The sequence below is a fragment of the Dapis purpurea BLCC-M126 genome (genome assembly GCF_050015975.1).
Classification (GTDB): Bacteria; Cyanobacteriota; Cyanobacteriia; order Cyanobacteriales; family Microcoleaceae; genus Trichodesmium.
In genome coordinates this window covers 1-48,909 of sequence record NZ_JBNHER010000292.1, presented here as the reverse complement: position 1 = coordinate 48,909, position 48,909 = coordinate 1, and the positions used below count along the sequence as shown (strand labels likewise).

29 protein-coding genes and 1 tRNA gene are annotated in these 48,909 nt (G+C 34.8%); 8 read left to right on the top strand and 22 right to left on the bottom strand.

Going from position 1 to position 48,909, the window contains the following annotated elements:
- Positions 1 to 624: 624 nt before the first annotated feature.
- Positions 625 to 1,806, bottom strand: coding sequence for a hypothetical protein (locus ACP6PL_RS26710; RefSeq protein WP_426548368.1), 1,182 nt, complete (start codon positions 1,804 to 1,806; stop codon positions 625 to 627).
- Positions 1,807 to 3,459: 1,653 nt separating this feature from the next.
- On the opposite strand from ACP6PL_RS26710, the gene ACP6PL_RS26705 reads away from it, so the two are divergent.
- Positions 3,460 to 5,049 carry a hypothetical protein gene (locus ACP6PL_RS26705; RefSeq protein WP_426548372.1) on the top strand — a complete coding sequence of 530 codons (1,590 nt, stop codon included), beginning with the start codon at positions 3,460 to 3,462 and terminating at the stop codon, positions 5,047 to 5,049.
- Between the two features lie 134 nt (positions 5,050 to 5,183).
- Here the strand turns inward: ACP6PL_RS26705 and ACP6PL_RS26700 are convergent, their stop codons facing one another.
- The 9 genes from ACP6PL_RS26700 to ACP6PL_RS26660 all read right to left on the bottom strand — a co-directional run bounded on the left by ACP6PL_RS26700 (position 5,184) and on the right by ACP6PL_RS26660 (position 16,974).
- On the bottom strand, positions 5,184 to 5,690 hold the full coding sequence (locus ACP6PL_RS26700; RefSeq protein WP_426548371.1) for a transposase: 507 nt from the start codon (positions 5,688 to 5,690) through the stop codon (positions 5,184 to 5,186).
- Between the two features lie 107 nt (positions 5,691 to 5,797).
- Positions 5,798 to 6,298, bottom strand: coding sequence for a helix-turn-helix domain-containing protein (locus ACP6PL_RS26695; RefSeq protein ID WP_426548367.1), 501 nt, complete (start codon positions 6,296 to 6,298; stop codon positions 5,798 to 5,800).
- A 494-nt stretch (positions 6,299 to 6,792) separates the two neighbouring features.
- Positions 6,793 to 7,347 (bottom strand): hypothetical protein, encoded by a 555-nt coding sequence (locus ACP6PL_RS26690; protein WP_426548366.1) that lies wholly within the window; start codon positions 7,345 to 7,347, stop codon positions 6,793 to 6,795.
- A gap of 362 nt (positions 7,348 to 7,709) precedes the next feature.
- Entirely contained in the window at positions 7,710 to 8,216 is a 507-nt protein-coding gene (locus tag ACP6PL_RS26685; RefSeq protein WP_426548365.1) for a carbonic anhydrase, read from the bottom strand.
- On the bottom strand, positions 8,186 to 8,392 hold the full coding sequence (locus ACP6PL_RS26680) for a hypothetical protein (protein WP_426548364.1): 207 nt from the start codon (positions 8,390 to 8,392) through the stop codon (positions 8,186 to 8,188). Before ACP6PL_RS26680 ends, ACP6PL_RS26685 begins: the two co-directional genes overlap by 31 nt.
- A 205-nt stretch (positions 8,393 to 8,597) precedes the next feature.
- Positions 8,598 to 9,248 (bottom strand): HAD-IB family phosphatase, encoded by a 651-nt coding sequence (locus ACP6PL_RS26675; protein WP_426548363.1) that lies wholly within the window; start codon positions 9,246 to 9,248, stop codon positions 8,598 to 8,600.
- A gap of 217 nt (positions 9,249 to 9,465) precedes the next feature.
- The gene (locus tag ACP6PL_RS26670; protein WP_426548362.1) at positions 9,466 to 10,560 is read right to left on the bottom strand and encodes a RuBisCO large subunit C-terminal-like domain-containing protein; all 1,095 of its coding nucleotides are present in this window, start codon (positions 10,558 to 10,560) and stop codon (positions 9,466 to 9,468) included.
- A 731-nt stretch (positions 10,561 to 11,291) separates the two neighbouring features.
- On the bottom strand, positions 11,292 to 13,949 hold the full coding sequence (locus ACP6PL_RS26665) for an EAL domain-containing protein (protein ID WP_426548361.1): 2,658 nt from the start codon (positions 13,947 to 13,949) through the stop codon (positions 11,292 to 11,294).
- 2,272 nt (positions 13,950 to 16,221) lie between these two features.
- The gene (locus tag ACP6PL_RS26660) at positions 16,222 to 16,974 is read right to left on the bottom strand and encodes a Crp/Fnr family transcriptional regulator (RefSeq protein WP_426548360.1); all 753 of its coding nucleotides are present in this window, start codon (positions 16,972 to 16,974) and stop codon (positions 16,222 to 16,224) included.
- A 177-nt stretch (positions 16,975 to 17,151) separates the two neighbouring features.
- Between ACP6PL_RS26660 and ACP6PL_RS26655 the strand changes: the two genes are divergently transcribed.
- Both ACP6PL_RS26655 and ACP6PL_RS26650 read left to right on the top strand, forming a co-directional pair.
- Positions 17,152 to 18,051, top strand: a complete 900-nt coding sequence (locus ACP6PL_RS26655) for a DALR anticodon-binding domain-containing protein (RefSeq protein WP_426548359.1) — start codon at positions 17,152 to 17,154, stop codon at positions 18,049 to 18,051.
- A gap of 252 nt (positions 18,052 to 18,303) precedes the next feature.
- Complete coding sequence (locus tag ACP6PL_RS26650; RefSeq protein WP_426548370.1) at positions 18,304 to 18,729, top strand: thiol-disulfide oxidoreductase DCC family protein; 426 nt, start codon at positions 18,304 to 18,306, stop codon at positions 18,727 to 18,729.
- Between the two features lie 918 nt (positions 18,730 to 19,647).
- Here the strand turns inward: ACP6PL_RS26650 and ACP6PL_RS26645 are convergent.
- From ACP6PL_RS26645 to bchI, 4 genes are all read right to left on the bottom strand, one after another.
- Entirely contained in the window at positions 19,648 to 20,454 is an 807-nt protein-coding gene (locus ACP6PL_RS26645; protein WP_426548358.1) for a TPM domain-containing protein, read from the bottom strand.
- Positions 20,455 to 21,411: 957 nt separating this feature from the next.
- Positions 21,412 to 21,903, bottom strand: coding sequence for a crossover junction endodeoxyribonuclease RuvC (gene ruvC / locus ACP6PL_RS26640; RefSeq protein ID WP_426548357.1), 492 nt, complete (start codon positions 21,901 to 21,903; stop codon positions 21,412 to 21,414).
- 124 nt (positions 21,904 to 22,027) lie between these two features.
- Positions 22,028 to 22,279 carry a GUN4 domain-containing protein gene (locus ACP6PL_RS26635; RefSeq protein ID WP_426548369.1) on the bottom strand — a complete coding sequence of 84 codons (252 nt, stop codon included), beginning with the start codon at positions 22,277 to 22,279 and terminating at the stop codon, positions 22,028 to 22,030.
- Positions 22,280 to 23,756: 1,477 nt separating this feature from the next.
- Complete coding sequence (bchI, locus tag ACP6PL_RS26630) at positions 23,757 to 24,863, bottom strand: magnesium chelatase ATPase subunit I (RefSeq protein WP_426548356.1); 1,107 nt, start codon at positions 24,861 to 24,863, stop codon at positions 23,757 to 23,759.
- 621 nt (positions 24,864 to 25,484) lie between these two features.
- Between bchI and dapB the strand changes: the two genes are divergently transcribed.
- Positions 25,485 to 26,312, top strand: a complete 828-nt coding sequence (gene dapB / locus ACP6PL_RS26625) for a 4-hydroxy-tetrahydrodipicolinate reductase (RefSeq protein WP_426548355.1) — start codon at positions 25,485 to 25,487, stop codon at positions 26,310 to 26,312.
- Positions 26,313 to 26,467: 155 nt separating this feature from the next.
- On the opposite strand, the gene ACP6PL_RS26620 is transcribed toward dapB, so the two are convergent.
- Positions 26,468 to 27,670, bottom strand: a complete 1,203-nt coding sequence (locus tag ACP6PL_RS26620; protein WP_426548354.1) for an RNA-guided endonuclease InsQ/TnpB family protein — start codon at positions 27,668 to 27,670, stop codon at positions 26,468 to 26,470.
- A 60-nt stretch (positions 27,671 to 27,730) separates the two neighbouring features.
- Between ACP6PL_RS26620 and tnpA the strand changes: the two genes are divergently transcribed.
- The gene (tnpA, locus tag ACP6PL_RS26615; protein WP_426548353.1) at positions 27,731 to 28,120 is read left to right on the top strand and encodes an IS200/IS605 family transposase; all 390 of its coding nucleotides are present in this window, start codon (positions 27,731 to 27,733) and stop codon (positions 28,118 to 28,120) included.
- Between the two features lie 601 nt (positions 28,121 to 28,721).
- Here the strand turns inward: tnpA and ACP6PL_RS26610 are convergent.
- Together ACP6PL_RS26610 and ACP6PL_RS26605 are read right to left on the bottom strand one after the other, a co-directional pair.
- Positions 28,722 to 29,687 carry a hypothetical protein gene (locus ACP6PL_RS26610; RefSeq protein WP_426548352.1) on the bottom strand — a complete coding sequence of 322 codons (966 nt, stop codon included), beginning with the start codon at positions 29,685 to 29,687 and terminating at the stop codon, positions 28,722 to 28,724.
- Between the two features lie 389 nt (positions 29,688 to 30,076).
- Positions 30,077 to 30,748, bottom strand: a complete 672-nt coding sequence (locus ACP6PL_RS26605; protein ID WP_426548351.1) for an Npun_F0813 family protein — start codon at positions 30,746 to 30,748, stop codon at positions 30,077 to 30,079.
- Positions 30,749 to 31,704: 956 nt separating this feature from the next.
- Here ACP6PL_RS26605 and ACP6PL_RS26600 point away from each other — a divergent pair.
- Positions 31,705 to 31,778, top strand: a tRNA-Arg gene (locus ACP6PL_RS26600).
- Between the two features lie 579 nt (positions 31,779 to 32,357).
- On the opposite strand, the gene cax is transcribed toward ACP6PL_RS26600, so the two are convergent.
- The 3 genes from cax to ACP6PL_RS26585 form a co-directional block, all read right to left on the bottom strand.
- Positions 32,358 to 33,476, bottom strand: a complete 1,119-nt coding sequence (gene cax, locus ACP6PL_RS26595) for a calcium/proton exchanger (RefSeq protein ID WP_426548350.1) — start codon at positions 33,474 to 33,476, stop codon at positions 32,358 to 32,360.
- 1,036 nt (positions 33,477 to 34,512) lie between these two features.
- The gene (gene ahr / locus ACP6PL_RS26590) at positions 34,513 to 35,523 is read right to left on the bottom strand and encodes an NADPH-dependent aldehyde reductase Ahr (protein WP_426548349.1); all 1,011 of its coding nucleotides are present in this window, start codon (positions 35,521 to 35,523) and stop codon (positions 34,513 to 34,515) included.
- Positions 35,524 to 35,600: 77 nt separating this feature from the next.
- Positions 35,601 to 38,129 (bottom strand): HAD-IC family P-type ATPase, encoded by a 2,529-nt coding sequence (locus ACP6PL_RS26585; protein ID WP_426548348.1) that lies wholly within the window; start codon positions 38,127 to 38,129, stop codon positions 35,601 to 35,603.
- Between the two features lie 1,248 nt (positions 38,130 to 39,377).
- Here ACP6PL_RS26585 and ACP6PL_RS26580 point away from each other — a divergent pair.
- Both ACP6PL_RS26580 and ACP6PL_RS26575 read left to right on the top strand, forming a co-directional pair.
- Positions 39,378 to 42,062, top strand: a complete 2,685-nt coding sequence (locus ACP6PL_RS26580; RefSeq protein ID WP_426548347.1) for a DUF3536 domain-containing protein — start codon at positions 39,378 to 39,380, stop codon at positions 42,060 to 42,062.
- An 864-nt stretch (positions 42,063 to 42,926) separates the two neighbouring features.
- Positions 42,927 to 44,348 carry a glycoside hydrolase family protein gene (locus ACP6PL_RS26575; RefSeq protein WP_426548346.1) on the top strand — a complete coding sequence of 474 codons (1,422 nt, stop codon included), beginning with the start codon at positions 42,927 to 42,929 and terminating at the stop codon, positions 44,346 to 44,348.
- Positions 44,349 to 44,490: 142 nt separating this feature from the next.
- On the opposite strand, the gene ACP6PL_RS26570 is transcribed toward ACP6PL_RS26575, so the two are convergent.
- A complete protein-coding gene (locus tag ACP6PL_RS26570) occupies positions 44,491 to 44,778 on the bottom strand; it encodes a hypothetical protein (protein WP_426548345.1) in 288 nt (95 codons plus the stop codon).
- Positions 44,779 to 46,407: 1,629 nt separating this feature from the next.
- Positions 46,408 to 48,174, bottom strand: a complete 1,767-nt coding sequence (locus ACP6PL_RS26565; protein ID WP_426548344.1) for a GspE/PulE family protein — start codon at positions 48,172 to 48,174, stop codon at positions 46,408 to 46,410.
- Positions 48,175 to 48,909 lie beyond the last annotated feature (735 nt).

The following is a 48,909-nucleotide window of genomic DNA, read 5'->3' as shown; positions in this document are numbered from 1 at the left end:
CCTTCTTCCTTACCTTCTCTATACAATACCAATGCTACCGGACATGATATAATATAAAATCCGGTTGAATACTTATTATATATTTAGGGGAGATGAGGGATGGGGAGATGGGGAGATGGGGAGATTGAATATTGAAGTCTAGATAGAATTATGAACATATACTATATAACCGGATTCTATATAATTCATAAATTGCCCCTACAGATAGCGTCTTTGTGTAATATAAAATCCAGATAATTAGGGTTTGCTGAAAAAGTCTTTGAGTAGGGTGGAGGAGTCAGGAGGAATGGGAGTTATAGAGTAGGTAGTGATAAGAATAGTTCCTTGATTTTTCTGCCTCACATTACCCCAAAATGCTCACTTTTTAAGCTTGAGCGACTGAAAATCTGGTACTTTTTCAAGCTCTAAAATTGCTCAAACTTTTATCTGTCAATCCTTTGATATTTAATCAGCAAACTCTAATTACTATACCCCAAGTCCGAAGCAACTTACACTTGTGGAAGGAAGCAATATACCCGCATCCTTAAGATTGCTTCTGATATTAGTTGTTCAGAAAAGTAGGGATGTTCTATGCAACCTCCCTACAGCAAAAAGCAAAATAATGACTAAATTAATAGCAAACGTTCAACTTACCTTTTTTAACCTCTGTTCCTCGTAGACAATACCCAAATTATGAGAAATTATTTCCCAATAGATAGGATAACTTTCCTCAGTATAAACCTGTTGTACTTTGACAAAACAAGCGATCGCCTGTTCGAGATTATCTGCTCTCTCTCCCACTATCCGATCTAGATAAGCATTTCCCAAATTATTTTGAGTAGTCGCCCAGTCTAAGGGAAACTTTTCCTGAGTCCGTACTTTGAGAGCCAAATTATAACAAGCGATCGCCTCTTCAATATTTTCCTTTCGTTCTCCGGCAATACGTTCATGGTAAGCACTAGCCAAATTATTTTGGGTACTCGCCCACTCTTGAGGAAACTTTTCTAAACTTCTAACACTTAAAGCTTTCTGATAACAACTAATAGCATTCTCCAAATTTTCCTTTGTTTTTCCCACAATACGTTGTTGATAAGCATTGCCCAAATTATTTTGAGTGGTTGCCCATGCTTGAGGGAATGCAGAATTAGTCCGAACTTCAAGAGCTGCAGAATAACAAGCGATCGCCAGTTCTATATTTTCTTCTAGGTTTCCAATAGTACGTTTTTGGTAGCTACTGCCTAAATTGTTTTGAATAGTTGCCCAGATTTTCGGAAATTGTTGAGGGGGTAAAACTTTTAAAGCAATTTCATAACCTACTATTGCTATTTCCAGATTATTACTTTGATTACCCAAAGGAAATTGTAGAATTAGGTTACTCAAATTAACAATATCTAGAGCAATATTTTGTGCTAATTTTTGTTCCATTTTGGGCAGATTTTCTCCTGCCCAAGTTTGTATAACTCTTAGTAAATTTTCATTGAGCCGATCCTGATTATATTCTAATAATGAATAGGCAGCTTCAGGTTTTCCGTCATTATCTGAGATTACTTGTAATATTTGCATCAGGAAAATTAGATATTTTTCCTCATCCACAGATAGGGAAGTATCTTCTAAATTTGTCTCTAACATTGTTGCAAAATTTTCCAACCATTGAGCATTCAAATCACCTATTTTTCTCTTGATTTCCGCTATTTTTTTCATTACTTGAACTAATCCCATATCCAGCAAATTTTGATTAGCTTGCAAGATTTTATTTTCATTACCAGGAGGGGAAACTAATAAGGATTGAATTAAACCGATATAACTAGGAATTTGTTGTTGATTCATGTTTTTTTTCCTCAGAGTTTTTTTCTTAGATTCCATTACGTGTTTCTAAGATAGATATTTTTGATATATTTGAAATTCATGCTTACCCTGATAAAAAACTTGTCAAGAAAAATTTGTAGTTAGTAGAGAAGTTAGATGCGAAGTTTGTAGAATTTTGGAGTTAATTAATAAAGTAAACAAATAAACTTTTTCTACTAGTTATTATTATTACGAAGCTGGAAAAGAAAGCAATTATATTTAGTCCACTCAAAGTTTAGACCTCCCGTCGCAATCTCTAGCTCAAGAATCTTGCTTTAGGTAAGTTGGTGCTAACTCTTGGAGACTAACTTATTTGATCGGCGCCTCATTGCAAACAAAATCAGGCTTTCTTTTGATCATCATTATAAATTAACTCTTAAAGATTTTCTGTTGATGTTAACTGTTCACAAATTTATCATAACTAATTGAAGATTACATATACCTAGAATTAATCATTATTATATATTCTTCATTCAGTGTCAGGATATTTCCGTAAAGGTTTTGTCTTGAATTGTAGAATTTCATCAAATTTATTGGATTAGGAATCTAGAGACACCAAAACAAGCAAATAAAGTCCACAAATTGGATAATTTATTTTTTTCCATTCTCTTATATGAAATTAAAAAAAGATAGTTGTACTTAACAATGGTATTGGGAATAGAGAATGGGTAATAGGAAATACGGAAAAATCTAACTTCTGTAATTTGCCACACTTTAGGCTATCCTACCTGAAGCGAAAAAGTTAAAGTAGCAATATTTTTTGAAACTGATATTAGTTTTTCATTTATAGGAAGGCCAAATAGAGAAAATATCATTCAAGTCAAAAGTCTATATTTTAAAGTCAAAAGTTATTTTGTCTTTAAAGACAAAATAGTGATACTCTGTTTCAAAATTATAATGTTTAATTACTAGATTCTATTTGCGAATGCGTAAGCAAAATTGCAATAAGAAGAAAGAATAAATAAAATATCTAAATAATAGAGATAAATTCAATAATTAATATGATTTATTATGGAGGTCAACCTAGATTTTCTGTTGACTAAAATTCTAGATTTAGTGAAAAAAACTATGAGTCTATCGGACTAATACGATTTTTAAATATTTCACAATTTTTCCATTAGCTTAATGTAAGGGTTTACAAAATAGTGGGATAATATCATGTCCGGATAATTAGTGATAAAAAAAATCTTTGTTTGTAGTAGGGCTTTATCCCTATCTTATATCGGGCTCAAGCCCTACTACAAGCTTTAATTATAACTATTCAACCGGACATGATATAAGTTCATACTCCCGCTGCTAATTCGTGTAGGGTTTTTGGTCACTAAATCTGATTTTAGCTTGGGTTTGGAGACCAAACCCCTACAGTTTTTTTTTCACAAATCATTTACGATTGCTATAAAAAGTTATCTTTTAAACAAACATATAAAGGTTTCATTTTGATACGGCAAAAAAAATAAATTGATAATTAACTACTAATTTCCATAAATTAGACAAAAGTATTAACAAGAAAATCAACCAAACTATATAAATATGCAAAATCCTCAGCCACCTATAACCAATCAAACTGATTTATCAGATATAGAATCTCATTCATCCTCCAGCAAAAATGACATAACTAAAACCGAAAAAATTCAGATGAGAGACTTATTTGCTCAAGAAGCATTAGCTCAAATACCAAAAATTTTGACATTGCTAGACCGCAATTTACATAGCCCCACCTACGGCTGTTTCGACCGCAATTTTTGGCATTATAAAATTATAGATTTTCCGAGTGGTATGGCTCAAGAATTTGTCTTACCTTTAGCCTTAGCTTATAGTTTAGAAATTCCTAATAATCCATATTATCTTCAGAAAATGATACATAAATGGGTAGAAGCAGGAATTTTATATGCTGCCCATACTGCCCATCCTGATGGTTCTTGTGATGATTATTTTCCATTTGAACGAGCTAGTGGAGCAACAGCTTTTTCTTTATTAGCTAGTATTGAAAGTTATCAAATATTAGGATTAAATAACTACGAAATTCTTAGTTTTTTTGAGAAACGAGCAGATTGGTTAGTTCATCATTATGAAAGTGGCAAATTGGCTAACCATGAAGCATTAATTGTTTTGTGTTTGGAATTACTAAGTAGATTATTAGAAACCTCAAAATGGGATACAGCAAAAGCAGCTCGTCTTGAAAGATTATTAACTTGGCAGAGTCAGGAAGGATGGTTTACAGAATATTCCGGTTTTGATCCTGGTTATCATACTCTCACAATATCTTGTTTAGCCAGAATTTATGAATTAAACAAGAGTGAAAAATTAAAATATATTATTACTAAAGCAGTCGAATTGGCTGCTCAATTTATTCATCCTGATGGTTCTTTTGGTGGAGAATATGCTAGTCGTAATACTTATAACTTTTTTCCTCACGGATTTGAATTAGTTGGTAAATGGTTACCTGCTTCTTTGTCGATTAACGACCAATTTTTAATAGGTTTAAAAAATGGTTTAGCTCCTTGTTATGCTGACGATCATATTATTGGTCATCATACTTGGAATTATTTGTTGGCATGGCGAGATTTTGTTACTGAAAGATCTATTTCTGTAACTCGTGATGTTGCTAGTCTTTGGTTAAAAGAAGCTCAAATTTTGATTAAACGACGACCAGGAACAGAATTATATGTAAGTCTGAACAAAGGTGGCATTTTTAAATTATTTCGTAACCAAAAATTAGTTGCTTCTGATACTCATTTATCACTGCAAATTAGAAAAGGGAAAAAAATTCTCAATGCAGTTAGTCATTTAAGTGGTGATTATGATGTGAAAATATCTCAGGATGAGTTGACTATTTCTGGTAATATGGGTTGGGCAAAACAAACTCAAATGTCACCTCTTAAGTTAATGATTCTGAGGTTAGTAATGTTAACTTTTGGGCGTTTTTTCCCAAATTTAATTAGAAAAATATTACAAAAAATTCTGATTACTGGTAAACAAGATGCACCTTTCTATTTCACGCGCCATTTTAAATATGAAGATGGAAGTTGGTATATTACAGATGAACTTTTTGCTAAGTCTTGGTTGAATGTAATTAATGCAGGTATTGGTTGTGACCAAACTTCTATTTATGTGGTAATGAGTCGCACTTTTCAAATTAGTCAATTACAGCATTGGCATGATTTAACAACAGAGATTAAAAAACTTTCTCCGGGTCAACCTTTAAGAATTGAACGTAAGTTTTGACTTATATAGCATTAAGCATTCAGCTATTAGCTATAATACCATTTCTCAAAAAGAATGCTATACTTGATACTGCTATCACATATATGTAAAAAAAATACTTAGGGGTTGCGATCGCAAAAACGATGTTTAGTATTTTACAAACTTGTTTCCCCCATCGAAACAGGCTGATGAAAATTTTCAAGTATACCTACTTTTCTTAAAGCTTCAATAATAAATGGCCATCCTATTAATGAAGCTACAAAATTATGGTTAATATTTAGTAGGATTTTGTCAACAAATTCTCTTAAGTCTGGTAAATCTCTAAATACTATCCACTTCAGTTTTTGTTTTATTGCTAACCATACCCTTTCTATGGGATTAACTTCTGGACAATAACTTGGTTGAAATATTAGAACAATATTCTCAGGAATTGTTAAATTTAATGATTGATGACATCCGGCATTATCTACTTGAATTATATGTAAATCATTAGGGTGATTTTCTGAAAATATCTCCAAAAATTTTTCAAAACATACTGTGTCTAAGTGACTAAATTCATAGAAGAAGCTTTCTCCTGAATTAGGTTCTACCAACCCATATAACCATAAATATTTATATTCCCATTTTTGAATCCCTATGGGCTTTACTCCTTTTAGAGTTATAACTTTCCCTGTAATAGTTTTTCACCCTATTCTCGTTTCATCAGAACACCAAAACTTCACTTTTTGCCATGAGTTTCCACTGATTTTTAATTTTTAAGTTGCTTTTTTCAGTAGTTCTGGCATTTTTTTTTAAATTCCTCAACATCTGTTGGATTTTGTTTATTACTTACTGGACGAGGCACTTTTAATTTACCTTTTAAATGATAATAAACATATCTATGTACTGTTGAATATGGTAACTGAATATCACATACTGCTTTTAACCATGTTTGTACTTCATTATAACTATTAAAACCCTCTATTTCTTCTAGTTCAGCTCTGAGTTTATTTTCTATTCTTGATGACATTTTTCTAGGTCTACCAACAATTTTGTTCTTGTTTAATAAACCTTCTATACCCAACTTTCTATAGGTAGCAAACCATCGTGATACGGTTGTACGATGACATCCTAATAATATTGATATATATTCAATCGTATCTGCTGCTCCTATTTTAAGCCAGTATAATGCTTGTACTTTTTGCTTGAGTTTCAATTCTGTCTGTTGAGATAATATTTCTTTAAGTTCTTCGGCTGATTCAAGAATATCTAGTTTAACAAGACACACCATACTATTTACTGTTTTCATGTCCATCCAAGTATAGCATTCTTTTTGAGAAATGGTATAAGCTATAGCAATCTTAAATGATTTGTGAAAAAACACTGTAGGTGTTTGGTATCTAAACCAAAGCAAAAAAGGGATTTGGAAACCAAAACCCTACGATAAAATACTACAACTTATTACTAAATGGAGTAAATATAGCGAAGTTGTCATAGAGGACAATTGTAGATATTATTGCAGTTTTCAGTGGTTGGAAGAGTGTGGCGCACTTGGTACGCAAAAGCTAGTAAAACAATCACCATATCTGCTTTTTAGCCATTCACAGAAATTCACTTACTTAAATGTCTAATATTGTGCAATATTTCATTGGATGCGTTGGCGGAGCCTAGCGGCAGCTATATCGTGAAAATAGCAGTTCCTGAGATGCTTACATAGTAAGGCGTTCATTCCTAGATTGCCTCTGGTGACAGCTTCGCTATATTTGACTCTACTACCGATCTCCCTTATTGAGCTTGATACGGCAGAGATGAATGGTGGAGATTGATTTTCAGATCGCCGTTTTCATCGCGAACATAACCAAAAGTGTATTCTACCTTGATCTCGCTACCATCTGTTTTGGTGAAAAAATACTCACCCATTGAGATAGCTGTATTGCACTGGGTAATAATTCCTTCATTCTGAAAGCGCACATTGTTAAAGGGTGTAACAGCAAAACCTTCATCTTCGCTGATGCTGCCGCCGACAAAATAAGACAAAGCCTCTTCCTCGGTGCCTCTGAATGGATCATCGCTGGCCAGTGTAGGTTTGAACAAAACTGTACCAAGATTATAAGCATAAAGCCTGTCAAGAGTACTTTGTGCTTCTGCTTTTGGGTTTTCTGCCTTGCCAATGGCGACAATCGCTTGGCCCCAGCTTTGCTGTGCAGCTAAAACATCGTTTTCTGTGACAGGATTTTCGCATGGCACTGCCTGTACTGTTGGCGTAGATTGAGGGTTCGTGCAACCAGCCATTGTGGTTACTGTGGATACAATTAAAAGTGCAAAGAAATATGGTTTCATGGTCGTCTTTATTCTTTTATAGGACTAGACGTAAAGAGGTTAACCTAATTTCCGCCTACAAGCAGTATAAACTATTTTCTTGAGAAAGTTGCTGAAATTGTTCATTATTTCTGGATAATTAGCTAAGGAAATATAATTTATGGTAGGGGTTTAGTTACCGAAAAATTAAGGTATAAAGCCTCTCCATTCATGGATAAAACAAAAAAAATTCTTTTGAGTAAATCTTCTTCTTTATAAGAAGAGGTAATTATTAATTGTTAATTATTGAAAACCTCTTCCTGAATATTTACCCTTTTTTAACTTATTAAATAAACTTTTCCCTGGTCTAAATCATAATAACCACCCACAACTTTTAGTTTATTTTATTTGACTAACTGGCTAATTACTGGAGAAGAATTTAGGATTTTTATTTGTTGAAATACATTAGCTTTAACTGCATTTTCTACAGGGTTTCCAGGTTGACCTTTAGCAGCTTCTACACCAGGTTTAATTGCAGCAATTATACTACCAATCTGACCAGGAACAGGTTTTCCATCCATTGATGCTTTAACTACTCCACAATTCTCATGTCCTAACACCATTAATACTTTTGAACCTAACACCAAAGTCCCAAATTCTATACTCCCAATTTCTTCGGGAGTAGTAATATTTCCAGCTTCTCTAATAACAAATAAATCTCCTAAACCTCTATCAAAAATTATCTCAACAGGTACACGAGAATCTGCACAAGAAACAATACTAGCAAAGGGGTTTTGACCAGTAGCAACTTCTGTTAATCTGGCAAAACTTACATTAGGATTTGTACGTTTATTTTCAACAAATCTTTTATTTCCTGCCATTAATATTTCCAAAATTTCATCTGGAGACATTTCTGGAGACACTTAATTGGGGTTGATATTCTTGGTGTTGCTTCTGGTTGCTGAACACTTTCTTTTTGACAGCTAACAGCTAAACTTGTTGCTCCTGTTGCTAGAGCAAATTTGCCATAATTTAGTATTTTTCTGCGGGAAATTTGACTGCTAAAGTTTTCTGGATTTGTACTCATTAGAATTTTCCTTAATAATTTATATTTTCATTTTTGCAGTCTACATTATAGCATTTCTAAAATTACTGAATTACAGTTGTTTTTCTTTTTTTCTATTCCTTAGTTTCCTGAATTACTACTCCTTACATATTTCCTTGTGCTTCTGGTATTTGCATAACATTTAGAATGTAGGTTATAGTGGTAGTTTGGTGATCAAACCCCTAAATTAGCGCCAAATGTTAGCTAAATATTGACGCACATCAAAAAAATCATCCCAAGATATATAAGACTTTTGTCTTTCATCTAAATACTTAGCTAGGCGATCGCGTGCAAAAACTAAAGATGCTTCTAAACCCATATTCAAATCTGTAACTGAATCTCCTATTGCTATTTTTTCACTAGCATCATATAAATTCATCACCTGCACTTTTGCCATTAACTCTGTGTCTCCTTCAAAGTCAGAATGTACCTGCAAAAAATTACCTCCATTACTGACATCCACAGCGTAAATAGCTTCTACCCTATTTACCAATTCTCCCAATACCGTTTCCACCATAATTCTAATTCCACCAGAAACTACGACAAACCTTACTCCTTCAGCGTCAAGAAAATCTAATAATTCTACTAACCCCGGTCGTATTTGTTTTGTCTTGGAAAATTCAATTATTTCCGAATAACGTTCTGAAGGTATAGCTTCCAACATTTGTCGCACACCTTCCCGTAAACTTATTCGTAATTGATAAATTTCTGGCATAACTTGAGCTGAAACTTCTGGTGCAAAATGCTTCAACATTGCCACAAAAGTTTCCTCGGCAGTAATAGTACCATCAAAGTCACAGAAAACAACTGGTTTTGAGCTATCAAATAATTTGATCATTTATCATTTATCAATTATCTATAGAACCCCTAAGCGTATCTTCATAAATATGCGCGTTAGCTAGGAGTTAGGAGACAGGAGACAGGAGGTAAGAGGAAAGAGGGAAGATGTGGGGAGAAATAATAAAAAAAATTCAACACTCCTTCAGATAATTTTTCCTCATTCTTGATGCACGAATAGACAAGACTAGCATAATTATATAGATCTCAAATGGGTTCTATAAACCTAAAGCCTGAAAAAACGCCTTTACCCCTGCCTCTCTACCATCAGGATAATCCATAATTCCCGTACCAGCCATCAAAATTACATCCTGACCATAATCTTTCAACACTTGAGGTACCACACTCGGTTTAATACCAGCCGCAGGAACAGGAAAAACATCTCGACTCCGCAGAATATCCCGAATTTTTGCTTCCTCAATAGGGTCAAAATCAAGACTACCATAACTAACAGGATACAAAACTGCATCCACACCAGCATGAGCCATCAAAGTTCCCAAGACCACAGAATAAGCCATACCGTAATTAGGAGCAGCACTTATAGCCCCTGCAAAAGCTGGATGAGCAAAAATCGGAACATTAATTTCTGGGTCAGCAGCTAAACTTTCCAAAACAGAAAAACCATAAGATAAAACATTTAATAAAAGTGCATTTGCACCTTCGCGCACTAATAATTTTGCAGTATCCAGTGGATTAGAACATTTCCCCAATTTACTCGTAATATTAACAGCATATAATACTTTCCGACCAGTTTTTTCCTTAACTTCCTCCAACACTTGGCGACAAGCATCAAGACGTTTGAGGGTAGGAGCTTCCTCAAGATTTCCCATGATTTCGTCATCTTTAATAATATCCAAACCAGCATTAGCGACTTCTCTTAAAATAGATGCATAGTCTTCCGTCGATAACCCTAACGCTGGTTTAAAAATTCCCATCAGTGGCGGGCGATCCTTTACTCCCAAAATTTCCCGAATCCCCTTAATGCCAAATTTCGGACGCAACCCATAATTTTCTGGCAGACGCACTGCTAATACCTTGGCAGTACCGGCCATCGAATATTTACCAAAAATCATAGTTAACAGACTGGGAATATCTCCTTCCACATTTGCTTGTGGAAAAGCAACTGTGACTACACTATCCCCTTCTGGATTAGTTACACCCTTGACAACTTTCCCTAAATGTGAATGCAAAAATTTTTCTCTATGGGCAAAATTTGCACCCCAAGTACCTGCTGTTTGCCCCACTGCAATAATTTGGCCTTGCTTTTCAGCATCTACCTCTGGTGGGAAAATGTAGTCAACCTCGATAGTCATAAATTCCTCAGCTAAACTTCCACTAAATAATTTATAGCACTACACAAATAGGCCACAGATTTATAAATCCTCTCTCCTTAACTCAGGGATTACTTTTGACTTTGGTGTGGGTGATGCGTAGATATGAAATTCCTAAATTTATAATGTGTAAATCAAATCTATTTTTCCCTCGTTCCTGACCCGGAAAAAGCTCCTTTCTAATATTATGTTCGGTTAAATAGTTATATATAATTAAAGTTCGTAGTAGGGCTTCAGCCCTATCTACAGTTTGGGCTGAAGCCCTACTACAAACAAAAACTTTATTATAAGTGATTATCCGAACATGATATAACTCCTGAGTCACTCCTCCTGTAAAATTATACTTTATATTCACCAATGCTCTAAATTCTAAATTCTAAATTCTAAATTCTGAACTCCTGTAAAATCATACTTTTATTCACCAATGCCCTAACTTCTAATATTATGTCCTATTGAATAGTTATAAATAATAAATAATATCATGTCCGCTGGTATCGTTTGCGTAAAAGCTAGGGTGAATATCTACAGGAAATTTAAGTTTTTTCCAGCTTTTAAACTTTTTAAACCTTTTTTTCTTCTTCCTTCTTCCTTCTTCCTTCTTCCTTCTTCCTTACCTTACAATACCTATGCTACCGGACATGATATAAATGATCCTAGGGAACAGAAAATTTTTTCATCACTAAATTATCTGGACATAATGTAACTTCTGACTTCTAATAATTTACTATTGGTATTAGCGGATTTGGTTTCTCGATATGAAATCCTTGAGCATAGTCAATACCTAAATCGCTGACTTTGTTGAAAATAGACTCGGTTTCTACATATTCAGCAATCACGATTAAACCCATTGTCTTACCAATATGATGAATACCTTCTACTATCCCTTGAGAAACAGAATCTTTTTCCATCTTCTTAATAAACATCCCATCAATTTTCAGGTAATCTACTGGCAGATTTGTCAGATAAGAAAAAGAAGACATTCCTGCACCAAAATCATCTAATGCAAAACTACAGCCCAATTTTTTGAGAGAGTGAATAAACTGGGCTGCCGTTTCTAAATTAGTAATAGCTACAGTCTCAGTAATCTCAAAACAAATTTGTTGGGGAAGCACTTGATAAAAAGCAAATTGATGTTCGATAAATTCTCGAAAATAATGATCGTTGATACTAGCACCAGAAAGATTAACTGTAAAAATTTGGTCTTTGTATAAATTAGCTATTTCAGGCAAAGACAAATAAGCTAATAGAGTTTTAACTACCCAACGATCAATTCTGGGCATTAAATGATAACGCTCTGCTACTGAGAGAAAAATAGTTGGTGCAATTACTGTCCCAGAACCATCCCAAAATCTCAGCAGAATTTCACAAAGCTTTGTTTGCACACCTTCGTGCAGTGGTAATATTGCTTGTGAATACAAACAAAAACGATTTTCTCCCAAAGCATCTCGCAGTTGTGTGGCTAAATTAATTTCTTGTTTTTGCTTTTCGAGATTTTCCCTGGATGAATCATACAACTCCACGCAATTCCTGCCAGAAGTTTTAGCATTGTAGAGAGCCATATCTGCTGCTTGGATTAATATCTCCGGATTAGATTGATCGCAGCAATTGTTATCTGCAACTCCTAAACTACTTGTTACCCATTTACTCACTGCTGAACCTTGATGGGGAACTTTTAAACCTTCAATTTCTATTCTAATATTTTCTGCAACCTGAAGCGCTCCTTCTATAGAAGTATTTGGCAACACAACTACAAACTCTTCCCCCCCGTATCTAGCAACAAAATCTCCTGGTCGTTTCACTATCCCACTAATAGCTTGAGCCACCTGTTGCAAACATTTATCTCCCTGCTGATGACCATAAGTATCGTTGTAGAGTTTAAAATAATCTACATCTACCATAATGATTGACATTGAAGTTTTATCCCGTGCTAACCTTTTCCACTCTTGTTCTAGTTTTTCTTCAAAGTGACGACGATTATAAACTCCTGTCAAATTGTCAATATAAGCTATTTTTTCTAATTCTTGATTTAGTTGTTCTAAACGATGATAAAGTTGAGCTTGTTGAATAGCAATTCCTGTCTGAGTTGCCAAGCGCCTTAATAAATCTGTTTCTGATATCCGCCACTCCCTTTTTTCCCTACAATGATGAGCAACTAATAATCCCCACACAACAATTTCTGATAGTTGTTTCTCTCCTTCTTTTTGAGTAATCAAGATTGGCAATACCATATTTGCTTTCACTTGAAACAGTCTAAGTAAATCTCTATGGCATTTTTTTACTTCTGGGCTTTCGACATCCTCTATGATACTGATATAACCTTGTTTAAAGCGTTCTAGAACATCTTCATTAGGAAAACATGGGTCGGTAATAATGTTACCTAAAATGGGGGTATAACCTTCTGTCACAGATTCTTTTTCGACAATACCACTTGGACCTGGTAGCAAACGGTAAATAATCACTCGATCGCACTGTAATAAATTCCTTACAGAATCTACTGTTGTTTTTAAAATTTCCTCTAAATTTAAAGATTGATTAATCCTGTCTAGAATTAGCCCTAATAAATGCTCTTTTTGCATACTTTCTTGTACAGCTAATTCAGCTTGTTTGCGCTCTGTAATATCTAGCATTGTACCAAATATACCAATAACTTCCGAGTTATTATCGACAACTAAAGTAGACTGAGTATAGATATATCTAAATGTACCGTCAGGTCGAATAATTTTATATTCTGATTCACGACCTTGTTTTTGTGCTAATACTAAATCTAGATTTTGTTTCAATAATTCTTGGCTTTCAGGAACCAACATTTTCAGCCATTCTGAATAAGTTGGTTCCGGTTCATTAGGATCAAGACCAAAAATCCGAAATGCTTCATCCGACAAAGTTATTTTTTGTGTAGCTATTTCGTATTCCCAGTTACCTAAATGGGCAATTTTTTGTGCTTCTTGTAGTTTAGCTTTGCTTTCTCTGAGAGCTTTTAAACTTTGATTTCTTTCAATTGCATAACGAATTACTCTCTCTAATGTATCTCCTTTAATTTCTGACTTATGTAGATAATCTGCAGCACCTAAACTTATAGCATTCACATCTAATTCTCTATCATCTTGATCTGTCAGTAATATAATTGGTGTTTGGCAACCTCGATGGATTGCTTTTTGTAGTAGTTCTAACCCATTTTTTTCCCCTAACCAATAGTCAACTAAATAAACATCATGCTGACTTTTTTCTATTGCTATTAATCCTGCTCCATAAGTATTTTCCCAATCTACAAATATTTTTGGTTTTCCCAGATCTGACAATAAATCATTGATTAGAATATAATCATCTTCATTATCTTCTATTAAAAGGACCTTAATAATTTCTTTATTCATTGGATATAATAATTTTTTTGACAAAAATTTTCCTAAAAAAAATTAATAAATATTGATTTTTTTATGTATTCGAGTAAGACTCTTTTGAAGTAGCATTCAGCTATAAACACTTCAGCAATCAACTTCCCAAGGTGTATAATGGGGTATTTAAACCACCAAAAAAGCGCACCACTAATTTTTTAAAATATAGTGGGGGACCGTGACCCTTGAATTTTTACTGCTCCAGCTAAATGCTGTTTGCGGAGCATTCCCGAACGGAAAAGCTAATAGCTAGTTAATCAAATAATTTTACCAAGCTAGCCTAAGTGATTAAAATACTTTATTTCAATTTATCTTTGACTAAAGATAGCAGCTCATAGTTTGTCTCCAAGAAATGTGGGAGTAGCTGCTAATAGACAAAAATATAGATAATAAACTGCTACAAAAAATGCTTATAGCTAATACCTCCTGATTCCTAAATTATGAATTATTAATTCTGACTTCTAACTATTTGTAGCAAAAATTTATCAAAGTGCTATGCTTTAGAAGCAGGTACACAAAATTAATTACACATCTATGGAAGCTGAATTCTTTGTTTTCTAAAAGTCCCAGAGAATTAGAATAGGTAAAGAATTTTGTTTAAGTACCTATTATATCTGAATCAGTAGGTGATGAAAAAACCTATTTTCTTCCTTCGACAGCAAATATTTCTATTCTGCTTACTCCCTCGCTCTCCTAATATATTCATCAGTCAGTAATATTGTTCCTATCTAGGGGTAAGTTAAACAATTCTCAAGCTATATATAACACCTTTTTATAACTTCTACTAATCCCTCAAATTTTACTGATTAAACAATTAATAATTAAGTTTTCAAGCCTCTCTTTTTCAGGAAAAATCAAGAAAATTTTTCCTTTTAGTCAATCTTCTTCTTTTGAATAAACTGCAGTTATCGGTACTTTAGCAAAAAATATGTTCAAAATAGAATCAAACCCTTATACAGTAAAAGTTTTACATTTAATTAACCTCTTCCACGATATATCTAGGTTTGAGCCATTTCTAGTACCGCTACGCGGAAGTCAGAATTCAGAATTCAGAATTCAGAAGTTTTGATTGGTAAGGCTTTGAGTATTTTGTTACTGGTCACTTATTTCCGTCATCCTGCACTAGTCTGTTGATGTATTTCCCTTACCGAATAATTATTAATTATTAATTAAATAATTCAGGTTCAAAGCCTCCTCTTTCAAGAGGAAAAAGCGGTCGAGGGATGCCGAGGTCTCCTCGGCATATCCAATCGACCAAGAGAAGAGAAATAATATTTCCTTATATTCAATCCTCTCGGTTTTAACCAGAGGTAATTATCAATTATCCATTATCCATTATCAATTAATGAACCTGATTAGCTTTAAAGGGATTTTTGCTGCTAAAAATATCAAAGTACCGTTATCTAAATTTATTTTATAGCTTGATATAGGCTTTGTTTTATACCATTTTGAAAAAAATTACGAATACTAAAGATTGTTAAAAGAGTTTATAGGAAATGTATATTTGACGAAAAAAATAAGTGAATATATCAAAGAAAATATCAAATCTATTTATTCTGAGTCCTGAATTCTAAAAAAGAGCCTAGCTATTTGTAGCAAAAATTTATCTAATTGGTCTTAAGTATATTTACAAAAATAAATTTGATTTTAGTAAATTTCATTGTTTGATTGAACAATTGATTACACAAATTATATCAAAAATTTCCGATACCAAAAAAAGATTTTTATGATAAAACTCACCATAAATTGGTCAGAGTATATGACTTAATTGTCCTTATAGATGGGGAGCGACGTACAGAAAACAGATTTTAAATAAAAAAATTAGCAATAAAAACTTAAGCTATCAAAATTTATTTTGATCTAAATCTAGGAGTTAATTCATAACAAAAATTGAAACAGTCAAAGAAACTTCATAACACTTTTTAGGTTCAACTATCTTGATTTTGAAGCTCTAGTTATAATCTCTGATTTAACGAGATATAACTTCAGTCTAAATATATTCAAACATCTTAAAATTCTTATGGAGAAGAGCGATTTATAGTAAGATATATTATGAATTAATAGCTAATGTTGAACATAGTCTAGAACTAATACCAATTCACTTTAAATATGTCATAAATAGTTTCTAACTTTAGATGTGAAATAATTTCCTGAAACTACTTTAGTCTAAAAGTTATGAGTCTATAAAATCATAATGCATGACTTTTGACTTTTAAATTCCGTGAAATGGTATGACTACCAACTATTGTGACTATTCAGACTCTGTTGGCAAGCAAATCAGATTATCGTTCAGGATATTGATTAAGCCTTGCTGGCGTAATTTACCCATAAGACGAGTCACAGTTACACGGGTGGAACCAATAGCACTACCAATTTGAGCATGAGTCAAAGGCCAAGGTAAATAATAACCGCCTGTTACTTCTGCCCGATCTTCACTGATCCAGGGTTCTCCATATTCTTCAATTAATAGTGTGATAAATCCAAATAACCGATCAATAGTACGACGTTGACCTAGGGTACTCAGCCACAAAAGCTTCCTTTGATGTTGATAGCGAAAAGCATCTAGAACTTCTCTACGGAAGTGAGGCCAGTTATCAAGGTCATGCCAATACATCCAAAGTACAGTTGTTTGATCGGCATGGGCATAAGCTTGTAGTGTAAATGGTGACTGAGCTATTAGTTCAAACGGTTGACCAGCACCGACAAATCCGAGAAAAGCTTCGTCTGAAATTGGACTTGTTTTTGACTTGCTACTCTTATTACGACTGGCACTAATATGGGCATTACCTACTAGGCGAATTGCTCCTTTTTGTATTAGATACAACAAACCTGGGCGGGCAGGAATACGTTCATCTTTAGTAAAAGCTCTACTACGGTAGTGTTCTTCTGCCCAATCTATTATCAGTTGCCAAGTCAAAAATGGCCTATTACCAGGGGCAGAATTGTTAGTAGATTGTATATTTATTGACATTTCTGGTAGTTCTGGATGTGATGATAGTTGCATTGTTACTCTCTTTTCCTAAAAGTTGGACTTAAGTTCAAATCAATTTGAGCAAAGGGATAGCAGCAGATATTAATTTGTCTGCTTATATCAGTCTTATCTTTTATATGAGTGTAGCAAAAAATACATCTTTTTACGAATGTTGTAGGATAAATTTTATTTGAGGTGGTGATAATTTTGATGAAATTATCATTTCAGTGTATTTTGATACATTTTTTGCGAAAAGCTGTAAGTTTATACCGGGAAAAATTGGAATGGTATTGTAGTTATGAAAAAAAATTAGAAGTTTGGGGAAAGATGGAGGTAGTTCCAATGAACCAAATTAGAGATTGTGGAGGAGTTGTATACAAGTCGGCGATCGCTCTAAAGTTAGCCCCAGTTTTGCAGCAACCAGCAATGCATATTGCCACTGAGTTAGCTAAGTATTGTAGAGAAATAGTTAATACTGAAGGAAAGAAAGATGTAGTAAATTTCCAGGTTGAAGTAATTTCATCTGGTATAATTTACTTGAAATTAAGTCATTTGAGCATAGCTAACTGGTTAAGTCATTTAATTTCTGTTCCCCTCAAGGGTGATAAGCAAAAGTTTCAGCTAGATGTTGAGCATCAATCTCGTGAAACTATAAATTTGTTTCCTATTCAATATACTCATGCTCGTTGTTGTTCCCTCTTGCGTATGGGTGAACGGGATGGTTTGATTACTCTTGCTGCGACAACTCCAGAAAACTATAGTCAATTTTGGTTTATTCACACTCCCGACTCCATACCCTGGCAAAAATCTAATGGGGAATTACAATTTTTACATCATGCTGAATATGAATTAATTGCTCAAATTGCCTCTACCCTAGATTATATATATTGTGTTTCCACCACTAAAAAATCTATAAATTGGGTCAAAGTAGCTAATTCTTTGTGTACCACTTTTCAAACTTTTTACCGTGAGTGTCGTATATGGGGCGAGGTAAAAGTAATAACACCGAAATTAGCAAAAGCTAGATTAGGTTTAGTTTTGGTAACTCAGTCTCTGCTGAGATTTTTATTAGAAGAAAGGTTAGGTAGGAAAGCACTTCTAGAACTTTAGTTCATTTCAGTTAGCCTCCTGCGGAGGAACTCCATTAACAATTAACACTACTTTCTGGAATAGGGAGACTATTAACCTTATTTTCTACTCAACTATTTGAGTACATTTCTATGGAACAGTTTTAGAGCTTTATTTTTGGTAACTCAATCTGTACTAAGATTTTTATCATAAGAAAAGTTTTGCTGGAAGGTGCCTCTATAAGTTTGACTTGATGTTATAATTATAATAATATTGAAAATAAAACTAAGACGTTTGAGTTATATTGTAATTTACGACGGGAACTGCAATCTATGTGTAACCTTGGTGCAGGTATTAGAGAATATAGACCAGGGTCAACTATTTGAGTACATTCCTATGCAAGATTTAGAAGCATTAAATCAATTTGGTATTACTGCCGAAGATTGTGAAATGGGAATGATTTTAATTAATACTAATGCACCAGAATTTCGGTGGCAAGGTAGTGATGCAGCAGAAGAAATAGGGCGATTATTACCTGGGGGAGATGTTTTTGTAGCAGCATATCGTGCTTTACCTGGGGCGAAATGGATGGGCGATCGCTTTTATGAGCAAATTAGAGATAATCGTTATACTATTTTTGGTAAACGTTCTACTACTTATCATTCACCCTATCCAGTTGGTTGTAAAGCTTCTTTATCTGAAGAAAAAGGTTCGACTTAATCTTAAATATTGAGGTTGAATTTGGGTAATAAATCTCGACTATTTTGACAAAAAAATAGTTAATTAAGAAATTAGGATTTTTGCCCAATTTCAATCTTAGTAACTTTATGGGAACTTAAATGTAATCTCTCATAAAATCCTCCTTCTTTTCATCTTCAATCCACTTCTCAAAATCTTTAATTTTTTGTTCTACATATTGTTTGTGTTCCAGAAGTTCTATTTTATTAAAAATTGGCAGCAGTGATGTAAGATATTCTGCATAGCTTTCATGCTTTGGTTCAAAACTCTCAGATCAACTCCAAAGAAAAGGTTCTAGGGGAAGTTTCTGACAAATCATCAAAATTTCGATTGTACTGACAAAATAAATTAATAAATTAATAACGTCTTTCGTAGAGAAATGTTGTAACCGCACTAAACAATAATTGTATCAAATCAATATCTTAGTATCTACTTTCAATCATAGTTCATGCTTTCTAGCGATACTTTAGCAAATTTCAAGCCCAAACAAAGCCGAAACACCCTTTATGATTGGTAAATACGTTAGTGTTTTCATCAACTTAAAAGTAGCGATCGCCTCTCTCTATTTTAGCAGTTAAAATTTTCCTCTCTATTGCCAAAAAAACTAGGAATAATTGAATCAATCAAACATTCCTAGTTCTTAATTTTTATTCAGTTTAGATATAGTTAGGAAAGAATTTGTTATAGCACTTTGACAAAATAATGCTACAAAAAGCTACCTCTCAACCAGATATTCTTAAAAATAGGTTATCCAACAGATTTAAGATAGCTATCTCTATCTCTATCTCTATCTCTATCTCTATCTTAAATCCCCTTTTTTTCAAAATTTATTCTTTCTCTCCTAAATAACTGAAACATTTCCCCTTCTTCCTTCTTTCTTCTTACTTCTTCCTTTTAGTATTACGTTTCGGAAGGAGAAGATTGATTGAGCAATGGAGTCAGATAAGCAACCAAAGCACCAATAAGAAAACCTGCAATATTACGAGTCAATGGTAACCAATCTGAAGTTCTTGATACTACCGGACCGATTCCAAAAGCAATAAATAAAATTCCCCATAATGGAGAAAATATTAACGCCCACTGCCAAGAAAAGGCTTGATCTGGCTTACGAGGTTGAGCAGCAAAGCCACAAATTACCCCACCAATAACTGATGTAACTAAAGTTAAAATCCACTGCTCCCGTGGTAAACCTGGTACAACGTTACAACCACCTTGACGTAAACAAGTTTTGATTGATTCTAATGATTGAATAATTGATTGGTCTTCACCTTGGTCTCGCACAAAAAATTGATTACCGTAGCGAGTTTGCAACTCTACCCAGAATGTTCGGGGAAGGAACTGATAAAGAGCGCGACCTACATTAAAGTTAAGGATATTACCACCACGAGCGTCAGCCACTAACAATACACTTTTATTGTCAAGTTGCCAAAAATCTTTAACTGCTCTACCAGGAGTACGATCAAATTGAGTTAAAACTCTAAGTTTCCAGCCAGTTTCTGTTTCAAATTGCTCTAAGTCTTTGGCTAGTAAGTTTTCTTGAATATCTGTTAAAGCTTTGGCTAGGTCAATAATTGGTGTTTGCTCTTTAGGAAGTAAATCTGGATTATCGTAGGCTTGAGCAATTTTTGGAGTTAGAGCAAAAGTGGATAATGCTAAGAAGATTGCTGTAATCGATACAAAAAGTTTTTTTGAAAAAATTTTTAACATTGTATGTTTAGTTTAAATCCAAAAAGTGGACTTTAAATGATTTTATTAACAAAGAAAGCAAAGAAATCTAATATTTCTTTACAATTATTTACTTTAACTCACAATTAAATAAAGTGTGAAGTTAATCTTAATCTCTTTGAGACTTTTGACTTGGCTATATTGTCTTTTGTTAATACAAAACAGCCATTAATGATGTATTGAGGATAACAATTATCTATTTTTTCTGGCCAAAGAAGCTAAAGTTTGGTATGTAGTGGGACTATTTGGTAGTGCGTTAAGGAAGTGTGGGAAGGGTGGGAAGTAGGAAGAATAATTGTACCTGTATCTTTATTGTGCAAGTCTGCCTTTCGTCCTAACTTTTTGGTCTTAAAAGCTGAAAAATTTGCACTTTTTTCCCGACAAAAATCCTCAAAACTCACATTATTTAGTGCTTTTAGATGATTATTGACCAGCCTGACTTATTTATCCCACACTTTACTGATGCACAATCGAGTATTTTTCTCCTGTGGGTGAGGAGAAGACATTAAGTAGAATTTGCTGAAAAAGTATGAGTGGTAAGGGTAATATTCAGGAACCAGGAGTCAGGAATAATAGCAATTACAGAAGAGGTAGCGGGAATAATCTCAGATTATTCCGCCCTTACCTGGTCAAAATATAAGTATTTAGGAGTGAAAAATTTGCACTTCTTTGGCAAAAAAAGTCTTTAGACTTTATCTGTTATCTGTAAAGATTTTTAAAGTTAATCAGCAAGCCTGAAGTAGACGGACGAGTATAATTTAATGGTATAAATCTTAGTTAATATTTATTAATGTCTCAATTACCTAAAATGTAATATTTTTGTTTATCTAAGTTTAAAAATAAAAATTCCCTATCAACAATATATATGGGAGGCAAAAACTATAGCGCTACAGTATATGTAGATTTTAATGACTGAAAAATCCATAAGCACCTTAATGCCTAATTTAACCAACTTGCTGCTAGAGCAACCGCTAAAGCATCAGCAGCGTCATCCGGTTTAGGAATTTCATCCAAATTTAATTCTCTAGCCACTGCTTGTTGGACATCAGATTTATCTGCGTTCCCATAACCTGTTATTGCTTGCTTAATTTGTGCGGGTGTAAACTCAATTAGCGGAATTCCATGTTGTGCTAATACTAATATTAAAATTCCTCTAGCTTGAGCAACTAAAATTGTATTACCCATGCGATAAAAAAACAACTTTTCTGTAGCTGCTAAGTCGGGTTTAAAGTTATTTAGTATAGTGTGTAAATCTTCATATATTGTGATGAGGCGTTTCCCCATTTCTTGTTTTTTTGTAGTTTTAATTACCCCAAAATCTACCATAGAAGTAGAATCTATTTTCTCTGTTTTTGAATTATAAATACACTTAATAACTCCAAACCCTAATACTGCTAAACCCGGGTCTAATCCGAGAATTAATTTTTCCATTTTTAGACTTTTTATGCTTATAGTAAATCTGATTGTAGGGAACACGGAACAGGATAAAATTATAAATATCTTATTAAATGTTACATTTTGCGAGTTTTTCTGTCAGATAAGAAACGCCAAAACTCTAAACATTAGAAGTAACTCTAAAAGGAAGATGTTTTTGAAGAGCTGAAATTTTATATGTAATATTTTTATATCTTTTATATTTATTGCCCCACCCCACTTGCTTGATAAAAATGTTAGCTATCGCTAAGTTATGAATTACTGGTTTACCTTCTAATTCTATCCAAATTTGTTTTTGAATCCTCAATCCAAATTTGCCGTTACTATAGTTAATCCACAATTGATTAATTTTATCTAAGTCTTTGCAGGGGATCTTTTAGATATATTCTAAATTAAGCCAATACTGTTTTTCTCGCTTTAACAGTGAAAGTATTATTCTTAGTGTTTCTTGGTATGGTTTTTGAACTTTATCCGATGACAATATAATATCATGTCCGGATGATTAGCTATACATAAAATATTTGGTTTGGAGACGATATATTTTAATTTCTCACCTACTCCCCTACTTCCTTAGTATCTTAATTATAAATATTCAACCAGACATGGTATAAGTTATTGATTAGAGGAGGAAGTAAAAGTAATTGAGAAATTGAGAGAGAATAAAACGTTACTGCCAAACTACCCTCCCTTAATCCTCGCACTAATTATTCATGGTTTTGTTGCTAATAGTTGATTGCTAAAAGCTGTTTGGGCAGCATTCCGCAGGAAATGCTTACACAAAATTTTTGTTATTTCTTTAGCGTTTGGTTGATTAATCTGCTGTTTATTTATTCTGATTTTGATAAATTATCAAATATACAATTAATTTTGCTTACCTCGTTATAAACATAAAATTACACTTTTTGTAACTGAGACTAAATTTACCTTCCTAGAATAATATTTTAACTTAAGTATGTAGAGTTTTTGATATTGATGAATTACATTGAAGTAACCCTGAATCTTAAGTAGTTATGGAAAATTAATTACCCAATTATTAATTATTAATTATTAATAATTAAATAATTCTGGTTTAAAGCCTCCCCTTTTAAGGGGAAAAAGCGGTCGTTTGCGGAGCAGTCCGTTAGGATGGGATGGCGAGGTTTCCCGCTCTTACAGAGCCGCTCCGAATTGCGCCATATCTAATCGACCAAGAGAAAAGTGCTAGGATATTTCCTTATCTTCAATCAAGAACGGTTTTAACCAGACGTAATTATCAATTATCCATTATCAATTATCAATTAATGAAACATCCTCTAGGTGCTGAACAGTCTATTTTGTAAAAATCACAGGGAAGAAAATTAGGTAATTAGGGTTGGCTGAATAAATCTCAAAGCATTTACAGATAAAGGTTTGATCATTTTCAAGTCCGGAAAAAGTAGGAGATTTTCAGCCAGGGTAAGCTCAAAAAGTTAGTATTTGGGTAAGAGTTAGGGAGGTTGGAGCAAAGGATAATTTTTCTGAGTAACTCCTGTATAACTCCCTGTCTGTGTTGAGTTTTCACTACTCCCTACTCCCTACTCCCTCCCTTCACCATCAGACTTTTGAGCGCAACCCCTAATTAATTTTGCCTAGGGACTTAAGTTAACTCTAGATAAAGAAAAAAGCTGAAGGCTGACTGCTAATTGCTGTATTAGAAGATTTAATATTTTTAATTATTTGAAAAATTACTGATATTTTAATCAAATGAGGAGAAGGATTGATACAAGTTTTTCATAATTATTACATAGTCAATTTTTTATGAAAAACCTGCTTTTATTAATCTACTTCTCCTTGAAAAATCAAACTACAATTAACGAAGATTAATTCTTGAATTATTCTTCTACTTCTGCCAATCCAAATACCCGATTAAATACTTTTTTCACCTTATCACCTGAGTCAATACTTTCCAAAGGATCTTTTCGTAGTCGATGTCGTAAACACATTGTAATAACGCGACCAATATCTTCAACAGTCACTTCCTTATTACCTTCAAAAGCAGCTAAAGCTTTTGCTGCACGATTAGTGACAATATCTCCCCGTAAACCATCTACATCTAACTCAGAACAAACTTGAGAAATTTTCACTCGTAAATCATGGTCAACTTCCACTAATTTTAGATTTTGTTGAGCATCTACAAGTTTATTTTGTAATTCTTCTTGTTGTAATTTGTACTTTTCTAAAAATTCTTGAGGATTTTGGTCAAAAGCTGAACGTTGTTCAACAATTTCAACTCGTAATAAAGGATCTTTTACAGTTCTAATTTCGGCGTGCATACCAAATCTGTCCAGTAACTGAGGTCGTAATTCCCCTTCCTCTGGGTTTCCCGAACCTACAAGGACAAAACGAGCAGGATGGCGTATAGAAATACCTTCTCTTTCTACAGTATTCCAGCCACTTGCTGCTGAGTCGAGCAAGACATCAACTAAGTGGTCATCTAAAAGATTCACCTCATCTACATATAAAAGGCCACGGTTTGCCTTTGCTAGTAGTCCTGGTTCAAAGGCTTTGACCCCTTCAGATAAAGCTTTTTCAATATCAATAGTGCCACATACCCGATCCTCTGTAGCCCCCAGTGGCAAGTCCACCATCTGGACTTTTCTTTTGACAATAGGAATTTGCTGCTGCTGTGCCAATCTATCTCGCACAGAATCACTCATCAAATCTGGGTCATCAGGATGGCTGTTAAAAGGATCATCAACAACAATTTCAATTTCTGGGAGCAGATCGGTTAAGGCGCGGATAGTAGTCGATTTACCTGTTCCCCGATCGCCCATGATCATTACACCCCCTATTTTGGGGTCAATTACATTTAATAGTAAGGCCAGTTTCATTTCTTCCTGGCCGACAATCGAAGTGAAAGGAAAAACAGCCCGACCTTTTTGAACGGCTGGTTTAACAGATGTATTTACCGTATTATTGGCTTGAACGGTTGGACTCACGGTAGACTCTAAATTCTAATTACTAATTTTTATTGTGGCACATTGACGGACAATTATACTTCTCTTGCCTTACTTGATCTATTTAGATTTGTTGGTCTTACTTAATCTGATTTGAGTAGGAAATCAAAAAATGATCTAAAATGCCAATATTCTCCTTGAGTTTTGATAGAAATTGTTAAGAACCCCAGGACTAAAGTCCAAAGTATAGGACTCTCTTTCAGCTTTCGCTTGCTTTTGCTTGTCGCCTAAATGAAACGTTCAAAGAAAATCAGGCCAAAATCTGACCAGTTGAAGACTTAGACCTCCTAAGTCTTTGGCAACAGTTAAAGTTCCTAACTTGGGGCACATTGCTTATATTAAAAGCTCTGCAACATTTATCCTAGAAATGGGCATCCATCGGAGAAATACATCGCCTGGTAAAGGAATTGGGGGGTTAAATTTACCCGTTGTTTTTTATCCTGTTGACTTTTGCTCCAGGTTTCTAAACTACCAAGGTTTCTTAAATGACCAATAAATAAGGTCAATACCCTCCCATTTCAAGGGGATAAAAAAGAAAATTTATGATTTTCGTAGCCTCCAGCTTCAGCCAGAGGTACTGATAACTGATAACTGATAACTCAAATGACAAGCCAAAATTCTACTCCAGTAATTGTCAGTGGTGCAGCAGGTAAAATGGGTCGTGAAGTAATAAAAGCTGTAGCAAATGCTAGTGACATGAATCTTTTGGGTGCAATAGAGCTACAACCACAGTATATTGGTCAAGATATTGGCGATATAGCTGGTTGTGGTCCCCTAGAAGTGCCTATTCTTAATGATTTACAGGGAATGTTAGTCATGGCAGCCCAAGAGAAACAACCAGCAGTAATGGTTGATTTTACTCACCCAGATAGTGTTTATGAAAATGTTCGTTCTGCTATTGCCTATGGTGTAAGACCTGTGGTAGGAACCACAGGTCTTAGTCAAGAGCAAATTCAGGATTTGGCCGAATTTGCTGAAAAAGCCAGTATTGGTGCATTAATAATTCCTAATTTCTCTATTGGTATGGTTTTGCTCCAACAAGCAGCGATCGCTGCTTCCCAACATTTCGATCATGTAGAGATTATTGAATTGCACCACAATCAAAAAGCTGATGCTCCTAGTGGTACTGCAATTAAAACTGCAGAAATGTTATCAGAATTAGGCAAAACCTACAATATACCCAATGTAGAAGAAACAGAGAAAATTGAAGGGGCGAGAGGTTGTTTAGCAGATGAAGGAATTCGTATTCATAGTGTACGTTTACCAGGGTTAATAGCTCATCAAGAAGTAATATTTGGTGGGTCTGGTCAAATTTACACTTTACGACACGATACAACAGATAGATCTTGCTATATGCCTGGAGTCTTGTTAGCTATTCGCAAAGTCCAATCTTTAACTAAACTCATCTATGGTTTAGAGAAGATACTTTAGATTTGATGAAAAATTTGATCTGAAGCCTCCTCTTTTGGAGGCAAGATAAATTTATTCTCACCAGATAAAAATTTATCTTAAAATATATTTCCAAAGTTATTTCATGGAAAGTATAAGATTTTGACATCCTCCCCGGCCTAAAGGCGCGGGGATTCCTACCGAGCCTTAGCCCCTCGCCGGGTTGACACATCACAGGCTGCTGCTACTTTGGCAGTAGTCTTATGCTTGCCTCCATGTCCGTTTTTTGTCTCCGAGTGCCCCCCGGCGACTAATATATTTATCGCTGCGTTATGGTCTCTATCGTGTGTGGTTTCACAGTTTAAACAATGCCACTCACGAATTGACAAATCTAATTTGCCACCACGGAAACCACAACATGAACATACTTGAGATGTTGGTTGCCATCTATCAATAACTCTGAAATCACGACTGTATTTTTCAGCTTTTCCTTCTAAAAGTATTCGGAATTTTCTCCAACCTAAATCAGAAATAGCCCTAGATAATTTACGGTTTTTAACCATTCCAGATACATTCAAATCTTCTAAAACTATGACTTGGTTTTCGTTAATAATTTTAGTAGATAATTTATGCAGAAAATCTGTTCTTGTATCTTTGAGTTTGGCATGAAATTTAGCTATTCTCAGTCTAGCTTTTTCATAACGATTTGTATTTCTAGTTTTCTTAGATAATGACTTACTTAGTTTTCGATACTTCTTTATTCGTTTCTTTAGTGGTTTTGGCGCATCAATTTTTTGACCATTACTCAAAGTAGCAAAAGTTTTAATTCCTAAATCTATACCTACTGAATTATCTTTTTTAGGCAATACTTCTGGTAAAATTTCTACTACAAAACTCAGAAAATATCTGTTGGCTGAATCTTTGATTACTGTTACTGATGATGGAACATTTGCTAGTTTTCTTGACCAAACAATTTTCAGTTTTCCTATTTTGGCTAAATACAGCTTATGTTGAGCAACTTTAAATCCACCTTTTGTAAACCTAGCTGTTTGCTTTGACTTTCTACTCTTAAATTTAGGAGGTCTTATAGGTTTACCTTTTCTGTGGCCTTTAGTTGATTTAAAAAAGTTTTGATAAGCCTGGTTTAAATCATTTAAAGATTGCTGTAATGGTATAGCAGAAACCTCTGATAACCATTCTCTATCTTCAGTTTTTTTAGCTTGAGTAATGAACTGTTTTTGTAGCTCAGAATTAGTCGGTTTTTTCTCTCTTTGAGCGTACTTTTCTTGACAGCAAGCTAGGCTATCATTCCAGACTACGCGAACACAACCAAATAATTGTGCTAATTTGGTCTGCTGATACTTAGTTGGGTATATTCTATACTTGTATCTAGCTTTCATCTTGAATTTACTTTTGGTCTGTATGTTATAACTATAGCAGAGTTGGATTTGGTATGCAATATGTTAAGGAAAGAAAGACATAGCGTCTCAGACTTAAAAGCACATTTGGTATGTGTGACTAAATATAGGAAAAGGGTATTTACAGCAGAAGGATTAGAATTAATCAAAAATTCTTTTGAGACTGTAGCTGAGAAGATGAACTTCAAGATACTAGAGTTTAATGGGGAAGCCGATCATGTCCATACAGCTATTGAATACCCACCCAAATTGTCCATATCTCAAATAGTCAATCATCTTAAAGGTGTTTCCAGTAGATTATATGGGGCAGCAGGATATAAAAAACCCCACAAAACTTCCCTTTGGAGTCCTTCATATTTTGTGGCTTCAGTTGGAGGCGCACCACTTGAAACTCTTAAAAAATACATTCAAAATCAAAAGTCCCCCTTTTAGGGGGAGGCTTTAAACCCATTTTTCTGGTAAATATTCTCTAACGACAAAGAATTAGCCTTGCTCTTTCAGAGTGACTTTTGCTTTGATTCTGTACCAGAAAATATCCTACAATCCTCTCTAATTGCTATGGGGCAGATCTCTGACAAAAAAGTTGGTTTATCTTTATGTCCCCAAGCGAAAAGCTTTTCATGTCAAGTTTCACGCTGAGGACCGTTTAATCTCGGCGACAGCTAAAAAGCTATATGGAAGCCATATTTAGAGTTTGTTGAATAAGTCTTATGGACGAGGGTAGTAGTCATAAGTCAGGAGCCAGGAGTTAGAATAAATTAGAATTGCAGAGGATTTGGTTGGATATATTTGTTCCTCGATTTTTTTACCTTTGTCTGCCCAAAATCCTCAATTTTTCAGCTTTTTGCTTGAAACAAGCTGGCACTTTTTTCCCATGGGCAGAGGCTAAAGCCTTTATGTGTAAATTCTTTGATATTTAATCAACAAGCCCTAAATAGATGGGTAGGAAACCTTTAGATTAATCCATTAGTTACAATCCATCAAAAATATAAGTCTCTGTATAAGTATCCATACTTTTAGACTAGAGAGGATATTAAGAAGAACTACTTCGTCTACTACGTCTACTCTGACGAGAACGTGTTGAGATATCGTATTCTAGAACTGCACCTATTCCAAACAGAATCGCAGTAAACACAAAGAATACTTCTAACAAACCTCCACTTTCATAATCTCCTTCAACATAAGAATCTGCCCACTTAAAATACATATCAGCAATGTATAGTGAAAATGTAGCAGCAGCAATCATGCGCCAGGATTGAGAAAAACGCCCACCCCAAAAAGCAAGAAGTAAAGCTGTAGCAATAATTAGTAAAAATACATCAGCAATAATATAAAATAAATTCACATAATAGGCAAAAGGTTCTAACTTCTCGTCTATAGCAATAACCCAAGATGGAGCCAAATTAGCCGAGACCTCTTCTATTTCTTCTATATCTACTTCTGCCAAAGCTGTAGTATCTGGGCTCGACAATAGGCCAAAAATTGAAGGGTCAGCCACCCAAATAGCCAAAGCAATTCCTGCCACTGCTACTCCGGCCAAAACTCCCCACTGCCAAAATTCTAGATTTAGTCGCTTGGAAGTTACAGCTAAAGTCATGCCCCAACCTAAGAATATGTAGGAAACAACATAGAAAATATCTGCCATTGACACATCAGGATCTAGTTCCCAGAGTAGTTCCCAGCAACCAAACACAACACCACCAATAAAGTAAAATAACAATCCTAAACCAATACCCATCCAAACATTACGACCACTAACCATTTGAGGACTTTGCCAGTTTCTTAAGCAAACTATAGAGGCTAATAGGTAAGCTCCTAGTTCAAATATATAAGTGCCAACAGAGTACCACTCTGGTAATTCTTCCCCTGGCAGAGGTACACTAAATAGTAGGAAAAATAATAGGGCTACTACACCCCAGACAAGACCTGTAATTACAATAGTCTGGGCTGAAAATAAGGACTTAATAAGGGTAGATGATTTTTCTGAAGTGCTGCTCATAGGAATATTCTCATCAAGCGTTACTTTTAATAAACATTTTATGCCCATCGCTAAACACTTTTAGTTCTTTTTTCAGATTTATCAATAGTATTTTCAGAATATAAAAATAGATTGATAAAGTTTAAAAAATAGTGTTAGCTTCAGGGTTTTATTGGCCAGGATAATGATAATTTTTTATTGATATTATTAATTAATATCAATTTCGAGTAATACTATCTCTATGTAATCAAAATCAACATTGATTTACTATGCTTTTTAAATGCTGTTTAAACATATTAAATACAATTTTAGATAGAACTTATTTTCTAACAATGTTTGATTTTAGATAAACTAAGAGCAATCTTTTGCTTTAATCGAGAAGTAATGCTGCTATTGGCAAGCTCTTGAAATTACTTGATTGCCCATTTTTTACCTTCAGGAAATTGATTCAGCCAAGCCATAAACTGAGTTCTCTCTGAATTAGGCATAGGTTCTATTATTTCGTCAATACCTTCAGCAAAATTGGAATTACCAAAATATTCTTCTCCTAAACGATGAACTTCTTGTAATAAAGTATAAAGGTGAACTTCTCGCCAGGAAGGTAGTTGTAATTTTTTTACAGGATCGACAGTTAATAAATCATTAATTGCATCGGCGGAATCTGTATTAGGAAAGTTTCTTTGCTTAAGAACTTTACTAAAATCCTTATAAAATGACTTGGCCTGTCTATTACCTAATAAATCCTCTACATCAAAGTAAACTGCTTGTACCAGCAACAAACAACCCTGAATACAAGCAGCAGGAACAACTTCCTCCTCTTTTAAGTCGTCATTGTTAAGTTGCTCCAAGCGAATTTTACCCCAAACACTATATCGCTCAGGCTCCTCTAGTAAAACACAAGCTTTACCATGATTATCTGTTAAATCCCGCCAGAAAGACCTAGCTTCTTCTGCTTGTTCTGCCTTAAAGACATTGATTAAGCGAAAAGTTTGTCCTTGATAATTAAGAATAGGGATTTGTTGATCCCGCTTTGGGTGTGGAATACTTGTAATTTCAACATCTTGCCTTTTCAGAATAAACATGACACTTTAATTAGACTCCCATAATCACCTGGGGTACTTTTGGTGTAATTGTAATCCCTCTAGCATAGATTTATTTTAAATATTAGGATGATTTTCAATAAAACTATAGGCATTTTGGGAAACACATTTTAAAGCTAGATAGATTTAGTCTGTCTGAACTGCTGACTAAATTTCATAGTAGAGTATAAATGCTTTTTGAAACTTGTCCCTTGCTCATATCTAGTAATTTTTAGTTTATAGATTCACTATTACCAAATATAATTACTCTGATATACTCCCACACTAAACTGACGGGCGTTGCTGATTTTAGGTATGAAATTGCTAATAATGTAAGTTTTGAGTCCAAAATTAAGAGTGCTAATCACAAATCACACTTTTTTCCTAACTAAGGATAGGAAAAAACTCCTTTCTACCTCCTGACTCTTTTCATATCATACATTTATTCACCAACGCTAGTTGAAACTATATTGTAATGTGGGCTTATCATTTCCAAGTCCCAATATCTGGTCAGACAAAGAGATGATTTAAGAACGGAATGCCCTACCGCCCTTTTTATCTTTGCTGCTGTTAGTTAACAACTATTTGCCCCACGGTACTTCCTTGATTAAAATTCCTTGTATTTTCTACCTTTTCACAGAATTCTAATACCTTATTTTAGGTGACACAACAACAAATTATGTTAAAATTATTATGTTTTGGGTATAGGATTAAGTCTGGTAGTATTAGATTTAGAGTGTAACCTCTAAATATATGGCCAAGAAAATTTGATATCAAGCCCAGTGTGATAATTATCAAAATTTGGGTATTTTTACAATTTTTCTATTTTTTCGTCATTGTAATATTAGTCCAGAGATAATTGTACTTAATTAATCTAATCTAAATTATGGAGTTGCCTATTTAGAGATTACCTAAGTATAATAATTAAGAGATACTATATCATTCCATCCCTAATAATTGGGTGCGTAACTCAGTTGGATAGAGTAGCGACCTTCTAAGTCGCGAGTCGCAGGTTCGAATCCTGCCGCACCCGTAGATAAGAGCATAAAAAAATGTGGATTAGTCATATATCCTAAGGCCACATATAAACTATATAGTTTTATCCTTGATTAACATCTTCTCTGGCCTACAAGTTCTGATATTACTACCAAGTCGTCCCTTGTCAGTGATTTGATGTTTGCTCGGATGATACTTTCCAGTACTAAACTCTTATACCAATTTGATAAATGTTTGCTACGAATATCTAGTGCAGAATGGCGGAAATAACTGACCAGTGACATGCATCCTAAAAGTCTTACTAATCAATACTTCTGACTTCCCCTCCCAGGAGGGGTTAGGGGTGGGTTGACTTCTGAGTTCTGACTTCCGCGTAGCGGCACTAGGGGATTTCTTAGGACCCAGGAGCAATAACGAATAACTTCAATACTATTTCTCAGTTCATAAGTTATCTTATTAGTTAAAGGAACATCTCCTGTAAAGTCTTCTTATCGCCTTTATTATTCGTAACATTCTTTTTTGTCGCTTTGGTCCACATCCGTTTTGAGTCTCCAAATGCCCCTCAGCGACAACCTAAAAACCTGATTTTTAGATAATGTCTCAAGAGGCGAGCTATTCAACTCAATCCTTCAATTACAGGGTGGAAATAAAAGGCTAATCCTAAAACAGCATAAGCTGCTAATAATAAAGCTCCTTCTAACCAATCAGAACGACCATCAGAACTTACAGAATTAGCAATTAATACTGCTACTACTACTGCTACTAATTCAAAAGGATTAAAATTCAAATCCATTGGTTGACCTAGTAATAAACCAGCCAGAATTAATACAGGCGCCACAAATAAAGCAATTTGTAAACTAGAACCTACTGCTACTGAAACAGATAAATCCATTTTATTTTTCATAGCAACAGTTACTGCCGTAGCGTGTTCGGCAGCATTACCAATAATTGGTACTACAATTACACCAGTAAATAGAGAAGTTAATCCTAAAGTAGCAGTAGCTTCTTCTAAAGAATCAACCAGTAATTCTGATTCAAATGCCACTGCTAAAGTTGCGACTAATAAAACCAACACCCAGAGTAACAAATTAGGTTTATCTTCGGTATTTTCTTCTGATTCACTACCAGAATTTAATTCTTCAGATTCATTTTCGGCTACACCAACTTCATATAAGTAAGAGTGAGTTTTCATCGAAAATAATAAGGTGAGTATATAAACAGAAATTAATACTATTGCTACTGCACCGGACAAATTTTGCATTGTATTTTCAGTAATACCATCGGAAGTGGCATTTACTGCTGTTGGTACTAAGATAGCAATTACAGCTAAGTTCATCGCTGAAGCATTTAAACGAGCTACTACCGACTGAAATTTTTGTTCTTTGAAACGTAGCCCACCTAAGAACATTGATAAACCCATTACTAGCAATAAATTACCAATTATAGAACCAGTAATACTTGCTTTAACTACACTTATTAATCCAGCATTTAAAGCAATAATACCGATAATTAATTCTGTAGCATTGCCGAATGTAGCATTCAACAAACCACCTAAATTAGGGCCTAAAACAACGGCAATTTCTTCAGTGGCAGTACCCATCCAACCTGCTAGGGGAATAATTGCTATAGCAGATGTAATAAAGATAGCTGATGAACCCCATTCCATAAAATTAGCTGCGATTGAAATAGGAATAAATACTAGGAAAATAGAAATGATTGTTTGTGTATTTAGCATGAGTAAAAATTTCAAATTCAGTAAATCAGAAATCAGACAAAAATCAAGATATTTTGCTGAACAAAGTATTTTGCTGATGGTTATATTTCAGGAGGTAAGTATTCAGCAATTAAGCGCTTTGGTTTTACCCATACTTTTGATTTTTTCAAATCTATCAATTGTTTTTTTCTCCTTTAAAGGTAAGGTAATGAAGCTGATAATGCAGTTCCTCTGTAATAGACTAGCTAAATGGTTATATCATGTCTGGTTGAACAGTTACAAGTAATTAGGGAGGAGTCAGGATAAAAGAATCTATTGGGAGAAAGAAGTGTTGGGATTGCTGATTTTGGGTATGATTTATGTTTGTTGGCAATTTCTAAACTATTCAATAACAAACACTTGAGATTATTCACTTTTTATTTTCATACCTTGATTCAGCAAAACCGAAGTGTTTCTATCACTAATTATCTCGACATGGTATCACATCAGGAGAAATATGAAAAACCCAAGCAAGCAAGGGGTAGAAAAAAAGACTTTTTTTTTAGTCCTAAGTTTGGTATAAGTACAATCTTATTCACACAATATAAAGCGATAATATTGCACTTTTTTCAGAACGAAAAAGCTCAAATTTCCTGGTAATGTTTTTTGCCTATTCAGGTCATTTTAAGTCTTATAGATATAATACCAGACATAATAAATATTTCCTAGAAATAGTTGAGAATTGAGATGCTGCTAGTAGTCAGTTGTAGGGTCAAAAGTCCTTTTGTCCTTTTAAGTATTTATTCTGATGAGACTTAAATTTTTCTTTGAGTAAAATTTAATATAAAATTATTAAATTACTCCAACTATTTGTAATATTCTTATTCAAAGCTTCGTCAAATTCAATTTACTAGGTAAACCCAAGCTTAATACTTAAAAGAGTAAATATTTTTGAGGTATAAATACTCTTTAGTCCAACGTTATAGTTTTGATTCATTTCCAAACTACTTAGACCAAACAAATGCTATTTCCCCTCACGAAGTTAAAGTTAGAAATGCAAAAATTCTATTTACACTATTTATTCACGATCTAAAACAATTCGATAACGTGCTTTACCATTATGTAAATGCTCCATGGCTTCATTGACTTTACTCATCGGAAAATGTTCAGTGATAGGCTTAATCTGATGAAGAGCAGCAAATTCTAACATTTGTGTAATTGTCTCTGGACTACCAACCGGAGAAGACGATACAGAAAGCTGGCTAAATAACATTGGTCCAACACTTAAATCAAGAGGTTCGGTTACAACCCCTACAAGATGAAGACGACCCCTGGGTTTGAGTGTCTGGAGATAGGCATTCCAATCTAACTTAACGTTTACTGTAGAGACTATTAAGTCAAAACGACCTGCACTAGCTGTTAAAGCTTCAGGGTCTCGTGAATTGAGTGTATCATGTGCCCCTAAGTTTAATGCTTCCTCAATTTTTGAGGGACTAGAGGTAAAAGCTGTTACTCGACAACCCCACGCACGGAAGAATTGAAGAGCTATATGTCCCAAACCACCAATACCAATAACAGCAACACTTGCTGTGGGTGAAATATTAAATTGAATTAGGGGATTAAATACTGTAATACCACCACATAAGAGTGGACCAGCAGAAGGAAAATCAAGATCTTTGGGCAATTTGATTACACTAACTCCTTTAGCCCGCACAAGGTCTGCAAAACCTCCATGTCTACCCACAATTGTTGGAGAGGCTTTAGTACAAAGATTATGATGACCACCCAAACATTCTGAACAGGCCATACAATAGCCAGAATGCCAACCAAGACCAACGCGATCGCCTACTTTGATGTGGGTAACTTCTTCTCCAACTGCAGCAACTGTACCAACTACTTCGTGACCCGGTACTATAGGATATGTAGTTATGCCCCAGGCATTTTCGAGCATACTTAAATCACTGTGACAGATGCCACAATGCTCTACAGCAATATCAACATCTTGCCCATTAATTTCCCCTAATTCATACTCGAAAGGTTCGAGTTTTATACCATTTTTAGTTGCTGCGTAGCCGTGAACTGTAGTCATGTCTCAAGTTTCTTTTGGCCTATTATTTTCTAAATTTTTTGGAATTATAACTTTTCTAAGTTATTAATAAATTAAGATTAACCAAGATCGACACCTAAAAATTTGTCTAAAAGTTTAGCTCGCCATACATAGCGTAGTAATAAACACCAAACTAAAGCTACCCAACTAATCACAACATAATCATGGGTACTTAGTAAAGATAGTTCAAAAAATTGACGTAGAGGCGGAATCACCAAAATAACTATATAAACTCCTAGTAAAACCAAGGCAACAAAAGTATATCGCCAGTCACCACTGTAAGTCTCTCCACCCACCCAAGCCTTTGTTGGAGGCTTCAGAAAAGGTACTAACAATAGACCACATAAGATCATAATTGTAACTAGAGCGCTACGAGGAACTGAAAGAAATTCATTAACTTGGTCAAGGTTAATAACTAACTCATTTCCCAAAAATGGTATTGCTAAATAAGTTAGATAGACTCCTAAAGCTACAAGAGTAAGAGTCAAAGTAGCAGGTAAAGTAAAATGAAGTAGGGAGCGTACCATACTACGTCGAGGTAATATTCCTGGTTGAGACCAAATCGGAATACAAAAAGTAGGAAATCCTACTGATATCAGAGTAACAACTGCGCTATGTTTATTTAATAATGGAAAAGTACCGCCAATAAATCCTCCTATAAATCCTGTAGCAAAAATTAAGAGGCTAACACAGAATACCCTAATCATAAATAGTTTCAGTACATCTTGTATGCCATTACGAATCCGTTGTCCTTCCAAAAAAGTATGAGGCAAAGAGGCAAAAGAATTTTTCAATAGGACAATATCCGCCACACTGCGAGTTGCCTTACTACCACCTTCCATAGCGATCGCTAAATTAGCCTCTTTCAGAGATAGAACATCATTAACTCCATCTCCAATCATTGCCACATAACGACCTTGCCTCTTAAAACTACGGATCAGTTTAGCTTTTTGGTCAGGAGTAACACGGCCAAAAATTGTTTTAGATACGGCTGCTTGAATAAACTGAGCTTCATCTAATTTGGCCAATTCAGAACCAGAAATAACTTGGATATCTGAACCAAGTCCTGCTTGTAAGGCCAAAGCAGCAACAGTCTGAGGATTATCTCCAGAAATCACTTTGACTTCTATTCCTGCTTCCGAGAAACCTTCTATAGTCTCACGAGCTTCTGGCCTAAGTTCATCTTGAAAGCTAATAATTCCCAGAGGAAAAAGTTCAGTAGGTAATTTTGGTTGTTCTAAATCCTGGTTTAAACTATTGACATTGGGATTATGGACAAATAAAAGCACTCGGAATCCCTGTTTTGCTAATTCTTGAATCTGCTGAGTAACTTTCGTAGTCAGGGGCGTAACTTCAGCTAATATTTCTGGAGCGCCTAGAATGTATGTCCCAGACGGTGAATTTTCCTCTTGACTGGCAAAGCTGATACCACTCCATTTACGAGCTGAAGTAAAAGGGATTTCAAAAATTAGAGAATGTTGACGTCCAGAGAAAACCTCTTCTAGAGCTTCAATAGTTTGATTTTTAGAAGTGGTACTAGCTGCATATTCACCTAATATGCCTCCCAACTTAATTTCATCAAGTCCTATGGGATAAATTGCTTGTAAACTAATACGGTTAGCAGTTAACGTCCCAGTTTTGTCTAAGCATAAAATATCTACATTACTTAATGATTCGACAGCATTAGCTTGCTGAATTAGAACTTCTTGCCCCACCATTTTAACTGCACCAAGAGCATAAGCGAGAGTGATAGCCAAATAAAGACCACTTGGTACTAGGCCAGCAATTACAGCTGCATATTGAACAGTGTCACCAAATGTATAAAATCCAAAGTACCAGTTAATAGCAACCAGTATCCAAAGAAAGCAAGACAAGAGTAAAAATACTCTGATGACCAAGTTAATTTCTTGTTGGAGGGGGGTATAAATTTGGCGAAATGCTCTAGCACTAACAGTTAGTTGATAGGCCAAACTTTCGGTTCCTACTTTTTGGGCTTCATAATAAGCAGTACCACTGACACAAAAACTACCAGAATAAACTTTTTGGCCTGCCTGTTTAGGAATTAAATCGGATTCCCCTGTTAGGAGTGATTCGTCTACTTCTATTTGGCCTTTTCCTACTACTTGTCCATCTACTACTATTTGATCTCCAGCATGGACTACTAATATATCTCCTACGACGATCTCACTGGGATCAATGTTTTGTTGTTTACTTTCTCGAATAACGGTAGCTAATGGTCTAGTTAATAGAGCAATTTGATCTAATTTTTGTTTAGCCCATATTTCTTGGCAAACACTTACTATGACACCACCTAAAATAACAACGATCACGAGGAAAGCATCACCATAACGAGAAAGAGAAATTAAAACCAGACTAATGCTGAGGAAAACGGTATTAATAAAGGTAAATAAGTTTTCCTTTAATATCTGGCGGTAGGATCGACTTGTATGTAATTTGACATGATTTCCTAAACCAGCAGCGCGACGAGCTGTTACCTCGTCTTCTGTGAGACCGTTAATAATTGAGGTATTATTAATATTTTGCCGATCGATCATGACATTTAAACTAATACCATTTCTGTGTAACAATGTATTTAATAATTATCGCTTGAATATTAATTGTGCCTACGATCACCATTTATATATTAAATTCAATTTCATAGAGAAATAGTATGAAGTATAAAGAAATTTATAAAATTACTCTAGAGTAAAAGTTTTGATATTATAAAATTTCATTATATGAGTGTTGGTTTTTAATTAGTGTAAAATGGTATAAGAATTGTTTGAGAACAATTTATTTGCTGTCGTGTTGTTTACCTTTAATTTTCTTTAGCTACTTACTCAAGGTAAGTTCCCCTAAATAAACTTTAAAAAGATATATCATTTTGTATTTCTATCTTTACAGGAATTAGAATAAAATTTATATTGCTTTAATTAATATTTTGTCTATAAATCCTTTGACAAAGACTTTGTTTAATTACTTTGGCTAAATCCTATTCATCTTCAAACATTCTTCCGGCAATTTCATAAGTTTGTATTTGATGCCATTCCCCTTCTATTAAATTTAGTTATGGACTATAAGTTGTAAAAAAAAACAGATAATCATTTTAACTGCTAGTTTTCGACATAAGTAATCATATAAAATTATTGAGACATCTCATTTGCCTCTTGAGCTTATCCAATTAAGGATACAGAATAATACAATAATCAGAAATTAATTTGGCATAGATACTTAAGAGGATTTGAAGAAATTTTTACTACAAACCGCTATTTCATGTTTCCTTGTAAATACAGCAATTTTAACATAATTTCATAAAATTCAAATGATTTATTACTAATCTCTTAATCAAAAGTAATGTTACTAATTTACAGAGAAATTATAAGTAAAGTTAAGTTTTATCACTACAGTATTGCTTTTTGACTAGGATAGGCTTTATGATTGGAATTAAGACGTAAGTAAGTATTAAATCTTTTTTAACTCTGCAAGCAAGTTTTCAACATTACTATACTATCAGCGAAAATGATCGCCTATCATAGTAAAGGCAAGATAAGGAGGAAAGAGTATACTTTTGAGGTAGTTGTTGAAATACTAAAGCTTGGCTAACTAATCAAGAGCATCTAAACAAAATTTGCCTTTTATCACTCTGCGACAATGGCTAAAAAGAATAAATGTAATTGAAATCAAACAAAAAAAGAAAAACTAACCAAGAATGGGAATTAAACATCTAAGTATTAAATGTTTAAAAATAATCCGTGTTTCTTGGAGTTTCGCCATACTATGGCGAAAAAACTAATTTGTTTAATTGAAAATAAAAGCTAAATGGAGAATGCGATCGCATGGTTTCCTCATCTGAGACAAACTTGAATCAAGCAAATAACTCTGTTGTAGAAGTATCATTATCTGAAATAACCAATAATCAGACAACTTCTGTAGCACCTGTACATACTGCCACTGGGGTTTATGTGACCATCCACGGTCACTTCTATCAACCCCCCAGGGAAAACCCCTATCTAGACGCTATTGAACGTCAACCTAGTGCAGCTCCCTGCCATGACTGGAATGAACGCATTTTACATGAGTGCTATCGCCCCAATGCTTTTGCCCGTGTCTTAAATGACCGAGGAGAATTGGTGGGGATCAACAATAACTATGAATATCTCAGCTTCAATATTGGTCCGACCCTAATGAGTTGGTTGGAACGTCACGATATGGAAGTATATCAAAAAATTATTGAGGCAGATCGGAAAAGTTGTCAACGACTCGATGGACATGGTAACGCTATCGCCCAAGCATACAACCATATAATTTTGCCTCTCGCCAATGAACGAGATAAATATACTCAAATTCGCTGGGGTAAAGAAGACTTCCGCTCCAGGTTTGGTCGTGATCCAGAAGGAATGTGGTTAGCAGAAACTGCCGTAGACTATCCTACCCTAGAAGTATTAGTTGCAGAAGGCATTCGCTTCATTATTTTAGCTCCTTCCCAAGCCGAACGTTGTCGTCCATTCTCCAGTCCAGATAACCCTGACCCAGAATGGATCGAAGTAGGTGGTAATCAAATCGATCCTACTCGTCCTTATCGTTGTTTCTTGCGCCGTAGCGATAGCGACAACTCTACAGAAACCCCATACATTGATATCTTTTTCTATGACGGTCCTATATCAAGAGATATGGGCTTTAATGATGTCCTCAATAGTTCTCATAATTTGGCCGGACGAATTGGCCAGGCAATACGGGGAGACCAACGACCTTCCCAATTAATTGCTGTTGCCACTGATGGTGAAACATTCGGTCATCACAAAGGCGGTACAGAAAAATGCCTTGCCTACGCTTTCTTAGGAGAATTTCCCCATCGCAATTGGAATGTAACTAACTTTGCTCATTACCTCAGTATTAATTCTCCCACTTGGGAAGTTGCATTAAAACCAGTAACAGCATGGAGCTGTTGTCATGGCGTTGACCGTTGGCAAGATGATTGTGGTTGCGGTGGTGGTGGCACTTGGCATCAAAAATGGCGGAGACCATTACGAGATTCACTTAATTGGCTACGGGATCAATTTGTTGACATTTACGAAGACTTTGGTCGTCACTTCTTCAAGGATGTTTGGGCAGCACGAGATGAATACGTTAAAGTAATTCTAGATCGCTCTCTTGAGAACATTAAAAACTTCTTCTCTAAGCATCAAAACCACAACCTCACAGAAGCAGAAAAAGTAGATGCTTTGCGTTTATTGGAAATGCAAAGACATTCTCTATTAATGTTTACGAGTTGTGGCTGGTTTTTTGATGAAATATCTCGACCAGAAGGTACTCAAATTCTGCGTTATGCTGCCAGAGCAATAGAATTAGCAGGTGATGTAGCAGGGGTAAAATTAGAGAAAGAATTTGTTTCTCAACTTGCTTTTGCCCCCAGTAATGTAGATTTGTTCAAAACAGGTGATGAAGTTTATCGACAGTTAGTTGCCACAGCTCAAATTACTTTGGAACAAGTAGCAGCTCACTATGCGATTAATTCTTTATTTACTACTTATACTCGCGAACAACGAGTTTACTGCTACAACACCAAACAACATGATTATCAAATGCGACGCATGGGTAATCTAAGTTTGGCAGTAGGTCAACTGCAATTAACTTCAGAAATCACACTGGAATGCAAAGAATTTATTTTTGCTGTACTCCATTTAGGAGGATGGGATTTCCATTGCTGTATTCAACCATTTACAGGTCGTCGGGTTTATACGGAAATCAAAGAAAAGCTATTTGATGCTTTACAAGAAGGCAGTATTGCTAATGTAGTTATGAGTATGGCCGAGTTATTCGGAAAATCTTCATTTGGTCTAGGGGATCTGTTTGCAGAGGAACGCCAACGGATAATGGGTTTATTGAGTCAAGAAACTCTCAATCGCCTGGATCAATTGTATACTCAGGTGTACCGAGATAATTATAGCATAATGATGGCCTTCCGCCGAGATAATTTAGCTGTACCCCAGGAATTGCAGGTGGCTGCTGAAGTGGCATTGGGTCATCGGTTATTGACAAGTGCGCGGACTTTAGAGGCAGAAAGTAGTGACGGGAAATTAAGTATTAGTCATTTGGCAGAGTTAGAAGCTCTTGCTACTGAAGTTAGTCAGCAGCAATGTCGATTCCATAACCTAGAAGTTAAGGAATCTTTAGAAAGATTAATTGTTAGCTCACTCAGACACATTTTGTATGATAATGAACCGGATAATTTGGAATTAGATATCCAAGGTTTAGAGCGAGTTGTTGAAGTAGGAAATCAATTAAATTTAGGTTTGTCATTAATTGGTGCTCAGGAGATTTATTTCCAATCTCTGGAAAGTCAAATTGTACCTCTTTGTTTGGGTTATATTCAACGGGTAAATCATACTCAGATGGAACCTAATACAGAAGGAGAAATTGTAGTAGAAACTACCTGGGAACTGCCTCAAATTCGCAAGTTATTACAATTAGGTAAGAAACTAGCAATTGATGTAGATCAGTGGTTGAATCAGTTGTATTAAAGAAGCAGCCAACACTCAGCAGGAGCATGAAAAATCCAAGATGAGTGTTGAAATAGTTAAGTAATAACTAATCTGTGTGCTGAATTACTTCAGTACACAGTTCCTCTAGAATTGACAGTAGTTATGGAGTTTATGAGGTACAAAATTTTACGACTTTAAGGGATATAAATTATAGCACTATGTGCAAGTAAAAAGTTAGAATTAATTCTTGACTAAGTTTTAGTATTTATAAATGTCCTAATCTTTGCTTCGACTACTATAGTATTAAACTGTACCTAACCATCATAAAAATTGATCTAATATACATAAAATCTACCGACATATAACCTAGAAACCAATTTTTTTCCGTAGCAACCAAGATTTCTTTGCAGACATATTAATGTATTCAATAGATGCGGTCGCCAAGATCCTAAATACTTGTGGATTATAATTTCCAACGACCTTACTTGAAGTAGTAATATAATTAAAGTAGATTAATTTTTGACTGATTTACATTACGAACGCAGGATGTTAAGCCTACTAAATTAGCCAATATACTATACTACTTTTGACAGCTTTGAGTCAACAATTAAAACTTGAAAGTTTAGTGATTGAGACTGAGACAAAACTGAGTCAGAAAATCTGCTTAAATCTAGGCATTTATACTTTTTTTGGGTCTAAAAAAGGTATAAATGCCTAAATTATAGATCGCATTATTAAGTTTTGATCCTGTGATAATATATTTTTGAAAGCCTTAATTAATATCAAAAATGGCGTTTTTTTTACAGAGCTAGCGGTGGACTAGAGACACATAATCTTCTATTTTAAGTAGATCAACTGTCTATATTATCACTTTAGTATTAGTTTTGTCGTTGGGTATAAATTATGAATGGAAAAAATTTAATTCCTCAAAGTGGTCTTAATTTAATTAAGAAATTTGAGGGATATCACAACAAACTTCCTGATGGCCGAGCGCAAGCCTATCCCGACCCCATTTATGGGTGGGAAGTTGCTACAATTGGGTATGGGACTACTAAATATCCCAATGGTAGTAAAGTGAGAAGAAATGATATTATTACCCCTGCTGAAGCAGAGAAGTATTTAGCCTGGGAAGTTGAAGAAGTTTGTAAACCTGTCTTAGAAAGAATCCCTACTTGGTCTCAAATGAATCAAGATCAACAGGGGGCACTTTATAGTTTTGCCTACAACCTCGGTGCACATTTTTATCGTGGAGCCAACTTTAATTCTATTACAAAAGTTTGTGATAGTGTTTCAAAGTGGGAAGATTTAAATTGGATAACAAAGCAATTTGAAAAATATCGAAACCCTGGTTCTGCTGCTGAAGTCGGTTTGCGGAGACGCAGACGTGCTGAAGCTAAACTATTTTGTAAACCTGTAAAAAATGCTAAGTTTATGAAAGACAAAATAAAGGATAAAATAAAGGATAAAATAGAAGACAAAATGGGATTTAACACTGTAAGTTTTACCCATTCAACTTGGTTAAAATCTAAACCTATACAGTCTTCAGAATTATGGGATAATCAGAAAATACTCGTTAAACAACAAGAAAAAATCAAAGTCAAAGAAATATTACCAGATTCTAAACAACATACTTTACTTACCTTAGAACATCCAAAATTAGCACATGATGGCAAAACCTATCTGGAAAAAGTTTATGCTTATACACCTCACCTAAAATTGAAACAACCAAAAAACCTTAGGGTGAAAAAGCTAGACATACCTTATTTTTCTCAATTAGATAACGAAACCTATAATTTTGGTCCAGGAAGTCGCCAGTGCAATTTGACTTCTTGTGCTATGTTCTTAGCAGGTTTAAAGCCAGAGTTAAAACAAAAATCAAAACATACTAGTTTCAAAGAATTTGAAAGTTTTTATGGAGAAACATTAGCAAAATATGGTGACACTACAGACCATGACGCAAATACTAAAGCATTAAGAGATTTCGGAGTAGAAACTTATTTTTCTTATACACTTTCCCATGCAGATTTAATGCTTTGTCTAAAAGCTGGGTACCCAGTAGTGTTAGGATTAGCTTATAAGGGTAGCGGACACATGGTTGTAGCAACAGGATTTAATTTGGATAAAGAGCAAATTTATATTCATGATCCTTATGGCATTAGGCTTGGTACTTCTAATTCTTATGAGGTAGGTGCTAATGGTGCATACGATCCTTATAGTTTCAGTACTTTGGAGCAAATATGGCTTGATATGGGTGCTGAAGCAGGATGGGGAAGAGTTCCTGTTTCTGTAGATAACAAAAAGACTGGTTTGCCTTACAATCTCTAAAAATTAATATTAGCCTGCTAAGGTGATTCAGCTATTGGCATTTGTTCTATCTAAGACAAAATTTATCTACCTCAGTTTTCAGGTGGATAAATTTTTTTATTTATTGTTTGGTGAAAACTATGATGGTATCAAGTATTCTTTTCTAATACTTGAACAAAGGAAACTGGAATATCACCAAAGATACTACCAAAAGTAAAACGATGCTCCAAGGAGCAAAAACAAAGCTTAAAAATAGAGATATTAATGCCATCCCTGCTGTTACTACTTTAACAATTTCTTCAGTAGTATTCGTATACATATAAACAGCTAAGAAAGAGATGAAAAGACTCATCAACGAAACTGGAATCATCACAACTACCTCAAGTAATGGAGTAGTACGTTCCTTCGGGATAGATCCTTTAGTAAAACTTACCCCAATCAAAACTAACAAGGTTTAAGCTTTTTCTAGAACCTTGTTGGATGGAGATATTTAGATAGGTTTTTATTTTTAGCTAATATTTCTATCCCTACTTCCGTCTTCCTCAAAGTTTTGGTTAATTCGCCTTGATGCTATGGGAAAGATGAACGATTAATTTTGTTATTTCATCCAGTATAATTGTTTATTGTACTACTGTCAAGAAAAATAAATTTCTTGATAAAACCAGTTTGGTATCTTTGCCTTATAATTACATTGTTTTTGCTGATTGATGCCCTTACCTCGGAACTACCTTTTAGGGATGTTTCATCCATTGAGCCAAAAAATATGGGGTTGGTAAATAATTGATAATTGATAATGAATAATTGATAATTACCTCTCCCTAAAAGGAAGAAGATTGACGCGCTAGGGAAAATTTTTTCTTCTCTTGGTCGATTGGATATGGCGTTTCGGCGCTTGAGCCGACATGAAAAGCGTAGCGGCTCTGCAAGAGCGGGAAACCTCGCCATCTCTCGACCGCTTGTTTCTCTTTTAAAGGAGAGGCTTTAAACCTTAATTATTCGCTAAATCAAAAGAGCAAACCTTAAGGATCGCCCCTATGTGATAGTTCTGAATAACTAATCAGAGTAACTAAGGGGTGTTGCCCCTACTAAAAAATAATCTTACCAATTTAGATACTGCCTCGATTGGAGGTTTACCAACATTAGCCTTGATTAAGGGAGGGGTTGAGGTTGGACTTCCTGTTGTCTTTGTCCATAAGAATGTTTCCTGAAAATATTAAAACTTTAATAAAGTTTTAACAATAAATCTTTAGTTGTGTAAACAATTTTGAAGAATTATTTTTAACTTTTAACTTTTGAATTGTGATTAAAACTTGATACCTTATATTAAATCCGTTAGTATCGGTATAGTTCAATACTGTACTGTAGATGTTTGGTAGCCAAACTTATAATTTTTGCCAATGCCAATACTGATAGTAGAATCTTATTCTCCAAAACAAGCGGATTTGACATCATGGTGTTGCTGATGCCTAGGTATGAAATTCTTAAATTTATAATGTGTAAATCAGACCTATTTCCCCTCATTCCTGGCGAGGAAAAATCTCCTTTCTAGCTCCTAAATCCTATAAAATTATACATTTATTCAGCAAAGCCGATATTATTTATTGGTCAAAACCATTGATAAATAACGATGTTTTAGTCAATTAAAAATTTTTTTCTCAAAAAAATTGTAGCAATTAGGAGAGTGAAAAAAAATTGGGGGAGATGACAGTTTTGCTACTTTAGCTAGACTTCCCAGAAGCGAATATATGTCAAAATTATTCAAGAGACTTGTGGCTCAATTTATCTATCCACAACGATTTGACCAACACTTAGATAAAAATTAGTTGGCTAGAAATGTATTTATAAATATTCATGTTCAATGAGTAACATTTACTCACCTAATTGATCCGCTAAGACGCATTTGAAATGCGTCTTAACAAGTCAGAAATTAAAAGTCATAACTTAGAAGTAATAAGGGTTTTCCTTTTAACGAGATACACAACAAATAAGTGGTTTAAATGCACAACAGCTTGCTTGTCAAGTGGGCAAATTAATAGGGAATTCCATCAGAAACACCGATCGCAAATTGCTATTTTAACTTTCAACCCATATTATGATTATACAAAGCACTCCGTGGCAAAACACGTTGTACTTCTTCTACTGTCGTTATCCCTTGAGTCACCTTTTCAATAGCAGCAGTTCGGAAAGAAACAAAACCATTTTTCTTCAAATAACGTTGCAACTGAGTCATTGTACCTTCATAAATCAACTCCCGAACAGTATCATTTACATCCAATAATTCTACAACTGCTTCTCTACCAGAATAACCTGAATTAAAACAATTAGAACAACCACGACCAATACGCCATTTCCCCTGAATTTCATGGTTTATACTCGGAGTAACAGCAGTCATCGTTTGCGCGCCATGACCATTACCATTAGTTTTATTTAAAACAGAAGCATAAGCAGATCTACTATTGCTAACAGTCCAACTAACCGCAGATAATGTTTGTGGTCGATCTAAACCCAATATTTGCAACTCTTCTTTGGTGGGAGTATGAGGTTCTCCACAGTGGGGGCAAATTTTCCGTACTAATCTTTGGGCTACAATACCTAACAGGGCATCACTCATTAAAGCAGGATCAGGACCAATATCCTTTAATCGGGGAATTGCACCCATAGCATCATTAGTATGTAAAGTCGTCAAGACTAAGTGACCAGTTAATGCAGCGCGGACTGCTGTATCTGCCGTTTCGCGATCGCGTATTTCACCCATCATAATAATATCAGGGTCTTGACGCAAAATAGCCCGGAGACCGGCAGCAAAAGTCATTCCTGCTCTCTCATTTACCTGAGTTTGAGTAATTCCTGGTAATACATATTCTACGGGATCTTCAACAGTAACTACATTAACATTTTCCGTTGCTACCGATAACAAACTAGTGTATAGGGTACTTGTTTTCCCTGAACCAGTCGGACCTGTAAAAATAATCATTCCTTGTGGTTGGCGCAACAAACTTTTGTATAAAGTCAAACTTCGCTCAGAAAATCCCAACTTCTCTAAACTAGAAAAAGGGTTTTTGGAAGTTAGTAATCTAATCACAACTTTTTCCCCACCAACACAAGGAAGGGTGCTGACTCGTAAATCTACCCCTAAATTAGAATCATCATCCTCTGCATATTGCTCACTAATTCGCCCATCTTGAGGACATCTACTTTCAGCGATATCCATGTCACACATTACCTTAATGGCAACTACTACTCGACGACCAATATCTGCTGGTAGGGTAGTAATATTTCTGAGGATGCCATCAATACGATAACGTACTCGCAGACCCTCCCCAGTCGGTTCAAGATGAATGTCACTAGCACGGTTACGCAGAGCGCCGGAAATAATTGTTTTAATCCGACCAATTTGGTCTGCAGCTTGGGAAAGATATAATTCTGTGGTGGCACAGACATCTTCTTCTTCTAACTCTCCAGTTAAAGGGTTAATTAATTTTGTGCCAGAGATCGATTTGGGGTCTATTTTTTTTCTATGATACCAAGCGCTATAACTCTTTTCCGCAATAGCAATAATTCTAATGTCAGAAAAAGTGCGATCGCTCATCTTTTTCATTTCATCAGCACATATATCTATAGGAGAGGCTAAATAGTAGCAGTTGCGCCATAGCAGCAAGGGAATAACTGGGGGTAAATCTTTTTGATCGGGAAATTCTCTAAAGAAGCGATATGCTACTTCTTTATCAAGTAGTTGCAGATTTACAATTCCCCGTTTATCTACTAAACGTTCCAATGCTTCTTGGCAAGTAATTTCACGATTTCTTAATAGTTGCCAAGCCGATAAAACAGAAGTTGATCCAGTCATAACACTTATGAATCAGAAATGGTTTAAATAATAACCTGCCTTTAAGGACGAGGTTTAAAATAATATTGCATGGAGGAGAAAATACTTTTTGTTCTCCTTCAACTTATGAGACTAACACTGTTGTGATGAAATTAAAACCCATTTATCATTTTGCTCTTGTATCCTAGTCCCCAGAAAGATTTTGAAGAGAATATCCTGGAAAAAGGCCAAGGACAACAGGGAAATAGAGAGCTAAAAATTTTATAAACTTATAATAATAACCTAATAATTCTTTTTGTGACAATGAATCAATTTTCTGTATATACTTATACAAATTATTTTTTTTTTGATAAAGGGAAAATGAAAATACTGTATAATAGTACTCTTAAAACTGCTTCATATATCTCTCATTTTCCCATACTTCCCTTACTTTTTAAGGGGGGATTATTAGTCGTACTTAGAAATTTTTATGGAAGAAAAAATACCTGTTTACACAGCATGACCTAGTAGCGCTACGCGGAAGTCAGAATTCAGAATTCAAACCACCCCTAACCCTCCCAGGAGGGGAGCTAGGAGGGGAAGTCATAAGTTTTGATTGGTAAGGCTTTGAGTATTTTGTCACCGGTCACTTATTTCCGTCATCCTGCACGAGGAAAATAACTGGTAGTGTTCCGATACGCTTAAAATGTTGCAATAGTTAGGGGTAATATCAAATCCGGTAGTATCGGTGTAATTAGATAGTTAATCTAGGAGTCA

Coding starts and splice junctions, on each gene's coding strand:
- ACP6PL_RS26710 (WP_426548368.1), bottom strand. CDS start 1,806: ATGAATCAACAACAAATTCCTAGTTATATCGGTTTAATTCAATCCTTA.
- ACP6PL_RS26705 (WP_426548372.1), top strand. CDS start 3,460: ATGAGAGACTTATTTGCTCAAGAAGCATTAGCTCAAATACCAAAAATT.
- ACP6PL_RS26695 (WP_426548367.1), bottom strand. CDS start 6,298: ATGGTGTGTCTTGTTAAACTAGATATTCTTGAATCAGCCGAAGAACTT.
- ACP6PL_RS26690 (WP_426548366.1), bottom strand. CDS start 7,347: ATGAAACCATATTTCTTTGCACTTTTAATTGTATCCACAGTAACCACA.
- ACP6PL_RS26685 (WP_426548365.1), bottom strand. CDS start 8,216: ATGTCTCCAGATGAAATTTTGGAAATATTAATGGCAGGAAATAAAAGA.
- ACP6PL_RS26680 (WP_426548364.1), bottom strand. CDS start 8,392: ATGAGTACAAATCCAGAAAACTTTAGCAGTCAAATTTCCCGCAGAAAA.
- ACP6PL_RS26675 (WP_426548363.1), bottom strand. CDS start 9,248: ATGATCAAATTATTTGATAGCTCAAAACCAGTTGTTTTCTGTGACTTT.
- ACP6PL_RS26670 (WP_426548362.1), bottom strand. CDS start 10,560: ATGACTATCGAGGTTGACTACATTTTCCCACCAGAGGTAGATGCTGAA.
- ACP6PL_RS26665 (WP_426548361.1), bottom strand. CDS start 13,949: ATGAATAAAGAAATTATTAAGGTCCTTTTAATAGAAGATAATGAAGAT.
- ACP6PL_RS26660 (WP_426548360.1), bottom strand. CDS start 16,974: ATGCAACTATCATCACATCCAGAACTACCAGAAATGTCAATAAATATA.
- ACP6PL_RS26655 (WP_426548359.1), top strand. CDS start 17,152: ATGAAATTATCATTTCAGTGTATTTTGATACATTTTTTGCGAAAAGCT.
- ACP6PL_RS26645 (WP_426548358.1), bottom strand. CDS start 20,454: ATGTTAAAAATTTTTTCAAAAAAACTTTTTGTATCGATTACAGCAATC.
- ruvC (WP_426548357.1), bottom strand. CDS start 21,903: ATGGAAAAATTAATTCTCGGATTAGACCCGGGTTTAGCAGTATTAGGG.
- dapB (WP_426548355.1), top strand. CDS start 25,485: ATGACAAGCCAAAATTCTACTCCAGTAATTGTCAGTGGTGCAGCAGGT.
- ACP6PL_RS26620 (WP_426548354.1), bottom strand. CDS start 27,670: ATGAAAGCTAGATACAAGTATAGAATATACCCAACTAAGTATCAGCAG.
- tnpA (WP_426548353.1), top strand. CDS start 27,731: ATGTTAAGGAAAGAAAGACATAGCGTCTCAGACTTAAAAGCACATTTG.
- ACP6PL_RS26610 (WP_426548352.1), bottom strand. CDS start 29,687: ATGAGCAGCACTTCAGAAAAATCATCTACCCTTATTAAGTCCTTATTT.
- ACP6PL_RS26605 (WP_426548351.1), bottom strand. CDS start 30,748: ATGTTTATTCTGAAAAGGCAAGATGTTGAAATTACAAGTATTCCACAC.
- cax (WP_426548350.1), bottom strand. CDS start 33,476: ATGCTAAATACACAAACAATCATTTCTATTTTCCTAGTATTTATTCCT.
- ahr (WP_426548349.1), bottom strand. CDS start 35,523: ATGACTACAGTTCACGGCTACGCAGCAACTAAAAATGGTATAAAACTC.
- ACP6PL_RS26580 (WP_426548347.1), top strand. CDS start 39,378: ATGGTTTCCTCATCTGAGACAAACTTGAATCAAGCAAATAACTCTGTT.
- ACP6PL_RS26575 (WP_426548346.1), top strand. CDS start 42,927: ATGAATGGAAAAAATTTAATTCCTCAAAGTGGTCTTAATTTAATTAAG.
- ACP6PL_RS26565 (WP_426548344.1), bottom strand. CDS start 48,174: ATGACTGGATCAACTTCTGTTTTATCGGCTTGGCAACTATTAAGAAAT.